The 56,223-nt window shown below is 68.7% G+C and carries 55 protein-coding genes and 1 riboswitch (1 of these 56 only partly in view); of the genes, 31 read left to right on the forward strand and 24 right to left on the reverse strand.

Annotation, left to right across the window (positions count from 1 at the left end):
- Window positions 1–1,081: 1,081 nt before the first annotated feature.
- Complete coding sequence (gene obgE, locus AB0J95_RS37035; protein WP_364768918.1) at window positions 1,082–2,524, forward strand: GTPase ObgE; 1,443 nt, start codon at window positions 1,082–1,084, stop codon at window positions 2,522–2,524.
- A gap of 141 nt (window positions 2,525–2,665) precedes the next feature.
- A complete protein-coding gene (gene proB, locus AB0J95_RS37040) occupies window positions 2,666–3,790 on the forward strand; it encodes a glutamate 5-kinase (RefSeq protein ID WP_364768921.1) in 1,125 nt (374 codons plus the stop codon).
- Window positions 3,791–3,793: 3 nt separating this feature from the next.
- Here the strand turns inward: proB and AB0J95_RS37045 are convergent, their stop codons facing one another.
- Window positions 3,794–4,414 carry a TetR family transcriptional regulator gene (locus AB0J95_RS37045; protein ID WP_364768924.1) on the reverse strand — a complete coding sequence of 207 codons (621 nt, stop codon included), beginning with the start codon at window positions 4,412–4,414 and terminating at the stop codon, window positions 3,794–3,796.
- A 118-nt stretch (window positions 4,415–4,532) separates the two neighbouring features.
- Here AB0J95_RS37045 and AB0J95_RS37050 point away from each other — a divergent pair, with 118 nt between their 5' ends.
- Window positions 4,533–5,813, forward strand: coding sequence for an NAD(P)/FAD-dependent oxidoreductase (locus tag AB0J95_RS37050; protein ID WP_364768927.1), 1,281 nt, complete (start codon window positions 4,533–4,535; stop codon window positions 5,811–5,813).
- Here AB0J95_RS37050 and AB0J95_RS37055 read toward each other — a convergent pair whose 3' ends face one another.
- The 3 genes from AB0J95_RS37055 to AB0J95_RS37065 all read right to left on the reverse strand — a co-directional run bounded on the left by AB0J95_RS37055 (window position 5,814) and on the right by AB0J95_RS37065 (window position 9,947).
- Complete coding sequence (locus AB0J95_RS37055) at window positions 5,814–7,094, reverse strand: MFS transporter (protein WP_364768930.1); 1,281 nt, start codon at window positions 7,092–7,094, stop codon at window positions 5,814–5,816. It abuts the gene before it with no gap.
- Window positions 7,095–7,134: 40 nt separating this feature from the next.
- Entirely contained in the window at window positions 7,135–7,719 is a 585-nt protein-coding gene (locus AB0J95_RS37060; RefSeq protein ID WP_364768932.1) for a DUF6058 family natural product biosynthesis protein, read from the reverse strand.
- 122 nt (window positions 7,720–7,841) lie between these two features.
- On the reverse strand, window positions 7,842–9,947 hold the full coding sequence (locus tag AB0J95_RS37065; protein ID WP_364768935.1) for a RecQ family ATP-dependent DNA helicase: 2,106 nt from the start codon (window positions 9,945–9,947) through the stop codon (window positions 7,842–7,844).
- A gap of 82 nt (window positions 9,948–10,029) precedes the next feature.
- Here AB0J95_RS37065 and AB0J95_RS37070 point away from each other — a divergent pair, with 82 nt between their 5' ends.
- The 3 genes from AB0J95_RS37070 (at window position 10,030) to AB0J95_RS37080 (ending at window position 12,154) form a co-directional block, all read left to right on the forward strand.
- Window positions 10,030–10,611, forward strand: a complete 582-nt coding sequence (locus tag AB0J95_RS37070) for a TetR family transcriptional regulator (protein WP_364768937.1) — start codon at window positions 10,030–10,032, stop codon at window positions 10,609–10,611.
- 95 nt (window positions 10,612–10,706) lie between these two features.
- The gene (locus AB0J95_RS37075) at window positions 10,707–11,927 is read left to right on the forward strand and encodes a cytochrome P450 (RefSeq protein WP_364768939.1); all 1,221 of its coding nucleotides are present in this window, start codon (window positions 10,707–10,709) and stop codon (window positions 11,925–11,927) included.
- Entirely contained in the window at window positions 11,924–12,154 is a 231-nt protein-coding gene (locus AB0J95_RS37080; RefSeq protein ID WP_364768942.1) for a ferredoxin, read from the forward strand. The genes AB0J95_RS37075 and AB0J95_RS37080 overlap by 4 nt, the downstream gene beginning before the upstream one ends.
- A gap of 2 nt (window positions 12,155–12,156) precedes the next feature.
- Here the strand turns inward: AB0J95_RS37080 and AB0J95_RS37085 are convergent, their stop codons facing one another.
- Entirely contained in the window at window positions 12,157–12,858 is a 702-nt protein-coding gene (locus AB0J95_RS37085) for a nitroreductase family protein (protein WP_364768945.1), read from the reverse strand.
- A gap of 103 nt (window positions 12,859–12,961) precedes the next feature.
- On the opposite strand from AB0J95_RS37085, the gene nadD reads away from it, so the two are divergent.
- The 7 genes from nadD (at window position 12,962) to AB0J95_RS37120 (ending at window position 19,679) form a co-directional block, all read left to right on the forward strand.
- Window positions 12,962–13,576 (forward strand): nicotinate-nucleotide adenylyltransferase, encoded by a 615-nt coding sequence (gene nadD, locus AB0J95_RS37090; RefSeq protein WP_364768947.1) that lies wholly within the window; start codon window positions 12,962–12,964, stop codon window positions 13,574–13,576.
- A 72-nt stretch (window positions 13,577–13,648) separates the two neighbouring features.
- Window positions 13,649–14,017, forward strand: coding sequence for a ribosome silencing factor (gene rsfS / locus AB0J95_RS37095; RefSeq protein ID WP_364768950.1), 369 nt, complete (start codon window positions 13,649–13,651; stop codon window positions 14,015–14,017).
- A complete protein-coding gene (locus AB0J95_RS37100) occupies window positions 14,014–14,628 on the forward strand; it encodes a histidine phosphatase family protein (RefSeq protein ID WP_364768952.1) in 615 nt (204 codons plus the stop codon). The genes rsfS and AB0J95_RS37100 overlap by 4 nt, the downstream gene beginning before the upstream one ends.
- On the forward strand, window positions 14,625–15,347 hold the full coding sequence (gene octT, locus AB0J95_RS37105) for a diglucosylglycerate octanoyltransferase (RefSeq protein ID WP_364768955.1): 723 nt from the start codon (window positions 14,625–14,627) through the stop codon (window positions 15,345–15,347). Before AB0J95_RS37100 ends, octT begins: the two co-directional genes overlap by 4 nt.
- 11 nt (window positions 15,348–15,358) lie before the next feature.
- Window positions 15,359–16,210 carry a DegV family protein gene (locus tag AB0J95_RS37110; RefSeq protein ID WP_364768958.1) on the forward strand — a complete coding sequence of 284 codons (852 nt, stop codon included), beginning with the start codon at window positions 15,359–15,361 and terminating at the stop codon, window positions 16,208–16,210.
- Window positions 16,211–16,336: 126 nt separating this feature from the next.
- Entirely contained in the window at window positions 16,337–17,074 is a 738-nt protein-coding gene (locus tag AB0J95_RS37115) for a ComEA family DNA-binding protein (protein WP_364768961.1), read from the forward strand.
- Window positions 17,075–17,246: 172 nt separating this feature from the next.
- Window positions 17,247–19,679, forward strand: coding sequence for a DNA internalization-related competence protein ComEC/Rec2 (locus AB0J95_RS37120; RefSeq protein WP_364768964.1), 2,433 nt, complete (start codon window positions 17,247–17,249; stop codon window positions 19,677–19,679).
- A gap of 390 nt (window positions 19,680–20,069) precedes the next feature.
- On the opposite strand, the gene AB0J95_RS37125 is transcribed toward AB0J95_RS37120, so the two are convergent.
- Complete coding sequence (locus AB0J95_RS37125) at window positions 20,070–20,435, reverse strand: hypothetical protein (protein WP_364768967.1); 366 nt, start codon at window positions 20,433–20,435, stop codon at window positions 20,070–20,072.
- A gap of 332 nt (window positions 20,436–20,767) precedes the next feature.
- Between AB0J95_RS37125 and AB0J95_RS37130 the strand changes: the two genes are divergently transcribed.
- Window positions 20,768–20,932, forward strand: coding sequence for a hypothetical protein (locus tag AB0J95_RS37130; RefSeq protein ID WP_364769319.1), 165 nt, complete (start codon window positions 20,768–20,770; stop codon window positions 20,930–20,932).
- Window positions 20,933–21,038: 106 nt separating this feature from the next.
- Here AB0J95_RS37130 and AB0J95_RS37135 read toward each other — a convergent pair whose 3' ends face one another.
- Complete coding sequence (locus AB0J95_RS37135; RefSeq protein WP_364768970.1) at window positions 21,039–21,935, reverse strand: hypothetical protein; 897 nt, start codon at window positions 21,933–21,935, stop codon at window positions 21,039–21,041.
- A 28-nt stretch (window positions 21,936–21,963) separates the two neighbouring features.
- Window positions 21,964–23,220, reverse strand: a complete 1,257-nt coding sequence (thrC, locus tag AB0J95_RS37140) for a threonine synthase (protein ID WP_364768973.1) — start codon at window positions 23,218–23,220, stop codon at window positions 21,964–21,966.
- A gap of 11 nt (window positions 23,221–23,231) precedes the next feature.
- Window positions 23,232–23,347: riboswitch (SAM riboswitch) on the reverse strand.
- Window positions 23,348–23,461: 114 nt separating this feature from the next.
- Between thrC and holA the strand changes: the two genes are divergently transcribed.
- Complete coding sequence (holA, locus tag AB0J95_RS37145; protein WP_364768975.1) at window positions 23,462–24,442, forward strand: DNA polymerase III subunit delta; 981 nt, start codon at window positions 23,462–23,464, stop codon at window positions 24,440–24,442.
- Between the two features lie 175 nt (window positions 24,443–24,617).
- On the opposite strand, the gene rpsT is transcribed toward holA, so the two are convergent.
- Window positions 24,618–24,878 (reverse strand): 30S ribosomal protein S20, encoded by a 261-nt coding sequence (gene rpsT, locus AB0J95_RS37150; RefSeq protein ID WP_364768978.1) that lies wholly within the window; start codon window positions 24,876–24,878, stop codon window positions 24,618–24,620.
- 202 nt (window positions 24,879–25,080) lie between these two features.
- Here rpsT and AB0J95_RS37155 point away from each other — a divergent pair, with 202 nt between their 5' ends.
- The 4 genes from AB0J95_RS37155 to AB0J95_RS37170 all read left to right on the forward strand — a co-directional run bounded on the left by AB0J95_RS37155 (window position 25,081) and on the right by AB0J95_RS37170 (window position 29,492).
- Window positions 25,081–25,938, forward strand: coding sequence for a DMT family transporter (locus AB0J95_RS37155; RefSeq protein WP_364768981.1), 858 nt, complete (start codon window positions 25,081–25,083; stop codon window positions 25,936–25,938).
- A gap of 114 nt (window positions 25,939–26,052) precedes the next feature.
- Window positions 26,053–27,693, forward strand: coding sequence for a circularly permuted type 2 ATP-grasp protein (locus AB0J95_RS37160; RefSeq protein ID WP_364768984.1), 1,641 nt, complete (start codon window positions 26,053–26,055; stop codon window positions 27,691–27,693).
- A 12-nt stretch (window positions 27,694–27,705) separates the two neighbouring features.
- Complete coding sequence (locus AB0J95_RS37165; protein ID WP_364768987.1) at window positions 27,706–28,653, forward strand: alpha-E domain-containing protein; 948 nt, start codon at window positions 27,706–27,708, stop codon at window positions 28,651–28,653.
- A complete protein-coding gene (locus AB0J95_RS37170) occupies window positions 28,650–29,492 on the forward strand; it encodes a transglutaminase family protein (protein WP_364768990.1) in 843 nt (280 codons plus the stop codon). Before AB0J95_RS37165 ends, AB0J95_RS37170 begins: the two co-directional genes overlap by 4 nt.
- Here the strand turns inward: AB0J95_RS37170 and AB0J95_RS37175 are convergent.
- Together AB0J95_RS37175 and AB0J95_RS37180 are read right to left on the reverse strand one after the other, a co-directional pair.
- Entirely contained in the window at window positions 29,436–30,914 is a 1,479-nt protein-coding gene (locus AB0J95_RS37175; RefSeq protein WP_364768993.1) for a M48 family metallopeptidase, read from the reverse strand. The two genes, AB0J95_RS37170 and AB0J95_RS37175, sit on opposite strands and share 57 nt — an antisense overlap.
- 77 nt (window positions 30,915–30,991) lie before the next feature.
- Entirely contained in the window at window positions 30,992–31,417 is a 426-nt protein-coding gene (locus AB0J95_RS37180; RefSeq protein ID WP_364768996.1) for a type II toxin-antitoxin system PemK/MazF family toxin, read from the reverse strand.
- A 63-nt stretch (window positions 31,418–31,480) separates the two neighbouring features.
- Between AB0J95_RS37180 and lepA the strand changes: the two genes are divergently transcribed.
- Entirely contained in the window at window positions 31,481–33,328 is a 1,848-nt protein-coding gene (gene lepA / locus AB0J95_RS37185; protein ID WP_364768999.1) for a translation elongation factor 4, read from the forward strand.
- Between the two features lie 267 nt (window positions 33,329–33,595).
- On the opposite strand, the gene AB0J95_RS37190 is transcribed toward lepA, so the two are convergent.
- On the reverse strand, window positions 33,596–34,027 hold the full coding sequence (locus tag AB0J95_RS37190; RefSeq protein ID WP_364769002.1) for a phosphohydrolase: 432 nt from the start codon (window positions 34,025–34,027) through the stop codon (window positions 33,596–33,598).
- 144 nt (window positions 34,028–34,171) lie between these two features.
- Between AB0J95_RS37190 and AB0J95_RS37195 the strand changes: the two genes are divergently transcribed.
- Both AB0J95_RS37195 and AB0J95_RS37200 read left to right on the forward strand, forming a co-directional pair.
- Window positions 34,172–35,845, forward strand: coding sequence for a glycoside hydrolase family 18 protein (locus AB0J95_RS37195; protein WP_364769005.1), 1,674 nt, complete (start codon window positions 34,172–34,174; stop codon window positions 35,843–35,845).
- A gap of 68 nt (window positions 35,846–35,913) precedes the next feature.
- Window positions 35,914–36,972, forward strand: a complete 1,059-nt coding sequence (locus AB0J95_RS37200; protein ID WP_364769008.1) for a nitronate monooxygenase — start codon at window positions 35,914–35,916, stop codon at window positions 36,970–36,972.
- Here AB0J95_RS37200 and AB0J95_RS37205 read toward each other — a convergent pair.
- Window positions 36,920–37,429 carry a GNAT family N-acetyltransferase gene (locus AB0J95_RS37205; RefSeq protein WP_364769011.1) on the reverse strand — a complete coding sequence of 170 codons (510 nt, stop codon included), beginning with the start codon at window positions 37,427–37,429 and terminating at the stop codon, window positions 36,920–36,922. The genes AB0J95_RS37200 and AB0J95_RS37205 overlap by 53 nt on opposite strands.
- A 110-nt stretch (window positions 37,430–37,539) precedes the next feature.
- Here AB0J95_RS37205 and AB0J95_RS37210 point away from each other — a divergent pair, with 110 nt between their 5' ends.
- A complete protein-coding gene (locus AB0J95_RS37210) occupies window positions 37,540–39,168 on the forward strand; it encodes a DUF885 domain-containing protein (protein ID WP_364769014.1) in 1,629 nt (542 codons plus the stop codon).
- Window positions 39,165–40,796, forward strand: coding sequence for a DUF885 domain-containing protein (locus tag AB0J95_RS37215; RefSeq protein ID WP_364769017.1), 1,632 nt, complete (start codon window positions 39,165–39,167; stop codon window positions 40,794–40,796). The genes AB0J95_RS37210 and AB0J95_RS37215 overlap by 4 nt, the downstream gene beginning before the upstream one ends.
- On the opposite strand, the gene AB0J95_RS37220 is transcribed toward AB0J95_RS37215, so the two are convergent.
- Window positions 40,752–42,236: an amino acid permease gene (locus AB0J95_RS37220; protein WP_364769020.1), complete on the reverse strand. Its 1,485-nt coding sequence runs from the start codon at window positions 42,234–42,236 to the stop codon at window positions 40,752–40,754. The genes AB0J95_RS37215 and AB0J95_RS37220 overlap by 45 nt on opposite strands.
- Window positions 42,237–42,272: 36 nt before the next feature.
- Window positions 42,273–43,241 carry a zinc-binding dehydrogenase gene (locus AB0J95_RS37225; RefSeq protein WP_364769023.1) on the reverse strand — a complete coding sequence of 323 codons (969 nt, stop codon included), beginning with the start codon at window positions 43,239–43,241 and terminating at the stop codon, window positions 42,273–42,275.
- 66 nt (window positions 43,242–43,307) lie between these two features.
- Between AB0J95_RS37225 and AB0J95_RS37230 the strand changes: the two genes are divergently transcribed.
- The 3 genes from AB0J95_RS37230 to AB0J95_RS37240 are packed head-to-tail and all read left to right on the forward strand — an operon-like array spanning window position 43,308 to window position 44,206.
- A complete protein-coding gene (locus tag AB0J95_RS37230; RefSeq protein ID WP_364769026.1) occupies window positions 43,308–43,505 on the forward strand; it encodes a hypothetical protein in 198 nt (65 codons plus the stop codon).
- Between the two features lie 10 nt (window positions 43,506–43,515).
- Entirely contained in the window at window positions 43,516–43,941 is a 426-nt protein-coding gene (locus AB0J95_RS37235) for a ribonuclease domain-containing protein (protein ID WP_364769028.1), read from the forward strand.
- Between the two features lie 4 nt (window positions 43,942–43,945).
- Complete coding sequence (locus AB0J95_RS37240; RefSeq protein ID WP_364769031.1) at window positions 43,946–44,206, forward strand: barstar family protein; 261 nt, start codon at window positions 43,946–43,948, stop codon at window positions 44,204–44,206.
- Here AB0J95_RS37240 and AB0J95_RS37245 read toward each other — a convergent pair.
- Complete coding sequence (locus AB0J95_RS37245) at window positions 44,196–46,793, reverse strand: LuxR C-terminal-related transcriptional regulator (protein ID WP_364769033.1); 2,598 nt, start codon at window positions 46,791–46,793, stop codon at window positions 44,196–44,198. The genes AB0J95_RS37240 and AB0J95_RS37245 overlap by 11 nt on opposite strands.
- A 283-nt stretch (window positions 46,794–47,076) precedes the next feature.
- Between AB0J95_RS37245 and AB0J95_RS37250 the strand changes: the two genes are divergently transcribed.
- The 3 genes from AB0J95_RS37250 (at window position 47,077) to AB0J95_RS37260 (ending at window position 48,896) form a co-directional block, all read left to right on the forward strand.
- A complete protein-coding gene (locus tag AB0J95_RS37250) occupies window positions 47,077–47,697 on the forward strand; it encodes a cyclase (RefSeq protein ID WP_364769035.1) in 621 nt (206 codons plus the stop codon).
- 68 nt (window positions 47,698–47,765) lie between these two features.
- A complete protein-coding gene (locus AB0J95_RS37255; RefSeq protein ID WP_364769038.1) occupies window positions 47,766–48,521 on the forward strand; it encodes an enoyl-CoA hydratase-related protein in 756 nt (251 codons plus the stop codon).
- A gap of 18 nt (window positions 48,522–48,539) precedes the next feature.
- Complete coding sequence (locus AB0J95_RS37260; RefSeq protein WP_364769041.1) at window positions 48,540–48,896, forward strand: nuclear transport factor 2 family protein; 357 nt, start codon at window positions 48,540–48,542, stop codon at window positions 48,894–48,896.
- Here AB0J95_RS37260 and AB0J95_RS37265 read toward each other — a convergent pair.
- The gene (locus tag AB0J95_RS37265; protein WP_364769043.1) at window positions 48,893–49,666 is read right to left on the reverse strand and encodes a cyclase family protein; all 774 of its coding nucleotides are present in this window, start codon (window positions 49,664–49,666) and stop codon (window positions 48,893–48,895) included. The genes AB0J95_RS37260 and AB0J95_RS37265 overlap by 4 nt on opposite strands.
- A gap of 132 nt (window positions 49,667–49,798) precedes the next feature.
- Between AB0J95_RS37265 and AB0J95_RS37270 the strand changes: the two genes are divergently transcribed.
- Window positions 49,799–50,380 (forward strand): pentapeptide repeat-containing protein, encoded by a 582-nt coding sequence (locus tag AB0J95_RS37270; RefSeq protein ID WP_364769046.1) that lies wholly within the window; start codon window positions 49,799–49,801, stop codon window positions 50,378–50,380.
- Here the strand turns inward: AB0J95_RS37270 and AB0J95_RS37275 are convergent, their stop codons facing one another.
- From AB0J95_RS37275 to cysD, 7 genes are all read right to left on the reverse strand, one after another.
- The gene (locus AB0J95_RS37275) at window positions 50,381–51,019 is read right to left on the reverse strand and encodes a maleylpyruvate isomerase family mycothiol-dependent enzyme (RefSeq protein ID WP_364769049.1); all 639 of its coding nucleotides are present in this window, start codon (window positions 51,017–51,019) and stop codon (window positions 50,381–50,383) included.
- A gap of 42 nt (window positions 51,020–51,061) precedes the next feature.
- A complete protein-coding gene (locus AB0J95_RS37280; RefSeq protein WP_364769052.1) occupies window positions 51,062–51,799 on the reverse strand; it encodes a sirohydrochlorin chelatase in 738 nt (245 codons plus the stop codon).
- Window positions 51,796–52,674 carry an ABC transporter permease gene (locus AB0J95_RS37285; RefSeq protein ID WP_364769055.1) on the reverse strand — a complete coding sequence of 293 codons (879 nt, stop codon included), beginning with the start codon at window positions 52,672–52,674 and terminating at the stop codon, window positions 51,796–51,798. The genes AB0J95_RS37280 and AB0J95_RS37285 overlap by 4 nt, the downstream gene beginning before the upstream one ends.
- Window positions 52,661–53,446, reverse strand: a complete 786-nt coding sequence (locus AB0J95_RS37290) for an ABC transporter ATP-binding protein (RefSeq protein ID WP_364769058.1) — start codon at window positions 53,444–53,446, stop codon at window positions 52,661–52,663. Before AB0J95_RS37290 ends, AB0J95_RS37285 begins: the two co-directional genes overlap by 14 nt.
- Window positions 53,447–53,456: 10 nt before the next feature.
- Window positions 53,457–54,464 carry an ABC transporter substrate-binding protein gene (locus tag AB0J95_RS37295; protein WP_364769305.1) on the reverse strand — a complete coding sequence of 336 codons (1,008 nt, stop codon included), beginning with the start codon at window positions 54,462–54,464 and terminating at the stop codon, window positions 53,457–53,459.
- A gap of 80 nt (window positions 54,465–54,544) precedes the next feature.
- Window positions 54,545–55,834: a GTP-binding protein gene (locus tag AB0J95_RS37300; protein WP_364769061.1), complete on the reverse strand. Its 1,290-nt coding sequence runs from the start codon at window positions 55,832–55,834 to the stop codon at window positions 54,545–54,547.
- A gap of 3 nt (window positions 55,835–55,837) precedes the next feature.
- Window positions 55,838–56,223, reverse strand: partial view of a sulfate adenylyltransferase subunit CysD gene (gene cysD / locus AB0J95_RS37305; protein ID WP_364769064.1) — the end only. 520 nt of this gene lie beyond the right edge of the window; the window shows 386 of its 906 coding nt (coding positions 521–906); its start codon lies beyond the right edge, outside the window — the gene reads right to left on this strand; it ends in the stop codon at window positions 55,838–55,840.

The following is a 56,223-nucleotide window of genomic DNA, read 5'->3' on the forward strand; positions in this document are numbered from 1 at the left end:
GTGGCGACTCGACCGGTGGGTTGGCGGCGAGAGGGCTTGGCTGGTGGTCATCGGTGGGTTGGCGGCAGGTGGCGACTCGACCGGTGGGTTGGCGGCGAGAGGGCTTGGCTGGTGGTCATCGGTAGGTTGGCGGCAGGTGGCGACTCGACCGGTGGGTTGGCGGCGAGAGGGCTTGGCTGGTGGTCATCGGTGGGTTGGCGGCAGGTGGCGACTCGACCGGTGGGTTGGCGGTGGGACGGCTTGGCTGGTGGTCATCGGTAGGTTGGCGGCAGGTGGCGACTCGACCGGTGGGTCGGTGGCGAGAGGCCTTGGCTGGTGGTCACCGGCGGGTTGGCGGCACGTGGCGACTCAATCGCGGGTTGGCAGTGAGACGACTTGGCTGTCGGTCACGGTCATGCTGGAGCCGAGATCCTCTTGGCGGCTGATCACCGAGTCCGCGACCGCCCCACAGCGCTGTGAGCAGGTCATGACTCAACCGGTGGGTTGGCGGTGGCACGACTTGGCTGTTGATCATGGCTGGCAGCCGCGATCAAGACCTAGGCCGGTAGGTTGGTGCGGGCACGAGATGGTGGGCCGCGCTGTGAGCAGCCGTGGTGCAGCAATGCTGGACTGCTATCGCCGGACGGTTGGCAGTAGCCCAAGCGACAATGCCATCGCCATGCCCTCGCAGTCCTCAGCATGCAGCACGGCGGCGGGGTAGAGCATGCGGTCTGACGTGGTGCAAACCACAGCCACCGCCCTGGTGGCGATTGCCGCCATATCGCCTGTGTCGAGTGCGCAAGGCGCTGTGGCCGACACGGACCGGACTCGGCCCGTTGTTGGGCAGCCGGTTGATGGGCAGGTGGGCTGGCAGGGAGCTGGCGGCGTACCCAGCGGTTGTGGGTGCGGCGGGCTGGGTGAGGTGTTGGCTTGATCGCGAGTGTGGATGTGGAGGAATGGGGAGTGTGGGTTTGGGGTTGCGGATGGGTGGGTGGTGTTGGGCCTGGTCGGTGGGTCGGGTCCGTGGGGCCGGGCTGCGTGAGCTGGGGCCCGTTACCCTTTGAACTGCAGTAGTCGCGTCTGTCGAAGAGAGGAAGCCGCCGTGTCCCGTTTCGTCGACCGTGTGGTGATCCATGTCGCCGCCGGTGACGGCGGCAACGGTTGTGCCTCCGTCCATCGTGAGAAGTACAAGCCGCTGGGTGGCCCGGATGGTGGCAATGGCGGCAATGGGGGCGATGTCGTCCTCGTCGTCGACCCCAACGTGCACACCCTGCTCGACTTCCACTTCCGCCCGAATGCCGCGGGTGGCAACGGCAAGCAGGGCCAAGGCGCCAACCGTGACGGCGCCAACGGCACGGACCTTGAGCTGAAGGTGCCCGACGGCACCGTGGTCATGTCCGAGGACGGCGAGATCATCGCCGACCTGGTCGGGGCCGGCACCCGCTTCATCGCGGCCGCCGGTGGCCGCGGTGGGCTGGGCAACGCCGCACTCGCGTCCAAGGCGCGCAGGGCGCCCGGGTTCGCCCTGCTCGGCGAGCCGGGGGAGCGGCTCGACCTGGTCCTTGAGGTCCGCTCGGTCGCGGATGTCGGCCTGGTCGGCTTCCCGTCGGCGGGCAAGTCGTCGCTGATCGCGGTGATGTCTGCGGCCCGCCCGAAGATCGCCGACTACCCGTTCACCACGCTCGTGCCGAACCTGGGCGTGATCACCGCCGGGGACCACGTGTTCACCATGGCGGACGTGCCCGGCCTGATCCCCGGTGCGAGCGAGGGCAAGGGCCTCGGCCTGGACTTCCTCCGGCACATCGAGCGCTGCGCCGTGCTGGTGCACGTCGTCGACTGCGCCACCTACGAGCCCAACCGTGACCCGTTGTCCGATGTGGACGCGCTGGAGGAGGAGCTCGCCCGGTACACCCCCGCGCTGGGCGGCGACCTCGCCGAGCGCCCCAGGGTGGTCGTGCTGAACAAGGTGGACATCCCCGAGGCCCGCGACCTCGCCGAGATCGTCCGCCCGGACCTCGAGGCCCGCGGCTGGCCGGTCTTCGAGATCTCCACCGCGACCCGCGAAGGCCTGCGCGAGCTGAGCTATGCGCTGGCCGAAGTCGTCGAGGAGTACCGCGCCGCCCAGCCCGTGGTCGAGTCGACCCGGGTCGTGCTGCGGCCGACCGCCGTGGACGACAAGGGCTTCGAGGTCAACCACGACCCGGACGACGAGGAGGGCTTCATCGTCACCGGCGACCGGGTGGAGCGCTGGGTCCGGCAGACCAACTTCGACAACGACGAAGCGGTGGGCTACCTCGGCGACCGGCTCAACCGGCTCGGTGTCGAGGACGCACTGGCGGCCATGGGTGCACAACCAGGCTGCCCGGTGACCATCGGCGCGTGGACCTTCAGCTGGGAGCCGTCCACCCCGGCCGGGATCGCCAGCGTGCTCACCGGCCGGGGCACCGACGTCCGGCTGGAACCGAACAGCCGGATCAGCGCCGCCGACCGCAAGCTGGCCCGCCGGGTCCGCCGCGGCCTGGCCACCGACGAAGAAGACGAGTGACCCACCGGCCATGGCCCACGGCACCAGCAGGAGCCGTCGAACGCCATGGCCGGGCACACCGAATGAGGACAATCGGGTGAAATCCCCGCTGATCGCGCCCCGTCACACCGCACCCCTCCGTACAGCATCCGGGAGCGAGCTGTGACGTCCCCGACCCGTAAGGCCATCGCCGAAGCCAACCGGATCGTCGTCAAGGTCGGATCGTCCTCGCTGACCACCGCCGCCGGTGGCCTGGACCCCGCCCGGCTGGACGCCCTTGTCGACGCGCTCGCCACCCGCCGAGCCGACGGCACCCAGGTCGTCCTGGTCTCATCGGGTGCCATCGCGGCCGGTCTGGCCCCACTCGGGATCGCTCGCCGTCCCCGGGATCTCGCGACCCAGCAGGCCGCCGCCAGCGTCGGCCAGCTCGCCCTGGCGCATGCGTACGCCTCGTCGTTCGCGCGCTACTCGCTGACTGTCGGCCAGGTCCTGCTCACCGCCGACGATGTGGTCCGCCGCTCGCACTACCGCAACGCCCAGCGGACGTTCTCGAAACTGCTTGCCCTGGACACAGTCCCCGTGGTCAACGAGAACGACACCGTTGCCACCGAAGAGATCCGGTTCGGTGACAACGACCGGCTCGCCGCCCTCGTCGCCCATCTCGTCGGTGCCGACGCGCTGTTCCTGCTGTCCGATGTGGACGGCCTCTACGACGGAGACCCGCGCGCAGGCAAGGGTGCACGCCGCATCGAGGAGGTCATCGGTGACTCCGATGTGGACGGTGTCAAGGCCGGTACCCAAGGCGCGTCCGGCCTCGGCACCGGCGGCATGGCCTCCAAGCTGTCCGCCGCCCGCCTCGCCGCCTCGGCAGGCATCCCCGTTCTCCTCGCCGCCGCGGCCCAGGCGCCGCAAGCGCTGACCTCCGCCGACGTTGGCACCGCCTTCGCCGCCACCGGCGCCCGCCTCTCCGCCCGCCGGTTCTGGCTCGGCCACGCCGCCGGAGCCACCGGCCGCCTCTGGCTTGACGACGGTGCTGTGGCCGCTGTGGTCAACCGCCGCCGCTCACTCCTAGGTGCGGGCATCACGGCCGTGGATGGTGAGTTCGACGCGGGCGATGTCGTCGAACTCGTCGATGTCACAGGGCACGTCGTCGCCCGTGGCGTGGTTGCGTTCGACGCCGCCGAACTTCCGGCTCTCATCGGCCGGTCCACCCACGACCTGCCCGCCGAACAACGCCGCGAAGTCGTCCACGCCGACGACCTTGTCCCACTCCGCCGCCAGCAGTAGCGGTCAGGGCTTTTTGGTGAGGTGACCGACCAGCAAAGCCAGCTGGTCGGCGTATTTCGTGATGAAATCCGGTGAGGCGGCGTCCTCGCCGGTGATGTTGCGGACCGCCCGTGGCAGGGCAAGGCTGGCGCTGGCCGCTGCCACCAGGGCCAGCAGCAGATAGGCCGGGTCGAGGTCGTCCGGGATCTCGCCCTGTTGCTGCCTGGTGCGGATCTGCTCGACCTGGACCTGCATGAAGCGGGCTTCCGGGTCTCCGCCGGGATCGTCCTCGCCGGACATGTTCGCCCACATCATCATGCGGCCCCAGTCGCGGTCGTGCAGGGTCGTCATGACGAACTGCCGGGCCACCTCGGGCAGCGGCTGGTCCACTGTGGAGATCTCGCCGCCGGTCTCGTGCCACTGACCGGCCAGCTCCTGGAACAGCCCTTCCTTGCCGCCGAAGTAGTAGGAGATCAGCTGCTTGTTCACCCCCGCGCGGCCGGCGATGTCGCTGACGCGGGCGGCCGCGTACCCCTTGGCACCGAACTCGATCTTGGCGGCGTCGAGGATCTTCCGCTTGGTGCGCTCCGGGTCGCGCTGCTTCTCGACCGGTGCGCGCCTGGGGTTCCGGCTGGTCTCTGGCACCCGCACAGGGTAGCCGATCATCGGCAGGTATGACTTAGTCAAATCTAGAGTTGACACAATCAACCGATCGGATGATTATTGATGCATCGCAGTCACCCCCACCACCCGAGGAGCCGAGATGAAGCGCCAGTTCCATGTCGTCGTGATCGGCGGCGGCACCAGCGGGCTCTGCCTGGCCCAGGCCCTGCACAAGGCCGGAGTCAGCGTTGCCGTCTACGAGCGCAGCCGTACCCGCACCGAGCGGTTGCAGGGCTACCGCGTCCACATCAACCCGCACGGCTCGCAAGCCCTGCACGACTGCTTACCGCCGGATCTGTGGCAACGGTTCGTGGACTCGTGTGGTGTCTCCGGCACCTACGCGTTCCTCACCGAGCAGATGGACGAGCTCATCCGGATCGAGAACGACCTGACCTCGGGCGCCGACGCCGCTTCATCGCACCACTCGGCCAGCCGCATCACCCTCCACCAGGTGCTGTCGGCCGGGCTCGACGGAATCCTGCACTACGACAAGGAGTTCGAGCGATACGAGCGGAACGCCGACGGGACCGTGACCTGCTACTTCGCCGACGGCACAACCGCGACCGGCGACGTCGTGGTGGCTGCCGACGGCGGCGGCTCCCGCGTGCGCCAGCAGTACCTCCCGCACGCGGACCGGGTGGACACCGGCATCACCGCGATCGCCGGGAAGTTCCTGCTCGACGACGAAAGCCGCAAGCTGCTGCCGGAACGGCTGCTGGACGGGCCCAACAGCGTACTGCCGCCCAAGGGCTGCCTCATGTTCTGCGCCCCGCACGACCTGGCCGACGGTCGCAACGACGAGACCTTCGAGCACGACAAGGTCCTGTTCGACAACACCACCAGCTACATCATGTGGGCCTACGCGGCGAACAGTGCCAGGTTCCCCGCCGGTCTGTCCGAACTGGACGGTGATGGTCTGCGGGACCTGGTCGGCCGGATGATCGCCGACTGGCACCCGGGATTCCGCACCATGGTGGCCGCGTCGCCGGGCGAAGCCGTGTCGCTGCTGCCGATCCGCACCTCGGTCCCGGTGAAACAGTGGGAGACAACGAACATCACCCTGGCCGGCGACGCGATCCACAGCATGACCCCGTTCGGCGGCATCGGTGCCAACACCGCGCTGCGCGACGCGCGGCTGCTGGCGCACAACCTCATCGAGGTGGCCAACGGTGAGCGCGACCTGCTCGACGCCATCGGCGACTACGAACGACAGATGATCGACTACGGGTTCGCTGCCGTCCGCTCGTCCATGCGCAACGCCACGCAAGCCGTCTCGGAGTCCCGGGCCGGTCGAGTCGTGTTCAAGACTGTGCTGCGGGTGTGCTCTGCCGTGCCTGCCTTGAAACGCAAGATGTTCAGCGGGCAGGGCACCGGCAAGTAGTCACTTCAGCTCCATCCCCTTCGTCTCGGGCAGTGTGAGGATCACCAGGAACGCGATCACGGCCCCGCCCGCGACGTACCAGAAGAACGCAGTCGAGGCGCCGAGATCGGCCAGCCACGTGATCAGAAGTGGCGCTGTGCCACCGAAAAGCGCCACCGTCAGGTTGTACCAGGCGCCGATGCCCAGGCCGCGCAGCTCGGTCGGGAACATTTCACTCATGATCGCCGGCGCGATCGACGTGATCATCGTGTACAGCCCCAGCCCGACACAGAACACCACCAGCAGGTTGCCCAGGCCGGGCCGGACCAAAGTGGACAAGGGCACGATCAGCAGGGCGATCGCCGCGGACCACACCAGCATCTGGGGTTTCCGGCCGAACCGGTCCGCGGCAGCGCCCATCGGGTACTGCAGCACCACGAACAACGCCGTCCCGATGGACAACGCCAGGAAGACATCGTCCGCGGTGGCCTTCCGGGAGTTGATCGCGAACGGCGTCAAGGCGCTGAAGAACGTGTAGTAGCAGAGCGTCGACAACATCGTGTAGCCGACGAGCTGCCCGACGGCCTTCGGGTGATCGCGCAAGGTCACCCACAGCGGGTTGCGGGTCTCCCGCGCCTTGTCCTTGCTCTGCTCGAAATGTGTTGTCTCGTCAATGGTCCGTCGCAGCCAGAGGCCGACCAGGCCGAGCACACCGCCGAGCAGGAACGGGATGCGCCAGCCGTAACCGGCCATCTCGGCCTTGTCGAGGATGCGGACCAGGAAGTAGCCGAGCAGGGACGCGATCAGGACGGCCGTACCGGTGGAGATGTAGAAGAACGCCGAGTACCGGCCCCGCCGGGAGTTCGGCGCGATCTCGCCAAGGTAGGCGGACGCGTTCGACACCTCGCCGCCGAGCGAGATGCCCTGGGCGATCCGGGCGATCAGCAGCAGGACCGGGGCGAGCCAGCCCACCGCGGCGAAGGTCGGCAGCAGCCCGATCGCCAGCGAACCGCCTGCCATCAGCAGGATCGTCAGGATCATCGCGGGTTTTCGCCCTTGCACGTCGGCGAACCGGCCCAGGAGCAGGCCGCCGAGCGGGCGGAAGAAGAACGCCAGAGCGTAGGTGGCGAACGTGGCGATCAGCGACTTGCTGTCCGGTGCGAACAGTGCGTTCGCGATGTACGTGCTGAACGTCGCGTAGACGGTCCAGTCGTACCACTCGATGGCGTTGCCGATGCTCGCGGCGACCAGCTTGCGGATCGGCAGCCGGTGCACGACCGGCTCGGTCACCTGCTCTGACATGTATGGACTTAACCACAATGCAAGAGCGAGTAGTAGATCCCTAACCGAGCGGGTAGTTCGTGCGCACCTTGTCGATGTAGGAGTCCCGGGACACCGGGCCCCCGAAGCGCAGCCGGTCATACCCGGTGAACGGCGGTTCGAGGGCGTCCAGTTCGTCGACGAGCGCGTGCAGCCCGGTCAGCCACGCCACCGACTCGGGCTGGGCGCTCGCGATCGCTTTGCCGATGTCCATGATGAGCTCCGCCTTGCGTTGGATGGTCTCGGGCGTGACCGACCGGAGACAGACGTACTGCCCACTCAGGTACGACTGCCACTCCTCGGCACCGGACTCGGGATCGGGCCACTGCCCGAGAAACCACGCGCGAAGCCGGCCCGTGCCGCCCGCTCGCTCGGCCAAGGCGAGCAGGTCGGCCGGGACCATCTGAACTCCGTCCGACCGGACATAGCTGGGCAGGGGAAGCCGTCCGGCCAGCATCTCCGTCCGGAGCCAGTCGCTGTCCGCGGCGATCTGCTCCAGTGGCACGTAGTACTCGTCGACGTAGGCGTCGTCGGCGGCGGTCATCGGGTGGACGCCGTTGACGTCGACGAACTTGGCCTGGACTTGGGCATGGAGGTCATCAGCCATGCGGACACGGTAGGCCCGCGAGGTTTCGGTGGCGGCCGAAACGTGCGCGATCCCTTGCGGCGCAGGGTCAATCCACTATGAGGCAGTCGCGTGCCTTGTCAAGGTTCGGGCCGGCTGAGCGGCTACGTCGTGCTGGCCAGGGCGAACGGCAGGACGGCCGGTGCGCCCGCGGTGCGCAGCAGCCTGCTCGCCATGGCCATGGTCCAGCCCGTGTCGATCTGGTCGTCGACCACCAGGACCGGGCCGGTCACCGTCCGGAGGCTCTCCGCGAGATCCACCGGGATGCGCATCGCCTGCCAGAGACCGGCAAGACGCTGCGCGCTGTTGGATTTCCGTTCGCTACCACCACCTACTTCCAACTCACCGAGGTATTCCAGGCGCCCGATGCCGGCGAGTCGTTCGCCCAGGCTGCGAATGAGCTTCGGCCTGCGGTGTGAGGAGATGGTCACCACCGCGACCGGCCGTTGCTCCCACTTCCACGACGCGAGCACCTTCACGCACGCGTCGAACACGTCGTCCGGTACAGGCTCGTCGGGCGCCGCCACGCTCAACATCGTCCGCAACCGGTTGCCCCAGCCGATATCGGTCAGCCGGCCGAGCGCCCGCCCGGGCTCGGCACGCTCGTCCGCCGGGATCTTCCCGGACAGCGGCACCCCGAGCTCGCGCATCCCGGGCGGCCACTGCTTGCGTTCGCCGACATCGACGCCAGGCCGCCGAAGCCGGTCCCTGGCCTGCGCCGAGGCCGCGTCCGATACGGCGGTGTCCCACGTCCGGCCGGTGCAGTTGTCGCACCGTCCACAAGGGACCGCGTGCGGATCGTCCAGCTGCCGCAGCAGGAACTCCATCCGGCAGCCGTCCGTGCTCTGGTAGTCGAGCATTGCCTGCTGCTCGACCACTCGCGCCTCCGCGACATGGCCGTACCGCTCGGAGTCGTAGGACCACTGCTCGCCCATGCTCACCCAGCCACCGCGCTCCCGCCGCACGGCACCGTCCACATCGAGCACTTTGAGCACCACCTCGAGCCGCGAGCGGGACAGCTCCACGCGCGGTTCGAGCGCCGGCAACGACATCGGCCCGTTCGCCCCCGCCAGGGCGTCGAGCACCTGCCGGACCACCGGCTCCGGCGGGAAGGCCAGCGACGCGAAATAGGCCCAGATGTCCCGGTCCTCCTGGCCCGGGAGCAGCAGCACCTCGGCCTTCCGCACGCCACGGCCTGCCCGGCCGATCTGCTGGTAGTAGGCGATGGGGGACTGCGGCGCGCCCAGGTGCACCACGAATCCCAGATCCGGCTTGTCGAACCCCATCCCGAGCGCGGATGTGGCCACCAATGCCTTCACCCGGTTCTGCTGCAGGTCCTCCTCTGCCTGCAGCCGCTCGCCCTGCTCGGTCTTGCCGGTGTACGCGCTGACCTCGAACCCCTTCTCCCGCAAGAAAGAGGCGACCTCCTCGGCAGCGGCCACGGTCAGCGTGTAGATGATCCCGGAGCCGGGCAGCTCCGGCAGCCGCTCGGCCAGCCATGCGATCCGGGCCGGGGCGTTCGGCAGCCGGACCACGGACAGGTGCAGGCTTTCCCGGTCCAGCGCGCCGCGCAGCACCAGAGCGTCCGTTGTGGACGGTCCCAGCCCCAGCTGCTGGGCGACGTCCCGCACCACCCGGTCGTTGGCGGTCGCAGTGGTCGCCAGAACCGGAACTCCCGCGGGCAGTTCGGTCAGCAACGTGCGCAGCCGCCGGTAGTCCGGCCGGAAGTCGTGACCCCAGTCCGAGATGCAGTGCGCCTCGTCGACGACGAGCATGCCCGCCGATGCCGTCAGCGAAGGCAGCACGTTGTCCCGGAAGTCGGGGTTGTTCAGCCGTTCCGGGCTGACCAGCAGGACGTCAACCTCACCGGCGTTGACCGAGGCCTGGATCTCCTGCCACTGCTCGGGATTGGCGGAGTTGATGGTGGCCGCGTGCACCCCTGCCCGCGCGGCCGCCTCGACCTGGTTGCGCATCAACGCCAGCAGCGGCGAAACGATAACAGTCGGGCCCTCGCCGCGCGCCCGCAGCAAGGCGGTGGCGACAAAGTAGACAGCCGACTTGCCCCAGCCCGTGCGCTGCACGACAAGCGCACGTCTACGGCCCGCCACCAGCGCCTCGATCGCCGTCCACTGGTCGTCCCGTAGCCGTGCTCGGTCACCGGCGAGCGCCCTCAGGTGGCGCTCGGCTTGCTCGCGCAGTTCTTCTGTCACGTTTCTACGTCTACCCCATGGCAACCTCTGGCACAGTAACTTGTCCGTGCGAACGGACCGTTCGCACGGATTGGGAGCGGAAGTGGACGATCACCAGCAGGTTCGCCGGCGGGACTCGAGTGCCAGCCGCGCCGCGCTGCTGGACGCCGCCGCCGAACTGTTCGCTGAGCGCGGCTACGACCGCACCACTGTCCGAGACATCGCCGGCCGCGCAGGCGTGAACCAGGCGCTGCTGTTCCGGTACTTCGGCAGCAAGGAAGCCCTTTACGCCGCCGTCGTCGCGCGCGCCGGGCGCGACAAGCTCGCCGAAGTCCCGCCGAACGAGCTGTTCGCGCAATTGCTGCGCGGGATCCTGGACCGCCAGGCCGGCCAGGACCACTCGTCGCAGATCATGCTCCGGTCCAGCGCCGAGGACGTCTCCGTCAAGGCCATCGGTCAGGAGCTGGGACAGGACTACATCCGGGCACTCTCCGTCCTGACCGACGCGCCCGAGGCCGACCTGCGGGCGCATCTCGTGCTCGCCTGGATCGTCGGCATCGACCTGATGCGTGCCGACGGCGGCCTGAGCCCTCTGGCCAGCGCGAATCCCGAGCAGGTCGTCGCCTGCGTGCTGCCTGCGGTCCGGACACTGCTCGAACGCATCAAGGACATCTCGCCCGAATAAGACACTCTGTGCAACCGCGTTGACCGCATGTGTCACCCTCTGTATGGTCATCGGATGTAAGCAGTTGCTTACAAACATCGAAGGGGGCCAATTCGATGACCACCACGCACGAGCCGGTGAACTTCCCGTTCACCCCTGACTACGACCGGCTCAACCCCAGCCCGCAGACGATCGGCACCGGCGACGGCGAGCCATTGGTCCGCGTCCGGCTGCCCTACGGCGGCGAAGGCTGGCTGGCCAGGCGCTACGAGGACGTCAAGGTCGTGCTGGCCGATCCCCGGTTCAGCCGGGCCGTCGCGTTCGGCAAGGACGTGCCCAGGGCGACGTCCTACATCAGCGACCAGCCGGGCATACTCGACATGGACCCGCCGGACCACACCCGGCTGCGCCGCCTCGCCGCCAAGGCGTTCACCGCGCGCCGCGTCGAGCTGCTCAAACCGCGCACCCAGGAGATCATCGACGGGCTGCTGGACAAGATGACCGCGGCCGGCCCACCGGCCGACCTGATGGACTCGGTGTCCTGGCCGCTGCCGATCACGGTGATCTGCGAGCTGTTGGGAGTTCCGGTCGAGGACCGCGCGAAGTTCCGGGCGTGGACCGACGCGTCCCTCTCGATCACCGCGTACACGCTCGAAGAGATCATGGACGCGCGGCAGAGCCTGCGCGAGTACATGGCCGGGCTGATCGCCGAACGCCGCCGCGAGCCCGCCGACGACCTGCTGACCGGGCTGGTCAAGGCACGCGACGAGGAAGACCGCCTGTCCGAGCAGGAGATGGTGCAGTTCGCGGTCGGCCTGCTGATCGCCGGCCACGAGACCACGGCGAACCAGTTCGGCAACTTCATGTACACGCTGCTGACCCACCCGGACCAGCTGGCCGCGTTGCGTGCCGACCCCGGCCTGGTCGACGCGGCGGTCGAGGAGATGATGCGGTACACGCCGCTCGGCGGCGCCTCGTCCGGGTTCCCCCGGTTCGCGACCGAGGATCTCGAGCTCGGCGGCGTCCTCGTACGGGAAGGCGAGGCTGTGTTCGTGGACATCACGGCGGCCAACCGTGATCCGCGGGTGTTCGACCGGCCCGAGGAGCTGGACATCACCCGTGAGAGCAACCCGCACATCGGGTTCGGCCACGGGGCGCACCACTGCCTGGGCGCGCAGCTGGCGCGCATGGAACTGCGACTGGCCCTCTCGACCGTGCTGCGGCGGTTCCCCGACCTCTCGTTCGCCGTGGCGGAGGCCCAAATATCCTGGAAGCGCGGCCGCTTCATCCGCGGTCTCGAGACTTTTCCAGTGACGTGGTCGGAGGTACGAGTGTGAGCGACACCCAGTGGCGGCTGGAAGTCGACCGGCACACCTGCATCTCGTCCGGGATGTGCTCGGGCATCGCGCCGGACCACTTCGAGCTGGAAGGCGACGGCTCCCATCCGCTGGCGGACGTGGTCGACCAGAACGAAGCGGTGATCGACGCCGCTGAGTCATGCCCGGTCGAGGCCATCAAGGTGTTCAACGCCGCATCGGGCGAGCTGGTCTCCCCAGTCGACTGAACCTAGGGCCGCGGAGCGAAGCGGACGACGACCTGATCGAGTGATTTGCGGACCAGGTCGGGGACAACGGTGTCCTTCGCGGGATATCCCACCGGGATCACCGCGAACGCCCGCTCGTTGCACGGCCGGTCGAGCACGTCGGCCAGGAACCTCATCGGGCTCAACGTGTGCACCAGCGCCGCGAGCCCGGACAGGTGCAGGGCGGTCAGCAGCATGCCCACCGAGATGCCGACCGACTCGTCGACGAAGTAGTGCTCGTGCTTCTGCCCGTCGGCGTCGACGGAGTAGCGCTGCTCGAACACCACGATCAGGTAGGGCGCGTCGGTGAGGTGTGGCTTCTGCTCGTTCGTGCCCATCGGTTGCACGGCGGCCTGCCACTCCTCGCCGATCCCCTCGGCGTAGGTGCGCCGCTCCACTTCCTCGGCAGCGGCCCGGATCTGGGCTTTGACCTCGGGATCCGACACCATGACGTAGGTCCACGGCTGCTGGTGGGCGCTGGACGGCGCGCTGGCGGCGACCGCGATGGCGTCGAGAACCACCTGCTCGGGCACGGGATCGGCCGAGAAGGTCCGCACCGTCCGCCGCTGGTCCATGCGTTCGCGCAGGTCAGCGGCGATGCGCAGGGAGGCGTCCGGGGGGATCCGGCGTGGCCGGTACGGCGTGGGGCTGTACGGCTGGCCATGCATGGGCGTCCAAGTCCTCATGACCCGATCTTGCCGTCCACACCTGGGGGTTCGTACCCGCCGGACGTGAAGACGACGGTTTGTGGCCAATGTGTCCGGGTGATCCCGCGTACGCTCCGGTGCTATGTCGGCGCACCGTCGCATTGGGATCATGGGTGGCACGTTCGACCCGGTGCACCACGGGCACCTGGTCGCGGCCAGCGAGGTGCAGGCCAGGTTCGACCTGGACGAGGTCATCTTCGTGCCGACCGGCCAGCCCTGGCAGAAGGGCGCCCGCGAGGTCAGCCCGGCCGAGGACCGCTACCTGATGACGGTCATCGCCACCGCGTCCAACCCGAGGTTCTCCGTCAGCCGGGTGGACATCGACCGCAAGGGCCCGACCTACACCGTCGACACGCTGCAGGACCTGCGCGCGTCCCGCCCGGAGGCGGAGATCTTCTTCATCACCGGGGCCGACGCGCTGGCCCAGATCCTGTCGTGGCGGGACGCGGAGAAGCTGTTCGGCCTGGCGCACTTCATCGGCGTCACCCGTCCCGGTTACACGTTGGACGACCACCACCTGCCGGACGGCTCGGTCAGCCTGGTCGAGGTGCCCGCCATGGCGATCTCCTCCACGGCCTGCCGCGACCGCGTGGCGCTGGGCGAACCGATCTGGTACCTCGTGCCCGACGGGGTCGTGCAATACATCCAGAAGCGTGACCTGTACGCCGAACGGACCATCGCCGGCGTCGCGGAATAGGCGCGCGCCCTGCTGGCCAGGCCCAGGTACCCTCAGTACCTTCCACCATGACGGCCGTACCAAGGGAGAGACGTGGCTGCATCGCCCGACGCACGCAGGTTGGCGCTGGTGGCGGCCAACGCGGCTGCCGACAAGCTGGCGAGCGACATCATCGTGCTGGACGTGTCCCAGCAGTTGGTCATCACCGACTGCTTCGTGATCGCCTCGGCACCCAACGAACGCCAGGTCGGGGCCATCGTCGACAACGTCGAGGAGAAGATGCGCGAGGCGGGCACCAAGCCGGTCCGGCGCGAGGGCGCCCGTGAGGGCCGCTGGGTGCTGCTCGACTTCGTCGACGTCGTGGTGCACGTCCAGCACACCGAGGAGCGCTCGTTCTACTCGCTCGAGCGGCTCTGGAAGGACTGCCCGCGGATCGAGTTCGACCCGGAGGCGGCGACGTGACCCTCAGCCGCCTCGTGCTGTGGCGGCACGGGGAGACCGACTACAACGCGTCCAGCCGGATGCAGGGCCATCTCGACTCGGCCCTCACCGAGGTCGGCTGGAACCAGGCCCGGTTCGCCGTGCCCGCGTTGGCCCGGTTCTCCCCGGATCTGGTGGTCGCGTCCGACCTGCGCCGGGCGATGGACACCGCGAACGTGTTCGTGCAGGCCACCGGCGTGCCGATGCGCATCGACAAACGCTTGCGCGAGACGAACCTGGGCACCTGGCAGGGGCTGACCGGCGCCGAGGTGGACGAGCGGTCGCCGGGTGCGCGCGCCGAGTGGCAGCAGGACGCGACCTGGGCGCCGCCGGGTGGCGAGTCCAGGGTCGAGGTCGCCCAGCGGGCCGCCGAGGTCGTGGCAGCGCTGGACGAGGGCACCGAGGAGACGGTCATCCTCGGCACACACGGCGGCCTGATCACCGCGCTGACGGCCAAACTACTGGGGTTGCCGGTGGCGAACTGGCCGCTGCTCGGCGGGATCGGCAACTGCCACTGGACGGTGCTGGCCCGTCGGTCCACCACCGGGCTGGCCTGGCGGCTGATCGCTTACAACGCCGGCATCACCGGATGACCACGCTGCTGTTCTTCGGCGACTCGCTGAGTTTCCATGGTCCGGACGGGCCGATGCCCGCCGACGACTCCCGGCTTTGGCCGAACGTGGCGGCTTCCTTGCTCGATGGCCATACCGAGCTGGTCGCTGGGTTCGGGTGGACCGCTCGCGACGCTTACTGGTCCCTCGTCGGTGACCCGCGGGTGTGGACGTTGTTGCCCAAGGCCGACGTGCTCGTACTGGGTGTGGGCAGCATGGACACGCTGCCGTCGCCACTGCCTACATACCTACGGCAGGGACTGCGGTACTTGCGGCCGGACGGGTTGCGTAGGTGGGCGCGTGACCAGTACAAGGCCGCCCAGCCGTGGCTGTCGCGTGTGATGGGTGGTCGGCCTGTTGCCCTGCCGCCTGCGTTGACCGTCCGGTATCTCGACCTCGTTCTGACGTCGATCCGGGCGCTGCGTCCCGACCTGCCTGCGGTAGCTGTACTTCCGCCCGTGCACCGAGCGCCCTCGTACGCGGGTGTGCACACCGGGCGAGTGCCTGGGGCTGCCGCGATCCGGGCTTGGGGCGAGCAGGCTGGGGTGCCGTTGCTGGACCTCGCCGACCTGGTCGGTGATCACGTTCTCGGCGGGCACGGCAACATTGACGGGATGCACTGGGGCTGGGACGGACACAAGATTGTCGGACACGCCCTCGCCGCGCTGGTTGAGCAGACCATTCGCGCGAAACAGACGTAGGCTCGGCGATCATGCGGGTGGTCGTCGTCACCGACTCCACGGCACACCTGCCGGAAGGGTTCGCCGTCCGGCACGCGGTGCGCGTGGTGCCCTTGCATGTCGTCATGGACGACGAGGTCGGGCTGGACGGCATCGACATCGGACCGGTCCAGCTCGCGACCGCCTTGTCACAGCGCCGGGTGGTGACCACTTCGCGGCCGTCGCCGCACGAGTTCGCCAAGGTGTACCAGGACGAGCTGGACGCGGGCGCGTCCGCGATCGTGTCCGTGCACCTTTCGCGGCACCTGTCGGGGACGTGGGACTCGGCGCGCCTGGCGGCTGAGGAGATCGGGGCCGGGAAGGTCCGCGTGGTGGACTCGCGGACGACGGGGATGGGTCTGGGGTTCGCCGCGCTCCGTGCCGCTGCCGCTGCCGCATCGGGGGCGTCGCCGCAGGAGGTCGAGGACGCTGCGGTCGATGCGGCCGCGTTGACCAAGACGTTCTTCATGGTCGAGACGCTGGAGTACTTGCGCCGGGGCGGGCGGATCGGTGCCGCTGCCGCACTTGTCGGGACGGCTTTGGCGGTCAAACCGGTGCTGCACGTGTCCGAGGGACGCATCGTTCCGTTGGAGAAGGTGCGGACCACCAGTCGCGCGTTGGCCCGGCTGGTCGATCTGGCCGCGGATGCGGCCGGTTCCGGGCGCGTCGAACTCGCCGTGCATCATCTCGCCGCGCCCGACCGGGCCGCCGAACTGGCGACACGGCTGGAGGAGCGGTTGCCGGGTTCGGCCGGCTGTGTGGTGTCCGAGCTGGGCGCCGTGATCGGTGCGCACACGGGACCAGGGGTGCTGGGAGTCGTCATCCTGCCCTCCGCGACCCGGTAGCACAAACCACCGACAAACCCGCCAGAGAAAAGAGAAAAAGGGCGGAGTTGTCCACAGCGAACGGTTATCCACAGCCGAGCCGCCACGACAAGGACACCGAAACCCAAACCGAATAGCGTCGAAGACGTGTTCGATTCGCTGCGACGCCACCAAGCCCAAGACCGGACGGCAAGCGACCGGTTGCAGGAGCTCGTGGCGGCCGCGCCGCCGCCACCGAAGAGCACCGACGAGACCAAGGAGTGGATAGATGAGACGCCCCCGTCGCCGCTAGCAAAGCCTCGCATTGCAACGGTTCTGGGCCGGATACCGGCCCGGCGGCTGCCGATCGTGCTGGGCGCGGCCGTGTTCGCCGCGATCTGCGCGGTGGTCGGATTGTTGTTGTCGCGTCCGATGAAGGAATCGCCGCCGCCGCTGCCCGCGGCGGTCGTCCAGGACCACAAACCCACTGCTACACAGACGATCGTGGTGAGTGTGGTCGGCCGGGTGCCGTCGCCGGGGCTGTTCACGTTACCGGACGGCGCCCGGGTGGCCGATGCCGTGCACGCGGCCGGGGGAGCGTCCACTGAGGACTTGATCGCGCTGAACATGGCCCGCCGTCTGGCAGATGGCGAACAGGTCTATGTCGGCGTGCCCGCGCCACCCGAGCCCGCGGCGCCCGCGGCCAAGCCAGGCAAGATCGACTTGAACTCGGCGGACGCGTCCCAGCTGGACAACCTGCCCGGCGTCGGTGCGGTCACGGCCCAGCGGATCATCGAATGGCGCGGGCAGCACGGCCGGTTCACCGCGGTCGAGCAGCTGCGTCAGGTCGACGGCATCGGGGAAAGCCGGTTCGCGCGGCTGAAGGATCTGGTGACAGTGCACTGACTTCGCGCGCAACAGCTTCCGTTCGTGTCCTGGCCCCGGCCGCTCTGTCCCTTGAGGAGCTTTCGATGACCACCCGGTACTGATCGCTTGCATCCCGGCCACCGATTCCCTTGCCGCTCCGTTACTCGCGCTGCCTCGCGCGCTCGGAACGACACCATCTTGGAGTGCATACATGATCATCCGTCCCACAGATCCACTGAATGCCAAGGATTGGCGGCTGGTTCCCGCCGCGGTGGCGGTATGGCTCGCCGTGCTGCTGGGACTTTTGCTGACTTGGTGGCTGACATTCGTTGTTGGCGCGTTGGCGTGTGCGGCCGGTGTCTGGGCGCTGAGAGGACGGCTCATCCGGCTGCGTGGACCGACTCGCCGCATCATCCGAGTCGATGTCCTGGAGCAACGGGAACGTTGGCTTCGCCGCGGCGTCGGCTGGTCTCTGGTCGTGTGCGGAGCGCTGGCGATGGTGCCGACTTCGTTGCGGATGCGGTCGTCCGAGCTCGATCCGATGCGTGTCGCCGCGGAGCGGGGTGAGGCGGCGCGGCTGGCCGTCGAACTGTCCGACCGGCCGAAGCAGATCTTCTCGACCGGATTCGGCGGTCAGCAGGCCGGTGCGCATTCCGCGCTCGTCACTGCGAAAGTCCTGCACGCGCGGGTCGGTGGGCGCGAAATGTCTTCACACGGCACGGTCGTCCTGCTCGTTCCGGTTGAAGGGTGGTCGAAGCTGTTGCCCGGTCAGGAGGTTCAGGTGGATGGCGATCTGGCGCCGAATGATCGCGCGGTCGCGATGGTGCGGGTGCGGGGTCCGCCGGAAGGCATGACGCCCGCGTCTGCCGTGCAACGGGCGGCGGAGTCGCTGCGGGCCGGTCTGCGGTCGGCTTCCGGAGTGCTGGCAGACGAACCGGCGGGACTGCTGCCCGGGTTGGTCGTCGGCGACACCAGTGCTCTGCCGCATCGGGTGGTCGAGGAGTTCCAGGCCGCCGGGATGTCGCATCTGCTGGCCGTCAGTGGGGCGAACTTGGCGATCGTCGGCGTGGCGGCATTGCTCCTGTTGCGCGCGTTGAAGTTTGGGCCGAAATGCTGCGCTGCGGGAGCGGGGCTCGTGTTGCTCGGGTTCGTTGTGCTGGCGGGGCCGGAGCCCAGCGTGCTGCGTGCCGCGGTGATGGGCGGGGTCGGTTTGCTCGCGCTCGTCGTGGGGCGTCAGCAAGCGGCATTGCCCGCGCTGGCCGCATCGATTATCGGGTTGGTCCTGGACGATCCCGCCATGGCGACGAACGTCGGGTTCATCCTGTCGGTCCTCGCCACCGGGGCTCTCGTAGTGGTTGCGTCCAAGTGGACCAGATCGTTGGCAGGAAAGGGGATCCCAAGGATCATTGCCGAAGCGGTGGCGGTACCCGCGGCTGCGCATCTCGCGACGGCGCCGGTCATCGCGGCGCTGAACGGCCAGGTGAGCTTGGTCGCTGTCGTGGCGAACCTGCTCGCAGCGCCTGTGGTCGCACCGGCCACGGTGCTCGGGTTGCTCGCCGCGCTGGTGACCGGGTGGCTGCCTTGGCTGGGTGAGGTTCTGGTCCGGTTCGCCGGTCCGGAGCTGCACTGGATGATCGAGGTCGCGCGGCATGCGGCCGCCGTGCCTGGTGGCGTCGTCGGCTGGCCGGCGGGCTGGTTGGGCGGTGTGCTGCTGGCGGTGTTCCTCGTCGGCCTGGTGCTGGTCATGCGTCGGAAACGGTTGCGGGTACTGGTGATCGCGGTCGTAGTGGGTGCGCTGGTCGTGCTCGTGCCGGTGCGGGTGTTCCAGCCGGGCTGGCCGCCGTCCGGATGGTCGGCTGTGGCCTGCGATGTGGGGCAAGGCGATTCGATCGTGCTCGCGACCGACGAGCCAGGGCGTGCGGTCGTGGTCGACACGGGACCGGATCCGGGTGCGGTCGCGGGCTGCCTCAGCCGCCTCGGGGTTTCCACGATCCCGTTGGTGGTCTTGAGCCACCTGCATGCCGACCACGTCGGCGGGCTGTCGGCCGTTCTCGGTGAGCACACGGTCGGCGCGGTGGCGGTCGGTTCCGGGCGGTTGCCGGGATGGGCGTGGCGGCAGGTGCGTTCCGAGGCCGAGCGCGCTGAGGTGCCACTGGTGTGGCTGTCGGCGGGGCAGCGGCTGGAATGGCCGGGCCTGACGATCGAGGTACTTGGCCCACGTGTGGTGGACACCCGGGAGGACGGAGAAGCGACTGGAACAGAGATCAACAACGGCTCACTTGTCCTGCGGGCAACAACTCGCAGTGGCCGGCTGCTCCTCACCGGCGACGTCGAGCTCGCGGCCCAGGCAGACCTGCTCGATGAACACATCGACCTGACTGCCGACATCCTCAAAGTCCCGCACCACGGAAGTCGCTATATCGCCCCGGAGTTCCTGACCGCCGTCCACCCGCGTGTGGCCCTGATCAGCGTTGGCGCGGGCAATCGCTATGGACATCCAAGCCCGGGCACGATCACCCAACTGACCCTGAAAGGAGCAATGGTTCTCCGCACCGACCAGGACGGCGACTCCGCCGTACTCGGCACCAGCACCGACCTGTCAGTCGTCCGTCGCGGCGACCCCCGCGCTCCACCCGACCACTGATCCGAGCCGCACCAGAGCTGATCCAGACCCGCCGGGGACTGGTGAGATCCGCCGGGGATTGGCGGCGTGTCGTTCGGGGAGTTCAACCAACCATCCAATGGCCTTGGCGCCGTTGACAAGCACAAGGAGGTACTGGCTGGCCTGTGACGCTCACCTCGGGCGCTCGGACGCGGCACTCATCACCCGGTGTCCACCGGTTCGCTGGAGCTTCACACTTGCGGTCCCGCATTCACCGTGGGGCAGCGGCAGAGAGATCATCTGGACGTCTGCGGCAGGTCATCCGCGTTCGACTGCGATGTCCTTGGTGGTCGCGATCCAGGAGCGTCTCGGGTGCCTGCTGTCTTGGGGAGCCGCGGCTGCGTCACCGATCGGGCTGCTCGGCCCATGTCGTCACCGGGCAACTCGACGTACGTCGCCGTCGGCTGCTCGACCCGCGTCGTCATCGGATTGCTTGGCCGCGTCGCCACGGGGCAGCTCGGCGTACGTCGCCACCGGGTTGCTGGGCCCGCGTCGCCATGGGGTTGCTTGGCCTGGCCTGCGGTCGGGGCGGATCACCTCAACGGGGTCCAGCGTCGCCAGACGGACAGTGGCATACCGCCTGCTGTTCCTCGGCAAGGCTGACATGCTGTTGCCGCACAGCCGCCAGCCGTCGCCGAGGGTGTGCTCGTTGAGCGCCTGGCCGAGGCCCACGCTGAGCACAAACTGGTCCTCCCGGTGGGCGGTGGCGGTGACTGCTGCTGCCTGGGCGATGATCACCGGAGACCCGCTCGGTGGCGTATTCCCTGAGGGGCTCTACGACGAGTCGAGGAGCACCTGCGGTCGTAGGGATGGCCGTGCGACTACGACACACCACGTATCCGTGCTGGCATGAGCGCCGGGTGAGGCGGTTCCTCGACGGCCGATGGTCTGCCTTGGCACGCTTCGCGCGGAACGGGCCGCCATGTCCGCGTTGCGGAGGTGTGGCGACTGCCTCCGGTCGCGAGGGCGCCGCTGTCGCGCTTGTCGGCCTTGCCAAGTGATGGGTGTCGCCAAGTGGTCGCGGCCATGGCAAGACCTGCCAACGGCGCGCGTCTGGTTCACCCGGGTCAGTGGGCAAGGAGCTCAAGCGCGGTGCCACGGCCCAGCTCGTCTACGTCGCCCCCGGCGCCGAGGACGGCATCGAGTCGACCCTGCGGTTCCTGCTCTGCTGCGTCCGGCGGCGGTCGATCCGGCGAGACCGGTGTCTGGCTGGCCGTAGGGCCCGTCGGGAGTAGCAGCTGGTGGCGTAGGCCCGTCGGACGTGGCAGCTGGTGGCGTAGGGCTCGTCGGGAGTGGTAGCTGGTGGGCCGATCGCTTGTGCCCTGCGATCGGCCCTGCCGGTCAGCGCAGGCCTTTGAGCATTTCGCGGAGCTGGGCTTCGCCGATGGGGGTGAAGCGGGCGTCGAGATCGAGGAGGTGTTCGGATCCGCCGGGGCCGGGTGACTTCACCGTGGCCGTGACGGTGAAGGCGTCGGGGCCGGTGGCGCCGACCACGACGTCCATCCGGTAGCCGTGTTCGGCGAGCAACGTGGTGGAGCGCTCGCCCGAGCGGGTGTCGAGGACGTGCTGGGTGGCGTCGGCGAAGGCCCGGATGGCCTCGTCGGTCGTGGGGCGCGACAAGTAGGGCTGAAGGGTGATCAGCCACTGGCCGGTGCCAGGGCGGCGGGCGATGTCCAGGCGGGCCTTGGACGGGTCGTTGACGCGCTTGGCGAATGTGGTGATCACGTTGGCGGACTTCGGCGGCTCGAAGTGGGCCGGGCCCGCCGTGTCCAATCGGTGCAACAAGGTTTGGAGGGATGCCGTCAGCCGGTTCACATCCAGTGGGTCGAGGTGGAACTCGACGCACGAGGCGCCCACGGCGTTGTGGTACAGCGGTTCGCCGGACGCGCCGACACCGACGAAGTCGTGCCGGGCGTCGAACCAGGCCCAGACCGTCATGTACGGACCGTCCTCATCGGCTCCGATGAGGACCTGGATGCTGGTGTGCTCGCCGGTGAACACCATCGAGTCGCTCTCGTCATCGTTGCCCCGAAGGGCGGCGAGCGCGCTCTCGGCGAACTTGCGCAACGTCTCGGCCCTGGTCACCCCGCCGGTGTAACCCGGCAGGGCGACCAGCCAAGCACGCTCGCGCTCGTGCCACAGCACCGACAAGCCCCGGGCCGGGTGCTGGCCGAACAACTTCATATCTCCGAAGTGGACGACCTGTTCGGCCGCCGCGACTAACCCGTCGTGCTCCACGCGCGCAGGTTAGTACTGCGGGATGACATCAGAGGCCGAGGGCCTCGTGCACCGCCGCCGCGGACGGTGCGACGGTGGCGCGCGGGCCGATGTGGTTCTCGACGGCGTCGAGGGTCTTGAGGCCGTCGCCGGTGATCAGCAGCACGGTGTCGGCCTCGGGGTCCAGCTTGCCGGTCTCGATGAGCTTCTTCGCCGTGGCGACGGTGACACCGCCAGCGGTCTCGGTGAAGATGCCCTCGGTACGGGCCAGCAGGCGGATACCCTCGACGACCTCCTCGTCCGTCACGTCCTCGATGGCGCCGTTGGTGCGCCGGACGACGTCCAGGACGTACGGGCCGTCGGCGGGGGCACCGATGGCCAGGGAGCGGGCGATGGTGTCCGGGCGGACCGGCTGGACCACGTCGTGGCCGGCCTTGTACGCGGCCGAGACGGGGGAGCAGCCGGTGGCCTGCGCGCCGAACACGCGGTACGGCGTCGGGTCGACCAGGCCGAGCTCACCGAGCTCGCGGAAGCCCTTGTCCACTTTGGTCAGCTGGGCGCCGGAGGCGATCGGCACGACGACCTGCTCGGGCAGCCGCCAGCCGAGCTGCTCGGCGACCTCGTAGGCGAGCGTCTTCGAACCCTCGGCGTAGTAGGGCCGGACGTTGACGTTCACGAACGCCCAGTCCTCGTGCTCAGCGGCGAGCTCGGTCGCCAGGCGGTTCACGTCGTCGTAGTTGCCGTCGACGGCGATGAGCGCGCCGTCGTACACCGCCGTGGTGAGGATCTTGGCTTTCTCCAACGACTTCGGGATCAGCACCACCGACTCCCAGCCGGCGCGGGCGGCCGCGGCCGCTGTTGCGTTGGCCAGGTTGCCGGTGGAGGGGCAGGCGAGAACGCGGAAACCGAGCTGGCGCGCGGCGGCGAGCGCCACGGCGACCACGCGGTCCTTGAATGAGTGCGTGGGGTTGCCTGTGTCGTCCTTGACCCACAAGGACTTCACGCCAAGGGCGGCGGCCAGGCGGTCGGCACGGACCAGACGGGTCAGGCCCGGCTGGGTGTTCGGGTGACTGTCCACATCGGACGGCACCGGCAGCAGGTCACGGTAGCGCCAGATGGACTTCGGACCCGCTTCGATGTCGGCTCGCCGGATGGTGCCGAACGAGTAGGCGACCTCGAGCGGGCCGAAACACTCCGCACAGGCGAATTCCGGGGCCAACGGGATCTCGTGACCGCATTCTCGGCACGACAATGCCCGGGCGGGGCCGAGGTCGAAGGTCGTAGGTGCACCGACTGTTGTCGTCATCGCGAGGTATCTCCTCATCTTTCCCGTTCTCACGGGTCGGAATTGGCACCGTGTTCGCCACCTGAAACGGTGAGCGCCGGTTGCCGGGGCTTCTTCGGGCCGATCCCTCTGCCCCTCTGGATGAGCGGTATTCAGTTGTCGGCTCACTCGTGAGCCGAGAGACACGTTACGGCACAAGCCGAACTCCGTGCCACCCGCGCCGCCCACTATCCGGGAGCGCGGGGCATGGCAGGATGCGGGTGTGAACGCGCCGGCCGTGACGCCCGAGCCGCTGCAACTGGTGGTGGGCGAGGAAGAGCTACTGGTAGAGCGCGCCGTCCGGACCGCGCTGGACAGCGCCCGGCTCGCCGACCCGACCGCCGACCTGACCAGAGTCCGGGTGGCTGAACTCACAGTTCCGCAGCTCAACGAGCTGGTCAGCCCGTCGCTGTTCGCCGAGGCCCGGGTGGTGGTGCTGGAGGCCGCGCAAGAGATCACCCAGGAGATCTCCGACGCGGTGATCGCCTACAGCAAGAACCCGGCCGAAGGCGTCGTGCTCGTCGTGGTCCACACCGGAGGCGGGCGCACGAAGGTCGGCAAGGCATTGCCTGCGGCGTTGAAGAAGGCCGGTGCCTACGTCACCGAGTGCCCGAAGATGACCAAGGCCGCCGAACGCGAGGACTTCGTCCGCAACGAGATCCGCCGCGCGGGCGGCCGGACCGACGCCCCGGCGGTCGCGGCATTGATCGAGACGATCGGTTCGGATCTCCGCGAGCTGGCGTCCGCCGCCGCCCAGCTGGTCGCGGACACCGATGGCAAGGTCGACGAGCAGGCGGTCCGCCGCTACCACAGCGGCCGGGCCGAGGTGAACGGCTTCGCGGTGGCCGAGAAGGCCGTCGTGGGCGACCTGCCTGGAGCGTTGGAGGCGTTGCGCTGGGCCATGCAGCTCGGTGTCCCGCACGTCCTCGTGGCCGACGCCCTCGCTGACGCCGTCCGCACTGTCGCCCGGGTCGCGCCGCTGGGCCGGATCGACCCGTTCAAAATGGCCGGTGAGCTGGGCATGCCGCCCTGGAAGATCCGCAAAGCGATGTCCCAGACCCGCGGCTGGCACCCAGCGGGCCTTGCCGACGCCATGCAGATCGTCGCCGCCCTCAACGCCGACGTGAAGGGCGCCGCCGCCGACGCCGGTTACGCCCTCGAACTGGCGATCATCAAAATCAACCGCGCCCACAAACGCGCCTGACCGAATCGCGGCACCTCGGAAGAGGCACTTGGGATTGGGCGGTGCTTGGGATTGGGCGGTGTTTTGCGGCGTGCAGTGCTTCGGGAAAGGGCTGTGCTTGCGGCTGGTGTGTGGGTGTGGGCATGAGAAAAGGGCCTCACCGTGAGAGTGGTGAGGCCCTTTCTTCAGGTCTGGATCAGAGGCCGTTGGCGACCTTGGCCATGGCCGACTTCTTGTTGGCGGCCTGGTTGGGGTGCATGACGCCCTTGCTGGCGGCCTTGTCCAGCTTGCGGCTGGCGGCCTTGAGCAGCTCGACGGCCTTGTCCTTCTCGCCGGCCTCGGCCGCCTCGCGGAACTTCCGGATGGCGGTCTTCACCGAGGACTTCACCGACTTGTTGCGCTGCCGGCGGGCTTCGTTGGTCTTGATGCGCTTGATCTGTGACTTGATGTTGGCCACGCGGTATCTCCTCAGGTTTCGCTCTCCGGATTGCCGTACCGCGGAGTACTTAGGCCCCGCGAACGCGGGCTTCCTCCAGGTCGGAACGCCACACGGCACGACTCGCCCACTGTAACAGGCGGTCACCTTCGTCGAAGAATCGGGGCTTGGCCTGCGGTAAAGCGGTACCCTCCCCGATCTTGCCTGAGGCAGGGTGGGAGGGGTGAACCCGGTTGCGGTCGGCCTCGTCCTGGTCGCGGCGCTCGCGCACGCCGCGTGGAACTTCTCCGCCAAGCGCGCGGGCGGCGCCGGGAGCACCCTCGTCTGGCTCTACCTGACCACCTCGGCCGTGCTCGGCCTGCCGGTCGTGGTGGTCGCACTGATGATCACTGATGCCCGGCCGAACTGGGGATGGCTGCTCGCGATCGTGGTGACCGCGGTGCTGCATGTCGTGTACGCGCTGACCCTCCAGCGCGGCTACGGGGTCGGCGACATGTCCGTTGTCTATCCCGTGGCTCGGGGAAGTGGGCCGTTACTTTCGGTCATCCTCGCGGTGCTGCTCCTCCACGAGCGCCCGGGAGTGCTGGGCGCGATCGGCGCGGCTCTGGTGGTCGCCGGGGTGTTCGTGATCGGGTTCGGCGGCGGCACACACCAGCGGATCGGGCCCAGCCTGCTCTACGGCGGCCTCACGGGCCTGACGATCGCCGCGTACACCCTCTGGGACGCGCACTCCGTGAACGGCCTCGCGGTCCCGCCGTTGATCTACTTCTTCTCCGGGTCGGTGCTGCAGAGCGTGATCCTGGCGCCGTACGCGTGGACCCAGCGGCGGCAGGTCGCCGGTCTGTGGCGGAAACACTGGAAGGACGTGCTGGTCATCGCCGTGCTGTCACCCATCGGGTACCTGCTGGTGCTGTACGCGATGACCATGGCGCCGGTCAGCATGGTGGCGCCCGCCCGGGAACTGTCGATCGTGGTGGGCAGCGTGCTCGCGTGGCGGCTGCTCGGCGAACCAGACCCGCTGCGGCGGCTCACCGGCGCCGCGATCGTGCTCGCCGGAGTGGCCGCCATCGCCGCGGCCTGAGCTGCACATCGGGCCAGTGGTGAGGGTGGGGGTGTGTTGCTGGGGTGTAACGGGCGGGAGATTGGCCGGTCAGAGTAGTGCGCCCAGGCGTTTCGCTGAGTCAAGATGTCGACCATGAGCCGGCGAACAGTTCCATCTCGGGCCAAGGTGTCCCCTTCGGGCAATGGGCACGTACCTGGTGCGTTGTTCGACGGCTATCTGGATCCGGCGCGGCCGCATGCCGGCGCGTACGACGAGATGTTCGCGGAGGCGTCGAGCGTGAGGTCGGCGTACCGGACGCTGTACGACTCGCTGGTGCCGTCGCAGGCCGCTGATCTCGCCGCCCGCTCCGAGGCGCTGGACCGCGCCTTCGTCGACCAGGGCATCACCTTCTCCCTCTCCGGGCAGGAACGGCCCTTCCCGCTCGACCTCATCCCCCGGGTGATCACCGCCACCGAGTGGTCCAAGTTGGAACGCGGGATCGTGCAACGCGTCCGCGCCCTGGAGATGTTCCTCGCCGACATTTATGGCGACGCGCAGATTGTCCGCGACGGTGTGCTGCCGCGGCGGTTGATCACCTCCTGTGCTCATTTCCACCGGGAGGCCGCCGGGATCTCGCCGCCCAACGGGGTCCGCATCCACGTCGCCGGGATCGACCTCATCCGGGACGAGGCGGGGGTGTTCCGGGTGCTGGAGGACAACCTGCGCTGCCCGTCCGGGGTGTCGTACGTGATGGAGAACCGCCGGACCATGGCGAGGGTGTTCCCCGACCTGTTCGCCCGCCACCGGGTCCGCGCGGTCGGCGACTACGCGGGACACCTGCTGCGTGCGTTGCGTGCTTCTGCCGCGGCGAACGTGGCCGACCCCAATGTCGTTGTGCTCACGCCGGGTGTGCACAACTCCGCGTACTTCGAGCATTCGCTGCTGGCCCGCCAGATGGGTGTGGAGCTCGTCGAGGGCCGCGACTTGTTCTGCCGGGACAACACCGTCTACATCCGCACGACCGAAGGCGAACGCCGGGTCGATGTGATCTACCGGCGCATCGACGACGACTTCCTTGACCCCGTGCAGTTCTACCCCGACTCGGTGCTCGGCGTCGCTGGGCTGGTGAACGCCGCCCGCGCGGGCAACGTCGTGATCGCGAACGCTGTAGGCAATGGCGTCGCCGACGACAAGCTCGTCTACACCTACGTGCCCGAGATCGTTCAGTACTACCTCGGCGAGAAGCTGCTGCTGCCCAATGTGGACACCTACCGGTGCTGGCTGCCCGAGGAACGCGCGTATGTTCTCGACCACCTGAACGAGCTGGTGATCAAGCCCGTTGAAGGCTCTGGTGGGTACGGGATCGTGTTCGGCGCCGAGGCCACCGCGCCGGAGCTCGCCCGGGTGCGGCGCAAGATCCGCGGCAACCCGCGCGGCTGGATCGCGCAGCCCGTGGTCCAGCTGTCGACCGTGCCCACGAAGATCGGCGACCGGCTCGCGCCCCGGCACGTGGACCTGCGGCCGTTCGCGGTGAACGACGGCAACTTCGTGTTCGTGCTGCCCGGCGGGCTGACCCGGGTCGCGCTCAACGAAGGCAGCCTGGTGGTCAACTCCTCGCAGGGCGGCGGGTCCAAGGACACCTGGGTGCTGGCGGCGCGATCGTCCACTGTGGAGCGTGAACTCGCCGAGCCCGGCCTGGCCGAGCTGGCCACGGTGGACTCGCCCGCGGCCGACCAGGGCCCGGAGCTGACCAGTTCACAGCAACACCAGCAACAGCAGCAACAACAGTCATAGCGAGGAGGCACGATGCTGGCACGCAATGCCGAGTCGCTGTACTGGATCGGCCGCTACGTCGAACGCGCCGACGACACCGCGCGGATCCTGGACGTCTCGGTGCACCAATTGCTCGAGGACGCCACGGTCAACCCGGACGCCACCAGCCGTCAGCTGCTGGCCGTCCTCGGGATCGAACCGCCCGAGGGCACCGAGCTGGACGTGTGGTCACTGACCGAGCTCGTCGCGTACTCCAAGGACCACGCCGGATCGATCGTCGCGTCGGTCAACAGCGCGCGGGAGAACACGAGGGGCGCGCGTGAGGTGGTCTCCACCGAGATGTGGGAATGCCTCAACGCCATGTGGAACGCCGTGCCCGAACGGCAGACCTACGCGCGGATGATGGGGCCGCACGCGTTCTTCGCGTTCGTCGAGGAACGCGCCGCGATGTTCGCCGGCCTCGCGGACTCCACGATGAGCCGCGACGACGGCTGGCGGTTCCTCGTCCTCGGCCGGTCCGTGGAACGCGTGGACATGATCGTGCGGCTGTTGTTGTCCCGCGTGGGCGACAAAGCATCTTCGCCCGGGTGGGTGACCGTGTTGCGCTCGGCGGGCGCGCACGACACGTATCTCAGGACTTACCGTGGCGCTCTGGATGCCGCGCGGGTCGTGCAGTTCATGCTGTTGGACAGGTTGTTCCCACGATCGGTGTTCTATTCGCTACGCCAGGCGGAAGCGTGTCTCGAGCAGCTCGATCACCAGCCGGATGTGCGGGTCGGTGCGAGGGCGGAGGCGTTGCGGTTGCTCGGCCGGGCTCGCAGCGATCTCGAGTTCCTGAAGCCCGCGGACCTGCTGGAAGACTTGCCAAGACGGCTGCGGGCACTGCAGGCGACCGTCCGGGACGTGGGTGAAGCAGTGTCACAGCAGTACTTCCACACCGCGCCGTGGGTCGCGTGGACCAACGCGGAGGTGTCCTCGTGAGCTGGCGGGTACGTGTCATTCACTCAACCGGGTACAGGTATCGGTCGGTCGTCACCCAGTCGTACAACGAAGTACGCCTAACACCACGCTCCGACCGCAGGCAGAACGTCGTGGTGAGCAGGGTCGAGACGACACCGGCCACACGTCAGTACCGCTACACCGACTACTGGGGCACGCTCGTCACGAGCTTCGACCTGCACGCACCGCACACCCAGCTGAAAGTCGTTGGCGCGTCGGTGGTGGAGACAAGCAGTGAGGTCGAGCCGGTCCGCACGGGCACGTGGGCGGACCTGCGTGAGGAAAACCTCGTTGACCGCTACACCGAGCTGCTCGAACCCACCGCATACGTCCCCAAAGCGCGTGAACTTGCCGCAGTGGCAAGGGACCTGCGCAAGGGCAGGACCCCGGCGGAGGCGGTTCTCGAAGCGTCCCAATGGGTTCACGACAAGCTCAAGTACCAGGCCGGCACGACAGGCGTGCACTCGTCCGCGGTCGACGCCTACGCCGCGGGCGAAGGCGTGTGCCAGGACTTCGCGCACGTGACGCTGTCCTTGTTGCGCGCCATGGGCATTCCCGCGAGGTACGTGTCCGGGTACCTGCACACCAAGCCGGACGCGGAACCCAAGGAGACGGTGCGCGGCGAGAGCCACGCGTGGATCGAGGCGTGGACCGGGGGCTGGTGGGGCTACGACCCGACCAACGCGATCCCGGTGGGCCCCAGGCACATCTGGGTCGCCCTCGGGCGGGACTACGCGGATGTGGCCCCGCTCAAGGGCATCTACTCAGGAGGTGACGCCACCGCTCTGGAGGTGACCGTCGACATCACGCGCCTCGCGTAGCCAGTCCAGCAGCGGCGTCACCTTGGTCGGGTGCCGGATCGCCGCGTCGACCATCGGCGTGAGGTTGATCTGCGCACCGCCGGCCAGGCGCAGCACCCAGGTGTCCGACCAGTCCAGTTCGAAGCTCGCCTTGCCCGCGTCGATCAGGCTGACCGCGATCAGGTCGGCGATCAGCCGCGCGACGACCTCACGGCGTTGTGCGTGCGTCGCGGCGCCGTCGACCAGAGCCATCAGCTGCTCGGTCTTGCCGCGCTCGACCACGCCGAGGATCTCGTCGACGCTGCCGGTCGGCACGATGCCGCGCTTGACCGACGAGTCGGTCAGCACCTTCGCGTTGTTCCGCGCGATGTTGGTGGTGCCCAGCTGCACGACCTCCGTCCAGGAGGCGCGCGGGCCGAGACCGTCGACGATCAGCTCGCTCTCCAGCTCGGGCACCGTCCGCGCCGGGTCGCGCAGCACGGACCAGGCGGGCCGGTCGTCGGTGGCCGGGCCGTCGCCGGTCAGCTTGTCGATGGCCGCGATCCGCACCCGCATCGTCGGGTGGCTGTCGTAGCGGGACGACGGTTCGGAGTCGAGCAGCGACTCCTGGGCCTCGAGCAGCTGGGCGTGCCGGACGTCGTTGCACAGGAACGCGTGGAACCCCATCAGCAGCTCGGGCGTGCGACCCGCTTCCGGCGCCAGCCGGACGTACGAGTCGCCGTAGTGCGACCAGGCCGCGTCCAACGCGTTGATCTTGCCAAGCGCCGACTTTGCGGCCTCCTTGCCCGCCGCGCGCACTGCGACGGCGTCGGCCTGCAGCTCCTGGGCGCGGTTGGCCGACCGGGCCACCACCAGGTACAGCTTCACGTACGGCGTCAGCAGCACTCGCAGCCAGCCGTCGGCCGCGGCGAGCGTCCGCTGCATGGTGGCTGTCGCGCGGTAGGTCACTGCGGACAGCTTGGTGTGCCCGTGGCTGTAGTGACCAAGTTCATGCCCCAGCACGGACCGCAGCTCGGACACCGAGAGCCCGGCCAGCAGCGGCAGGCCGATCATCATGTGCCGCTTGCCCGAACGCAGGCCGAGCAGGTGACTTTCCTCCCACACCGCCGCGTTCACCTTGGGCACGATCCGGACGTCGTCCGGGCCGCGGGTGTTCGCCGCCACGGCGAGCTCGTCGATCATCGCCCAGAGTTCGGGCTGCTCGGCGCGCTCGACCCGGGCGCCGTACGGCTCCTGCTTGATCTTCAGCACTTTCCACAGCGCGGTGCCGATGGCGATCGACGCGAACACCGCGATGGCGCCGACCCTCAGCCCGCCGCCCGCGTGCCCCGTCGTGAGCCCGAGGACCGCGACGAACAGCATCCCGCCGATGAGCCCCAGCACCAGCACGAAGAACCCGACCAGAAGCAGCACGCCCAATCCGGCGCGCAGTTTGACCCCCACAGTCCACCCCTTGGTTTGACAGGCCCCCCGACCTGGCGGGGAATTCTGCACCTCGGTGACTGTGCGTGTCCAGACGGTTAGCCGAGACGGGCGTTGATGGCCTTGGCAACCAGCTCAAAGCGGTCCGGCGGAAGGATGGACCCCTCCCGGCGCAGGTCGTCCTCGTCCAGCTCGTACATCCGGTCCAGCCGGACGAACGACTCGCGGCCGTCGTGGTCCCAGGCGCCGCTGCCGAGGTTCAGCCAGCCTCCCTCGCCGTGGTGGTCCTTGCTCGACAGCATCATCGCCAGCAGCCGCGATCCGGCCCGGCCGATCACCAGCAGCGGACGGTCCTTGCCCCGGTCCGGGTCCTCCTCGTACGGCACCCAGGCCCAGATGATCTCCCCGGGATCGGCCAGTCCGTCCAGGTCGGGGCTGTAGTCTAGAGAGGCGCCGTCCTCAACGACGTACACCTGCTTGACGGCGCCGTAGGCGGGCTTGGGGTCTTCGCCGGGATCACGCACGCGGTGAGCGTACTGCCCATGGGACCATGGGGCGGTCAGGCAGGGAAAACAGCGAGGGAATCAGTGGCCACGTTCGCCGATACGACGTTCACGCCGCCGGAGCGCATCCGGAACTTCTGCATCATCGCGCACATCGACCACGGCAAGTCCACCCTGGCCGACCGGATGCTGCAGCTCACGGGTGTGGTCGAGGAACGCGCCATGCGGGCCCAGTACCTCGACCGGATGGACATCGAGCGGGAACGCGGCATCACGATCAAGGCGCAGAACGTCCGGCTGCCCTGGGTGGTCGACGGCGAGGAGATCGTGCTGCACATGATCGACACGCCGGGGCACGTCGACTTCACCTATGAGGTCTCCCGGGCGCTCGAGGCGTGCGAGGGCGCGATCCTGCTGGTCGACGCCGCGCAGGGGATCGAGGCGCAGACGCTGGCCAACCTGTACCTGGCGCTGGAGAACAACCTGGCGATCGTCCCGGTGCTGAACAAGATCGACCTGCCGGCCGCCGATCCGGAGAAGTACTCACGTGAGCTCGCGCACATCATCGGGTGTGAGCCGGAGGAGGTCCTGCGGGTCTCGGCGAAGACTGGTGAGGGCGTCAGCGACCTGCTCGACGCCGTCGTACGGGCGGTGCCGCCGCCCGTGGGTCAGGCGGACGCCCCGGCCCGGGCGATGATCTTCGACTCGGTCTACGACACCTACCGCGGCGTCGTCACCTACATCCGGGTGGTGGACGGGAAGATCACTCCACGTGAGCGGATCCGGATGATGTCCACCGGCGCCGTGCACGAGCTGCTCGAGGTCGGCATCATCTCGCCGGAGCCCAAGCCCAGCAAGGGACTCGGGGTCGGCGAGGTCGGCTACCTGATCACCGGTGTGAAGGACGTCCGCCAGTCCAAGGTCGGTGACACCGTCACCTCCGAGCGCAAAGGCGCGACCGAACCCCTTGCGGGGTACCGGGAACCGCGGCCGATGGTCTACTCGGGACTGTATCCGCTGGACGGCTCGGACTACCCGGACCTGCGCGAGGCGCTGGACAAGCTGCAGCTCAACGACGCCGCGCTGACCTACGAGCCGGAGACCTCGGCGGCGCTGGGGTTCGGCTTTCGCTGCGGCTTCCTCGGCCTGCTGCACCTGGAGATCACCCGCGACCGGCTGGAGCGCGAGTTCGGCCTCGAGCTGATCTCGACCGCGCCGAACGTGGTCTACCGCGTGGTGACCGACGACGGCACCGAGACCACCGTGACCAACCCGTCCGACTGGGTGGACGGCAAGATCATGGAGGTCTACGAGCCGATCGTGAAGACGACGGTGATCTGCCCGAGCGAGTTCATCGGCACCGTCATGGAGCTGTGCCAGTCGCGGCGCGGCCAGCTCGGCGGCATGGACTACCTGTCCGAGGACCGCGTCGAGCTGCGCTACACCATGCCGCTGGCGGAGATCATCTTCGACTTCTTCGACTCACTGAAATCGCGCACCCGCGGCTACGCCTCGCTGGACTACGAGGAGGCGGGCGAGCAGACCGCGAACCTCGTGAAGGTCGACATCCTGCTGCAGGGCGAACCGGTGGACGCGTTCAGCGCGATCGTGCACCGCGACGCCGCCTACAACTACGGCACCCGGATGGCCACCAAGCTGCGCGAGCTCATCCCGCGCCAGCAGTTCGAGGTGCCCATCCAGGCGGCCATCGGCTCGCGGGTGATCGCCCGCGAGACCATCCGCGCCATGCGCAAGGACGTCCTCGCCAAGTGCTACGGCGGTGACATCACCCGGAAGCGCAAGCTGCTGGAGAAGCAGAAAGAAGGCAAGAAGCGGATGAAGATGGTCGGCCGGGTCGAGGTGCCGCAGGAGGCCTTCGTCGCCGCGCTGTCCACCGACGAGGCGGGCGACAAGCCCAAGGGCAAGAAGTAGGACGCCACGGGTCGGCGGGCCTCCGGGCCCGCTGGCTGGGGTGGTGTCGCGCCGCCGGTGGCTGAGGTGGGTGGTAGCGGGGCCGGAGGCCGTGGTTGCGGGGCCGGTGGTGGTGCCTGGGGCCGGTGGCTGGGGCGCTGTGGGGCTGGTGGCTGAGGTTGTGGGCATTCAGGCTGCCCGCTGTCTGAGGGGTGTGGCCGCTGGCCGAGCCTCCGGGGCTACCCGCCCGTTGCCGTGGGGTGTGCGGGGCGTTGTGTGGGCGACGGGTTAGGTCAGTTCTGCGAGGATGCGCAGCGCTTCGGAGTACTTGGCTTTGAGCCGTTCCTGGAGTTCCGGGTCGAGCCTCGCCATCCGGATCGGGTCGCAGTTGTCGGCGATGTCCGCGTGCTTGACCGTCACCGCGACTGGGTCCGCAGCGACCCGGTTGAGGTAGTCGGGCATCGGCTCGCCCTTCACCTTGCTCAACGCGATCACCGACGCGACAACGTTTTCCGGGCATCCCGCCGCGCGCAGATCGTCTGCCGTTAGGTGTGTGTCCTCGATGACGTCGTGCAGCACCGCGGCCATTTTCGCGTGCTCACCCTCGACTCTGGCCATCACGCGCATCGGGTGGCCGATGTAGGGGCGGCCCGACTTGTCGATCTGGCCCTTGTGCGCTTCCGCCGCGATCCGCACCGCGTCGTCGACCGTGAACGTCATGAGCGTGATTGTGCCTGGTCAGGGTGGTCTGGTCGGGGAGATGGGCGGGGAGCGGGATGGTTGGGGGTTGACAGGACGTATTGGTCTAGTCCACTTTATTAGTGGTGTAGACCACAAACCGGGCGCGGGTGTGGAGAAAAGAAGATGGCCAGCAGGACCAGGCGGCTGTTCGCAGCCGTCGTCTCAGCGATCGCCGCCCTCGCGCTGATACCGGCCGGACCGGCCGTGGCGGCCAACATCGTCGCGAACCCCGGGTTCGAGACCGGATCCACGAGCAGCTGGACGTGTACCGGCACCTCGGTGGTCGCCAGTCCCGTGCACTCCGGGTCGCGCGCGTTATCCGGCACCCCCGCCGGGCAGGACTTCGCTCAGTGCACCCAATCGATCGTCGTGGTGCCCAACACCGCGTACAAACTGTCGGCCTGGGTCAACGGCAGTTACACCTACTTGGGTGTCACCGGTACCGGAACGGGCGACAAGAACACGTGGACCCCGGTCGCCGGATCGTGGACGCAGCTCTCCCTCGACTTCACCACCGGGGCCTCGACCCGGAGCGTGACGATCTACGTGCACGGCTGGTACGGCCAGCCCACGTACTACGCCGACGACTTCAGCCTCGACGGCCCGGGTGGCGGGGACCCGAACCCGCCGGTCGTCCCGGCCACGCCGAGCGGCCTCAGCGGCAGCGCGACCGGCCCGACGACGGCGAACCTGAACTGGACTGCGGTCTCCAACGCGACCAGCTACAACGTCTACCGCAACGGCACCCGCGTCGGGTCGCCGACGAGCCCGTCGTTCAGCGACTCCGGGCTGACCGCTCAGACCACCTACAGCTACACGGTCAGTGCTGTGAACTCCGCGGGTGAGTCCGCACGATCCGGGGCGGTGTCGGTGACAACGCCGCAGAACGGCAACCCGGGTGGCAGCCTGCCGAAGCACGTGCTGACCGGGTACTGGCAGAACTTCTTCAACGGCGCCCGTGCGCTGCGCCTGTCCGACGTGCCGACGACGTACGACATCATCGCGGTGGCGTTCGCCGACGCGGTGCCGGGACGGCCCGGCGGCATCTCGTTCACCCTGGACTCGGGTCTGTCCTCACAGCTGGGTGGGTACACCGACGCACAGTTCAAGGCGGACATCGCGACCGTGAAGGCCCGCGGCCAGAAGGTGATCATCTCGGTCGGCGGCCAGAACGGCACGATCTCGGTCAGCGACAGCACCTCTGCCACCAACTTCGCCAACGACGTGAAGTCGCTGATCAACAACTACGGCTTCAACGGCGTCGACATCGACCTGGAGAACGGCATCAGCGCCGGGCCGATGGGCACCGCGCTGCGCAGCATCGCGGCCGGCGGCGGCTCGATCATCACGCTGGCGCCGCAGACCATCGACATGCAGAACACCAGCGGCGGGTACTTCCAGCTGGCGCTGAACATCAAGGACATCCTGACCGTCGTCAACATGCAGTACTACAACTCCGGCACCATGCTCGGCTGTGACCAGGGTGTCTACGGCCAGGGCACGGTCAACTTCCTCACCGCGCTGGCCTGCATCCAGCTGCAGGGCGGTCTGCGGCCGGACCAGGTCGGACTGGGGCTGCCGGCGTCGCCAAGCGGCGCGGGCGGCGGCTACCAGTCACCGGGCAACGTCAACAACGCGCTCGACTGTCTCGCCAGGGGCACCAACTGCGGCAGCTTCAAGCCCAGTACCACCTGGCCGGCCATCCGTGGCGCGATGACCTGGTCGATCAACTGGGACGCCTCCAACGGCTACCAGTTCGCGAACACTGTCGCACCGCACCTCGACACCCTGCCTTGAGGTGCCCCCGGAGTGGCTCTCGTCTCCGCCCACGGGCGAGAGCCACTCCCCGGACTATTGTCTGAAGAATGTTCGCCAAGGTGCCCGTGATCGTCGCCCCGATGGCCGGTGGGTTGTCCACCCCGGAACTGGTCGCGGGCGCGGCGAACGCGGGCGCCTTCGGCTTTGCCGCGGGCGGCTACCTGACCGCCGGGGCGCTGGCCGGCGAGCTCGCCCGGACCAGGGAACTCACGCAACAACCGTTCGGGGTCAACCTCTTCGTGCCGAACGAGAAGTCCACCGTGGACATTCAGGCCTATCGCGAGCTGCTCGAGGACGAGGCCGCGAGATACGGGGTCGAGCCGGGTGAACCGGACTGGACCGACGACAACTACCCGGCCAAGGTGGATCTCCTGGTGGAGAGCCCGGTGTCGGTGGTGTCGTTCACGTTCGGCCTGCCTTCTCCAGAAGATGTCGAGCGTCTGAAGGCGGTCGGCAGCAAGATCGTGATCACGGTGACGAACCCCGACGAGGCCCGCCAAGCCGCCGAGCGGGGCGCGGATGCCTTGTGCGTTCAGGGTTTCGAGGCTGGTGCGCACCGCGGGATCTTCACTGACGACGGTTCGCCCGCCGGTGGTCCCACATTTGGATTGCTGGCGTTGCTGCGGTTGGTCCAGCACGAGACCGACCTGCCGTTGATCGCGACCGGCGGCTTGGTGCACGGCGCCGACATCGCTGCGGTCCTGGTGGCGGGCGCGGTGGCGGCCCAGCTCGGGACGGCCTTCCTGGCCAGCCCTGAAGCGGGAACCAAAGCGCCGCAACGGGAAGCGCTCAAGACCGCGCGGGACACCACGTTCACCCGCGCGTTCAGCGGCCGTCCCGCTCGTGGCCAGGTCAACCGGTTCCTCAGCGAGCACGAAGGCCCGGCCGCCTACCCGCAGGTGAACAACATGACCAAGCCGATCCGCGCGGCCGCCGCCCAGCAGGGTGACGCCGAGGCGATGTCGTTGTGGGCCGGTCAGACGTACCCGGTCGCGCCCCGCGGGCCGGTCGCGGACGTGATCGCGCAGCTGGACAGGGAGCTGCGGGACGCGCTCACCACCGCTGCTCAAGCACTTGACCGGGCCAGTTCTGCGGACCCACAGTGAACGTCTCGGTCCGCGTGAACCCGTTGCGCTCGTAGTACCGCACCAGGTCACCGGTCCCGCCCGCGTAACAGTCCACACGCAACAGCCGCACGCCTTTGTCCTCGGCCCGCGCCCGCGCGAACGCCAGCAGCTCGGACCCGATCTTCTGGCCCGCGTACCGCGGCGAGGACAGCAGCAGCCGGATGAACAGCTCGGGCTCGGCAGCGGGCTCGATGTACTCGTGCGGCACCGAGTGGGTGGCCAGCACGCCCGCCGGGGAGCCGTCCACCTCGGCGATCCACAGCTCTGCGCCCTCGTCCAGCTGCGCCTGGATCCGCTCCTGGCGTTGCGGGTTGCGGGACCATGGCTCGGTGCCCCACTGCCCGGTGTTCCCGATCGAGACGAACCATTCCATGATCTCGTCGCCGATGGCCGTGATCGCGGGCAGGTCGGCGGCGCCCCCGGGTCGAATTCGCATGCCTTCTGTCTACCTGAACAGGGAGAATGGGCGGACACGCCGGGGCGGTCGTCGAGATCCGACGGTTCCATGATGTGGTGGTGGCACCGGCCGAACCGAATGGGGGATGCGTGACCGACATCAGGGCCATCGCGGACGAGGTGCTCGAGCTGCTGGTCGAGGAGGATCCGCTGGGCGAGACCGTGCAGGGCTACCCGGGGGCGGACGCGCGGCTCAGCGACGTGTCCGAGGAGGCCCAGGCAGATCTCAAGGCCCGGGCGCTGCAGCTGGCGCAGACCGCCCGTGACCTGGACACCGACGACTGGGTCACCCAGGCGGTCGCGGTCGACCAGGCGCAGGGGATCGCCACCAGGATGGACTCCAAGCTGATCGAGCACGCGGTCGCCGACCTGCTGATCTCGCCGATCACCCGGCTGCTGTCGTTGCTGCCGCTGGTCCGCCCGGCCACCGCCGAGCAGGAGCGGAACTTCTTCACCCGGCTGTCGAACATCCCCGGCTACCTGGCCAAGTCCATCGCCCGGCACCGCGCCGGGCTCGCCACGGGCCGCACGCCGGTCCGGACCCGCGCCGAGTTCGCGATCTCGCACCTCGACCACTACCTGGCCACCCCGGCCGAGGACCCGCTGCGCAACGTTCCCGTCAAGGACACCGCCGAACGCGACCGGCTGCTGGACGACCTGGTCCGGCCCGCGTTCGCCGAGTACCGCCAGGTGCTCGGGCAGGAGATCGCGCCGCGCGGCCGGAGCAACGACAAGCCGGGTCTGTGCTGGATCACCGACGGCGACGAGACCTACGCCGCGCTGGCACGCATGCACACGACCACCGACCGGACGCCCGAGGAGCTGCACCAGACCGGGCTCGACCTGATCGAGCGGCTCGCCGAGGAGTACGTCGAGATCGGCTCGCGGGTGTTCGGCGTGCGCACGGTCGCCGAGGTGCACGAACGGCTCAAGACCGACCCGGCGATGCGCTGGACCAGCGCCGAGGAGCTGCTCGCGGGCGCCCGCTCGGCGATGGAGCGGGCCGAGGCCGCCGCGCCGGACTGGTTCGGCATCCTGCCCTCGCAGCGCTGCCAGCTGCAGCCGACGCCCAAGGCCGACGAGGAGAACGAGGCCGGCGCGTACTACTACCCGGCCGCGCTGGACGGCAGCCGGCCCGGCATCTTCTACGCCAACACCTACAAAGCGACCGAGCGGGACCGGTTCGTCTCCGAGGCGATCGCGTTCCACGAGGCGGTGCCCGGGCACCACTTCCAGATGACCATCGCGCAGGAGCTCAAGGACGTGCCGCAGCTGCGCGGGGCCGCGTTGATCAACTCGTACATCGAGGGCTGGGGCCTCTACAGCGAGCGGCTGGCCGACGAGATGGGCCTGTACTCCGACGACCTGGCCCGGCTGGGCATGCTCGCGTGCGACTCGATGCGGGCCGCGCGGCTGGTCGTGGACACCGGCCTGCACTCGTTCGGGTGGTCGCGGGCCAGGACGGTGAACTACCTGCGGACCAACACCGTGATGTCCGAGGTGGAGATCCAGAGCGAGACCGACCGGTACATCGAGATGCCCGCGCAGGCGCTGTCGTACATGGTCGGCCGGCTGGAGATCGTGCGGTTGCGCGAACGCGCCCGTGCCGAGCTGGGGAACGCGTTCGACATCAAGGCTTTCCACGATCTCGTGCTGGGCAGTGGCCCGCTGCCGATGGCCGTGCTCGACGAGGTGGTCGCGAGGTGGACCGCCCGATGACCATCGACGACATCGCCGACGACCTGCTGGAGCTGATCGGCGCCGAGGACCCGCTCGAGGCGAGCCTGGTCGGCCTGCCCGGCCATGATCACGAGTTGCGCGATCTGAGCGAGGACGCCGACACACGGTTCAAGGACCGCGCGTTCGCCATCGCGGCGGCGGCGGAACTGCAGGAGCCGAGCGTCACCCGCAGCGTGGTCCTGCAGCAGACCGCCGCCATGGTTGACAAGATCAACTCGCGCCAGGTCGAGCACCAGATGGCGGACTTTCTTTCCGCCCCGGCGATCCGGCTGGCCACCTACATCCCGCGGGTGGTCCCGACCAGCGACGAGTCCGAACGTGCCTACCTGGAACGGCTTTCCCGGATTCCCGCGTACCTGGACGCGGTCGCTGGACGCAACCAGATCGGTCTGGTCGCGGGGCGGTTGCCGGTCGCGCGGATGGTCCGGGCTGCGGTCGACCACATCGACCGGTACCTCGACGAGGACAAGGACACGTTCGCCCAGGCGCCGATGACCGGTGGCCGCGTCGGCGAACGGGATCGCCTGCTGGCCGAGGTGGTCCGACCCGCGTTCGCCAGGTACCGCGAGGTGCTGGCCACCGAGCTGGCTCCGCGCGGGCGCCCCGACACCGAGCCGGGCCTGTGCTGGCTGCCGGACGGCGACCGGGCGTACGACGCGCTGGTCCGGTTGCACACCACCACTTCCCGCACGCCGGAGCAGCTGCACCGGACCGGGCTGGAGCTGATCGAGGCGCTCGCCGAGGAGTACGCCGAGATCGGGTCGCGGGTGTTCGGCCTGCGCACGGCCGAGGAGGTGCAGCAGCGGCTGCGCAGCGATCCGTCGCTGAAGTGGGGGAGTGCGGACGAGATCATCACGCACGCCCGGGCGACCATCGCGCGGGCGGAAGCCGCTGCGCCGCAATGGTTCGCGCGGCTGCCGGTGAAGCGGTGCGTGGTGGCGCCGGTGCCGGACGCCGAGGCTCCCAACGCCGCCGGCGCGTACTACACAGCACCCGCGTTGGACGGTTCGCGTGAAGGAACCTATTGGGCGAACACGTACAAGGCCACCGAACGGGACCGGGTGAGCGCGGAATCCGTTGCCTTCCATGAGGCCGTGCCCGGGCACCACTTCCAGATCGCCCTGGCGCTCGAGCTGACCGACCTGCATCTTTTGCGGCGCTTGGCATCCGTGACCGCGTACGCGGAAGGCTGGGGTCTGTACGCCGAACGGCTGGCCGACGAGATGGGCCTGTTCTCCGGTGACCTGGCGCGGCTGGGGATGCTCGCCGAGGACTCGATGCGGGCCGCCCGGTTGGTTGTGGACACCGGGTTGCACGCGATGGGCTGGACGCGGGAACAGGTCGTCGAGTACCTGCGGGCGAACACCGTGATGTCCGAAGTGGAGGTTCAGTCCGAGACCGACCGGTACATCGAGGACCCCGGGCAGGCCCTCGCGTACATGGTGGGGCGGCTGGAGATCCAGCGGCTGCGAGCCCGTTGCGAGCAGGACCTGGGCTCGGCCTTCGACCTGAAGGCGTTCCACGATGTCGTGCTCGGCAACGGGCCGCTGCCGATGGCGGTGCTAGACGAGGTCGTCGCCGCCTGGGCCGGTTCGGTTCAGCAGTGAGTTGCGGCGGCTGTAGAGGAAGTAGACCGCCATCCCGATCACGAACCAGACCGCGAACCGGATCCAGGTCTCCGGCTGCAGGAACGTGATCAGCCAGATCGAGAAGACGACGCCGATCGCCGGGACCACGGGCATTCCCGGCGTTCGGAACGTGCGCGGCAGGTCCGGGCGGCGGTAACGCAACACGATCACGGCCACGCACACCACGACGAACGCCAGCAGGATGCCGATGTTCGTCAGCTCGGCCACGTCGATGATCGGCAGCAGTCCGGCCAGCACCGCCGAGATCACGCCCGCGATCCAGGTGACCCGGGTGGGCACCTTGCGCTTCGGATCGGTCTTGGCGAACCAGTGCGGCAGCAGGCCATCACGGCTCATCGCGTACCAGACCCTTGTCACGCCGAGCATGAACGTGAACATGACGGTGAGGATGCCGATCACCGCACCGGCCGCGATCACCGAGCCGAGCCCGGACAGCCCGACCGACTGGAACGCGGTGGAGAACCCGCTCGCCGGGTCGATCTGGGTGTAGTCCTGCATGCCAGTCAGCACGATGCAAGCCAGCACGTACAGGATCATCGAGATCACCAGGGAGTACACGATGGCCTTGGGCATGTGCCGTTGCGCGTCCTTGGACTCCTCGGCCGCGGTCGACATGGCGTCGTAGCCGAACACCGCGAAGAACACCAGCGCCGCCCCGCTCATCGCGCCGCCGAACCCCGCGGGCGCGAACGGGGTGAGGTTGCCGCTCTTGATGTAGAAGAACCCGACCACGATCACGACCAGCACCACCGCGACCTTCAACGCCACCACTGCGGTCTCGAACCGGGCCGCCGCCCGGATGCCGCGGGTGAGCAGGAACGCGATGAACAGGCACAGGATCACCGCGATCAGGTTCACCTTGTAGGTGCCCGACGCGACCCCCGCCGGTTCGGTACCTGGCGCGCCGAGCATCCACCCGGGCAGCTTGAGCCCGACCTGGTCGAGCAGGAAGTTGAAGTAGCCGGAGATGCCGATGGCCACCACCGCGACGATCGCCGTGTACTCCAGCAGCAGGTCCCACCCGATGAACCAGCCGACGATCTCGCCGAGCACCGCGTAGCCATACGTGTAGGCAGAGCCCGCTTTCGGGATCAGCCCGGCGAACTCCGCGTAGGAGAAGGCCGCCGCCGCGCTGGCGATCCCCGCGATGAGGAACGAGATCAGCACCGCGGGCCCGACCCCGGCGACCCCGTTGGCCGGATCCCCGTGCGCCACGCTCCCGGCGAGCGAGAAGATCCCCGCCCCGATGATCCCGCCCACCCCGATGGCGGTCAGCTGCCAGAGCCCCAGCGACTTGCGCAGCCCGTCCCCCGACTGCACGTCATCGTCGATGCGCTCGATCGGCTTCCGCCTGAAGACCCCCGACCCACCACCCAGACCGTGTTGTGTGTCAGCCATTCACAAACGGTAAGTCCGTGCCGGTGGTTCCGCAGGTCAGGCGTGGGTGAAGACGATCTTGCCTGCGGTCTCGCCCGCCTGCATGGCCTCGAAGCCCTTGACGGCGTCGGCCAGCGGGAGGGTGAGGCCGATCTGCGGGCGGATGTCCTTGAGCGCACAGAACTTCAGCAAATCCGCCAGCTCGTCACGAGTGCCCATGGTCGAGCCCACGACCCGCAGCTGCAAGAAGAACAACCGCTGCAGCTCAGCGTTCGCGTCCGGCCCGCTCGTAGACCCGGAGATCACGATGATCCCGCCCGGCTTGAGCGCCTTCATCGAGTGCGACCAGGTCGCCTTGCCCACGGTCTCGAACACCGCATCGACCCGCTCAGGCAGCCGCGCCCCCGACTCGAACACGTCATGAGCGCCCAGCGAGGACGCCAGTGCGCGCTTCTCCTCAGACCGCCCAGTCACCCACACCCGATACCCAGCGGCCCGGCCGAGCTGGATCAGCGCGGTGGAAACGCCCCCGGACGCCCCCTGCACCAGCATGGTCTGCCCCGGCCGCAGGCCCGACTTCACGAACAGCATCCGGTACGCGGTCAGCCACGCCGTGCCCATGCACGCTGCCTCGGCGAACGACAGCGACGAAGGCTTCGGCAGGATGTTGCGCTTGGGGACGATGACGGTGTCCGCGAACGTGCCCTGGTGCAACTCCGTCAACAGGGTCCGGCGAGGGTCCAGGGTCTCGTCGCCGCTCCACGCCGGGTCGCCGATGACCGAGTGCAGCACGACCTCGCTGCCGTCCTCGAGCACCCCGGCGCCGTCACAGCCCAGGATCATCGGGAACTGCTCGGGCTTGATCCCAACCCCGCGCAGTGTCCACAGGTCGTGCATGTTCAGGCTCGCCGCCCGGACCGACACGCTCACCCACCCCTCCGGCGCTTCCGGCGTGGGCCGCTCACCCACGGTGAGGGCAGCGAGCGGGTTGTCCGGCTGAGGTGAGGCTGCGTACACGGCGAACATGACTGCAACCTACCGATCCTGCCATTCCGCCGCCTGTGGGATCGGCCACGGCGTACTGTCGTAGGCGTGTCATGGCTGTCCGATTGGTGGAACGCGGTTGAGCTGTGGATCGCCCAGCTGCCGTTCCCCGCCCAGTTCGCCGTGGTGATCGCGGTGCTGCTGCCGGTGTGCGCCGGCGGCGCCTGGCTCATCGACCGGGCGGTCGACCTGGTCGGCAACAAGGTCAACCGGTCCGCCGAGCCGGACCCCGGGGACTGCGATTAGGGTCCGTCCCATGGGGTCGCGCCGCCGCATCACATTCGCCTTGATCGGACTGGTCGTTCTGGTCGTGGTCGGCTGGTTCGTCCGCGACGCGGTCAAGGACGACCCAGCACCGGCACCGCAGCAGCAGTCCCAGCAGGTCAAGCCGCAGAACGGCATGCAGGTCAAGCCGCTGTCCAAGCTGCCGCCCGAGGCGGTGGTGACCTGGCGGACCATCCAGAAGGGCGGGCCGTTCAAGTCCAGCCGGGACGGCATCGTGTTCGAGAACCGGGAGAAGCTGCTGCCCGCCAAGTCCGCGAGCTACTACCACGAGTACACCGTGCCGACGCCGGGCGCGGACGACCGTGGCGCGCGCAGGCTCATCACCGGCGAGTCCAAAGAGCTCTACTACACCGACGACCACTACGCCTCGTTCGTCCTGGTCGACACCGGGAAGTGACGCGATGAGGCACGTCGTCGACGGACGGGACATCCGCACCAAGGCCGCGATGCTGGACGCCCTGGCCGAGGCGATGGACTTCCCGGCCTACTTCGGCCGCAACCTCGACGCGCTCAACGACCTGGTGAACGACCTGCCGCCGGGCGAGCACACCCTGGTCTGGCGGTCGCCGCAGACGCTCCAGCACGCCGACCCGGAGGTCTACGAGCAGATCGTGGACATCCTCGGCCACGCCGACCGGCTCACCCTCAAACTCAGCCGTTGAGCAGCGGTCCGAGCTCGGCCCGGCTGGCCACGCCGAGCTTCACGTAGGCGCGGCCCAGGTAGTTGTCCACGGTCCGGACCGACAGTTGCAGGCGGGCCGCGATCACCCGGCTGGACAGCCCGGCCGCCGCCAGGGTCGCGACCTCGCGCTCCCGGTTGGTGAGCATCGCCGGGAGACCGGTGGTCGCCAGCATCGGCGTTCGCGCGCCGGGGATCCGTCGCAACAGGACGTTCGCGCGTTCCGTGCACGCCGCTGCCCGGCTGTGCAGACCGGCTTCGTGCGCGAACCGCGCCGCCGAGACAGCGGCTTCGGCGGCGTGCAGCCAGAGTCCGTGCCGGTCGAACACATCGGCGGCGTGCGCGAGCCGTTCGAACTCGCTGCCCGCCAGCGCTCCCGCGGCCGCGGCCAACGCGGTGGACAGTTCGCACGGCACCTCGTTCGCCACCTCGGACAGTCTGATGTGGACCGACTTCGGCTCACCGAGGCGGGCCACGTCGTACAACGCCCAAGCCTCGGTCATCGGCTGACCGATCTCACGGGCCTGGGACGCCGTGCGGCGGGCGTGCGCGGCGGCGCGGGCGGTGTCGCCGCCGGCCGCGATGACCCAGGCGCGGTTCAGCTCCAGCCACGGCTGGAACAGGCGGTTGGTGTGCCGGCCGGGGAAGTCGGCGCGGTTGAGCAACCGCGCGGACTGCCGGTAGTCGCCCTGCAACGCCCGCGCCCCGGCCAGTTCGGCCAGGCAGGTCGCGGCGAGCCGGAACGTGTCGTAGTTCGGCAGCAGCACCAGCACTTCGTGCAGGGAACCGGCCGCGAGCTTCAGCTGGCCGCGAGCTTTCGCAACCGCGCCACGGAAACCGGCCCAGCCACCCAACGGGGCGATCGCCTCGGCGGCAGCGGCGGCCTGGTAGCTCTGGTCGGCGAGGTCCCACGCCTCGGTCAACCGGCCGCTGACCAGTAACGACAAACACCGTCCATACCCGACCTGCGCCGGTCCCCACGGCACGTCGATGGCGTTCTCGGCCGCGATCCGCACGCCTTCGGCGTACATCGCCTCCGCGCGGTCGTGGTACCCGAGGAACCCGGCGGCCGGAATCCCGGCGGAGATCGCCCACACCAACGCCTGCGCGGGCGCGTCCGGCATCCGTAACAGCTTTTCCGCCAACGCAAGCGCTTCCGCGCACCGGCTGTCGAACAGCAGGATCCAGCACCGGCTGCCTTCGGCGGTGGCCGTGTCGATCTCGGTCAGCACCTGCTCGGCCTCGGCGACTTTGCCTTGTCCCCAATACAAGGCGTCGGCCCGGGTGATCGCCCACCGGACCCGGTCGCCCTCGTCGGTGGGCGTCTCCGGCAGCGTTGTGGACAGTTCCTCGTAGCGGCCGCGGTCGGCGAGGACCTCGGCCAGCAGCTGTTCCGCGGCCCAGCCGCCACCCGAGCTCTGCGCCGAGCGGACCAGGCGTTCGGCGAGGTCGTGGTCGAACCGGTCTTTCGCCTGTTTTGCCGCGTCCAGCAACAGTCCCGGGTCGCCGGATCGCCCGGACTGCAACTGGAGCATGCCCGCGCGCAGCGCGTCGTCCCTGCGGCGCATGGGAGTCGCGGTCAACGCGTCGGCCAGCTGACCGGCGACCGTCCTTGCCCGCGAGCTCGCCATGGTCGACCGGATCACCTCGCCGTACAGGGGATGGGCCAACCGGGCAACTAACCGCCGGCCGGAATCCTCTGTGCTGACAAGGCCTTTGCGTTCCGCGGCGGCCACCGCGTCCCCGCCGACGAGCTGTTCGAGCAATGTCACCGGAACGGGTTCACCGCCCGCGATCACTTCCAGCGCCGCGTACACGGGATCCTCGACCGCACCCAGCCGGGTGGCCACGACTTCAGCCAATCGTGTGGTCGGCCGTACCTCGCCGGTCCACCGCCACGCCCCCTGCCGGTACTTCACCTCGCCGGTGTCCAAACCCGCCAACAGGATCTCCCTGAGCAGCAACGGGTTCCCGGCGGCGACCCGGTGTAACCGGCGGCGGCTGACCGGCGCCAGCCGGTCGCCGAAAGCGTGATCCAGCAACGCATCCACCGCGTCCGAGGACAACTCGGCCAGTCCGACGCGAGTGGCGAGTCCGTCTTTCCACAGCGCCCCAACGGCATCCGGGCACGGCTCGCCGGCCCGGACGGTGACGATCAGGTGTGCGAGCTCGCGCGCGGCCAGATGGTGGACCACCGCGGCCGATGCGTCATCCAGCAAATGCGCGTCGTCCACGACGAGCACCGGACGGCCCTGGTGCCGGGTCGCGAAGTGACCGGCGACGCTGTGCAGGGCACTCAACCGGCTCGGCCCGGCGTCGGCGGGCATCAGGTGCGACACCGCGCCGAACGGGATCACCGCGGTGGACCGGGTCGCGGCGACCCACTCGGTGCCGTGCCCCTCGGATGCCAGCTGTGCCAACGCTTCCCGCGCGAGCCTGGTCTTTCCCACACCGGCTGGTCCTACAAGTACCACGCCGGTGCCCGTCACGGCGGAGACCAGTGCGGACAGTTGCCGCTCGCGGCCGACCAGCGGCCACTTGTCGCCTAACTCAGGGCCTTGCTCACCCATTCGTCCTGCCCCCTGCCCCGTCTGGCTCCCCGCGGGCCGGTGTGGTGTGGATCCCCGCTCTACCAAGGGAACCGCTCGATCGTAGCGTGCTTATCAAAGCCCGCGGTGAATCCGTTCAGGTCCGCAAGCCGGGCAACGACCGGCGGCATCCTGGCAACTTTCTGGCCGAACACTCGTACTGTGAGTAATTCTGTGAACACTCTGGGAATTGGTGAACGTTGAAACGCGAATTACTCTCGGGTACGAAAGTGGGTGAGAGCCGTCTCACAAGGAGGCACCAGTGATGCTGACTTCCCGTTTCGCGAAAGCAGCAGCGCTAGCGCTTGTCCCTGTCCTTGCCTTTGGGACGACTGCGGCTGCTGCAAACCAGACGATCACCTACAAGGTCCGCGCCACCGCGTTGGGGCAGACCGCCGACCTCACGCTCGACCAGGGTGTCGACGCGTCCGCCCCGGCCACCGTCGCCCCGGGCGGGGCGTTGAAGGTGGTCATCGACCCGGCGCCGAACACGGTGCCCGCGACCGGTGGTGGCTACACCATCCGTGAGATCAACACGGTCGCGCTGAAACTGCCCGTGCCCGCCAACTCGACGTTCGTGTCGGCGTCGCTGTCCGGCGGATCGGGCCTGGGTTCGACGCCGCCGACCGTCTCCAAGGTCGGCAACGACGTCGTGCTCAGCGTCAAGGGCCCGCTCAAGGGCGGTGCGGCGTTCGAACTGCCCACGGTGACGGTCAACCTGACCGCGGGCTCGTCGGGCACCATCCAGACCAAGCTCGGCGGCACCAGCTACGACGCCCCCGGGCTGACCTTCAACGCCGTGGTCGTGGTGATCTTCCCGATCACCGCTCCGGCGAAGGCGTACCCCGACCCCAGCCCGGTGCTGACCAGCACCACCATCGGCTGACGGTTTGTTGCCCGGAAATGTGTACAGGGCCACCCATCCGTGGGTGGCCCTCAGGGCATGATGACCCCATGGCTGACGAACTCGTCCACATCGTCGTGGCGCGTGGCATCGCGACGATCACGCTCGACTCGCCGCACAACCGCAACGCGCTGTCCCGGCAGCTGCGTGGCGAGCTGCGCAACCACCTGACCGACGCGATCGACGACGACGCCGTGCGGGTGATCGTGCTGGACCACACCGGCCCGGTGTTCTGCGCGGGCATGGACCTCAAGGAGGCCGGTGGCGCGTCCTCGGGCGACCAGGGCGTGAACGAGTTCCCGGAGATCCTGGACCTGATCCGGACCAGCCCCAAGCCGGTCGTCGCCAAGCTCGCCGGGCCCGCCCGCGCCGGGGGCGTCGGCATCGTGGCCGCCGCGGACATCGCGGTCGCCTCGGAGACGGCCACCTTCGCGTTCACCGAGGTCCGGATCGGTGTCGTGCCCGCGGTCATTTCGGTGACCGTGCTGCCGCGCCTGTTGCCGCGTGCCGCCCACGAGCTGTTCCTCACCGGCGAGACGTTCGGCGCGACCCGCGCCGCGGCCATCGGCCTGATCAACTCCGCCGTGCCCGCGGACCAGCTCGACGAGGAGGTCGAGCGGTACGCCGGGATGCTGATCAAGGGCGGCCCGGTGGCGCTGGCCGCGACCAAGGCCCTGCTGCGCGAACCGGCGGGTGACTTCGCGAGCATGCTCAAGCTGTCCGCCGAGTTCTTCGCCAGTGAGGAAGGCCAGGAAGGCATCGCCGCGTTCGCGCAGAAGCGCCAGCCGTCGTGGATTCCGGAGTAGCGGTATGCTGTGTGAGTCATGACGACTTCTCATGACTCTCCCGCGCGCGTGATCGACGAGTTCCTCGCCGCGTTCAACTCCGGTGACGCCGCCGCCCTCGAGCCGTTGTACGAGGTTGACGCTGTTCTGGTTCCGCGCCAAGGCATGCCGGTCACCGGGCGGGACCGGTCCGCGGCCGTCGGGTACATGATGCGGCTGGGCAAACCGATGCGCGCCGAACTGCGCCAGTGCTATGTCGCCGGTGACATCGCGTTGCTGGTGGTCGACTGGTCCATTCCGGACACCGACCTGGCCGGAACCGCTTCCGACGTCGTGCGTCGCGGTCCCGACGGAAGGTGGCGCTACGTGATCGACAACCCGATGGGCACCGCCTAACTGTCGAAGATCGCGACCGCGCGGGTCCAGCTGCCGGACGCGGCGTGCACCTTGGCCGGGAAGCACGCGACCTGGAAGCCGGTGGGCGGCAAGGCTTCCAGGTTGTGCAGCTTCTCGACCTGGCAGTAACACCGTTCGCGTCCGGCCTTGTGCCCCTCCCAGATCACCGACGGGTCGCCATGTTCGGCGTACCGCTTGGCGGTGTGCACGAACGGGGCATCCCAGCTCCACGCGTCCGTCCCGACCACCCGTACACCCTGGTCGAGCAGGTGCAACGTGCCCTCCCGGCCGACCCCGCAACCCCGCGAAACATAGTCGTCCTCGCCATAGCGAGTGCCCGCGGCCGTGTTCACCACGACGATCTCCAACGGGCTCAGCGTGTGCCCGATCCGGGCCAGCTCCGCGTCGATGTCCGCAGGTGTGACGACGTGGCCGTCCGGCAGTTGGCGGAAGTCCAGTTTCACGCCCGGCTGGAGGAACCACTCCAGCGGGACCTCGTCGATGGTGATCGCGCGCTCGCCATTGTCCATTGTGGACGCGTAGTGCCATGGCGCGTCGACGTGGGTTCCCGCGTGTGTGGTCATTTTTACCCACTCGAACGCCCAGCCCTCGCCGTTCGGCAGGTCCTCCTTGGTGGCGCCGGGGAAGATCGACAGGAGGTCGCCCACGGTCTCAGAGTGGCCGAGATAGCTGATCTCGGGCAGCAGACCGGGCACGTCGGACGCGATCCCGGTCCGCAACGGCACGGAGATGTCGACGAAAGTGCGCATGTGGGGGACGGTACGCAGCCCCGCCGCCCGCGTCGAAGTTCACAGTTGGGCGCTGTGGCAAGGGAAAGTGTGCACGGGCGGTGTAGGCGCGGCGGTTACCGTGGCCGCGCCGCCCTAACACTGGAGGACAGGATGATCGACGTCAGCCGTAGCGAGTTGCTGGGCCTGCTGAGGCAAGGCGGGCAGATCTTCAACGACTGGCGGGTCAAGCACGAGGACGCTGTGATCGACCTGTCCGGTGCGGATCTGTCCGGGTTGGACCTGGAGGAGGTGTTCCTGTCCGGGGCGAACCTGGTGGGCACCGACTTCTCGCACACTTCGTTGCGCAACGCGGTGCTCAGCGGCGCTTACCTGAAGAACGCGCAGTTCGTGGCGGCCGATCTGACCGGTGCGTTGTTCGGGCCGCCGGATCTGATCGACTCGACGCTGGCGTTGTCGCCGCTGGGCCGGCGGACGAACTGGGGCGCGGAGCTGGAAGGGGCGGTGTTCACTGGCGCGACCCTGGAGGGCACTTCGTTCCGGGAGGCGCCGCTGGACGGCGTTGACCTGCGGGGCTGTGACTTGTCCACGCTCGACCTGCGCGGCACCAACCTGGCCGACGCCGTAGTCGACGCCATGCCGGAGCCGCGTGAACGCACGAGCGGGGTGTTCAGCATGGTGACGCCGAACGACGACCAGTTCGGCAACACCTGGATCACCGTTCGCTGGACCTGATCATTCGACGAAATCGTGGTCCCGGTGTGAGCCGAACAGCGCGAGCGCGGGGATCCAGATCCCCGGATCGCCGTCCCAGTCCATCGCCCGGATCTGCGCCTCGCTGCGCCGGCACCCGATGGCCCGCAACACGTCGAACGACGAAGCCCGAAGCGTGCCAACGGGTTCGCCCGCGCCGACGACCCGCTCACCGTGCTCCAGGACGATCCGCAACGCCGGGATGTCGTTCTCGCGCATACGTTTGTCCAGCTCCTGCAACGGGCGGGTGAGCGCCGACCGGACCGCCACGTTGTCCCGCTCGCCGGGTTCGCCGACGGCCGTGCGCAGGTCGTGTTCGTGCATCACCACCTCGGTCACCAGGACCGAACCGGTGGGTGTGTCGAACAGCGGCTCGACCAGCGCGCGGTTCTCGGTCCACTCGGCGACGGCGTCCGCGAGGGTGCCGGACCGGCGGTCGAGCACCTGCTGGTCGCTGTCGCCGAACTTGTGCTCGTGGAAGTTGCGCAGGCCGCTGGCGAGGTGCGCGACCAGGTCCTTCACCGACCAACCGGGACAGGCATCGACCGGCACGTCCTCATGCCCGGCCGCCAGCGTGGTGATGCGGTGCATGCTCTGGTCATAGGTGGCCGCATTGCTCATGCGACCACCTTCGCACTGATTCCTGTCACCTGCTGGCAGGAATCACCCCGTGCGGGCCCAGTCCTCCCGGAGTGACTCGTCGTAGCGCTGCAGGATCAGCTCGGCCACGTCGGGGTCCGCACCCAGCGGGTCGGCGATGATGGCCGACGGATCCAGCTCACGAGCGGCCGCGTACACCCGATCGGGGAGCAGACCGGGAGCGAGGAACCACGAAGCCACCGCGATCCGCGTCGCCCCACGAGCCCGCAGCTGAGCCACGGCCTGCGGAACGTCCGGCTTCACAGCGGCGGCGAACGCGGCCACCGCGCCCGCCCACCCCGTCTGGCGGCACCACCGCCGCGCGATGGTGTTGACTGAGGCGTTGGCTCGCGCGTCGGAAGACCCGGCGCCACCCAGGATCACGCCCAGCGAAGGATCGCCGAAGTCCACGCCCGCGGAGGTCAACCGGCGCAGCGCGGCCGACTCCAGCCGGGGATCCGGCCCGAGCACGTCCGACACGGTCACCGAGAGCCGCGGGTTGCGTTGGTGTGCCTCGTGGATCAGCGCGGGAACGTCCACTTTGGCGTGGTACGCCCGGCCCAGCAGCAGCGGCACCACGACGACCGGTCCGTTCAGCCCGCCCAGCACGTCACCGAGCGAGGGGGCGGAGAGGTCCAAAAAGGACACCCGCGCGTCCAGGCCGGGCCGCAGCGCACGGACCACGTCGACCAGCTCGGCGATCTGCGCGGCGGAACGGGGATCGCGGCTGCCGTGGGCGACAGCCACCAAGGGAATGCTCACGTGAAGGCTCCGGTCAGGCCACGGGCCCGCAGCACGGCCCGTTCGATCGGACGGAACACCAGCAGCTCGATCCCGATGCCCACCAACAGGATCAGGAAGATCGCGGCCAGCACCGTCGGCATGTCGTTGAAGTTCGACCCCTGGTTGAGGTACGCGCCCAGGCCCAGCCCCAGGTCCGGGCTCTGCGCGATCAGCTCGGCGGCCATCAGCGACCGCCAGGAGAACGCCCAGCCCTGCTTGAGCCCCGCCAGGTAGCCGGGCAGCGCCGCGGGCAGCAGGATGTGCCGCGCCGAAGCCAGCCGGCCGGCTCCCAGGGTCTTGCCGACCCGGGGCAGGATCGGCGGGATCTGGTCGATCCCGGCGACCAGGCCGTTCGCGATCGACGGCACCGACCCCAGCAGCACCACGAAGTAGATCGCGCCGTCGTTGGTGCCGAACCACAGGATCGCCGCGGGCACCCAGGCCACCGACGGCAGCGACTGCAACCCGCTGACCAGCGGGCCGATCGCCGAGCGCACCACCCGGACCTTGGCGATCAGCAACCCGAGCGGGGTCGCGATCACCAGACCCGCGAAGAACCCCAGCACGGCACGGTGGATGGAGGTCCACAGCACCTCGAAGATCTGCCCGCTCTGGATCAGTTCCTCGAACGTCGACCACACCGCCAGCGGCGCGGGCAGCTTGAACTCCGGCCAGAACGCCGCCGCCCACAATGCCTGCCAGATCCCGACGAGCACGACCAGCGCCACTATCGGCGGCGCCGCGGCGCGCAGGATCCGGCGCCACCGCGGGCCTGCCGACCGGCCGACCGGGGTGTCCAGGGCGTCGAGGCCGGCCTCGACGCGCGAGAGATCCTGGACCTCAGCTTCCGGCATGGGTGCTGATCACCTTTCGCAAGTGTGCCGTGATCTCCTCGGTCAGCGCCTCGGACTCACTGTCCTCAGTGGACCATTCGCGCACGACACGGCCAGGCCGCGAGGACAGCAGCACCACTCGCTGCCCCAGCCGGACGGCCTCGCGGACGTCGTGCGTGACGAACAGGACGGCGGTCGACGTCCGCTCGTAGACGCGCAAAAGCTCACCCTGCAACACATCCCGGGTGATCGCGTCCAGAGCGGCGAACGGCTCGTCCATCAGCAGCAACGCCGGCGCGTCCGACCCCTGCACGCGCTGGGTCGCGGCGAGCGACCGGGCCAGGGCCACACGCTGGCGCATGCCGCCGGACAGCTCGTGCGGCCGCTTGTCCCCCGAACCGCCCAGCCGCACAAGGTCCAGCAGCTCGGCCACCTTGGCCTGCCGGTCCGCGCGGCCGAACCCGGCCAGCCGCAACGGCAGCTCGATGTTGCGGAACGCGGTCAGCCACGGCATCAGCGCGGCCTCCTGGAACATCACCGCCGGGCGCGAGGTGTTCAGCGTGATCGCGCCGCTGGTCGGCGCGTCCAGCCCGGCCACCAGGTTGAGCAGGGTGGACTTGCCGCAGCCGGACGCCCCGAGCAGGCACACGAACTCGCCGGGCGCGACACTCAGGTTCACCCCGTCCAGCGCCGCCACCGCGTCCTGGCCGCGGCCGAAGACCTTGCCCACGCCGGTGAGCGACACGGCGATGTCGGACTGCACGTGTTCTTGGGAGCTGAGTGTCGCGGTCATCCGGTGTCCCCTACTTTTCCAGGCCCGCGGTGTCCACCGCGGGCTTGCCGGTCGCCTTGAGTGCCTCGTTCAGCGCGGAGAAGTCGGCGAACCCCTTGAGGTCCACCACGTCCTTGACGATCTTGGCGGTCACCGAGTCCTTGGCCAGCTGCGGGAAGTCCGACGCGATCGGGTCGGTGGTCAGCTCGATCGACTTGAACGCGCTGTCGAGCACCGGCTGGCTGAGCGTGCTGCCGGCCAGCTCCTTGAGCGCGGCGTTGACGGTCGTCTTGGCCTCGGCCTCGTTGTCCTTGGCCCAGTCGATGGCCTTGATGTGCCCGCGCAGGATGGCCTGCACGGTCTGCGGGTATTTCTGCAGGAACTCGCTGCGCACGATGATCACCGTCGTCGGGAACTTCCCGCCTGCCCACAACGTCTTCTCGTCGAGCAGGACCTTCGCCCCGGCGTCCAGCACCAGCCGCGAGGACCACGGCTCGGGCAGCCAGGCACCGTCCAGCTGGCCGGACTTGTAGGCGTCCAGCGTCTTCGGGTTGTCCAGGTTGGTGACCTTGACGTCGGTCAGGTTCTTCTCCGCGATCAGCTTCTTGAGCGCCACGTCCTGGGTGTTGCCCAGCGACGGGGTGGCGATGTTCTTGCCCTTCAACTGGTCCACCGAGGTGATCTCGGGCTTGGTGACCAGCTGCGCGCCACCGGAGACCGCGCCGGAGATCAGCTGGATGGTGCCCTTGGACTTGGTGAACGCGTTGATCGCCGGGCCGGAGCCGATGAACCCGATGTCCAGCGAGCCGCCCAGCAGCGCGTTGACCTCTTCGGGGCCCGCGTTGAAGTTGGTCGTGCTCAGCTTGGTCGAGCCCAGCTCCTTGGTGTAGAAGTCCTTCTTCACGCCGATGATGGCCGGCGCGTGCGTGACGTTCGGGAAGTAGCCGATCCGGACCTCGGCCGGGCCCTGCGCCTGGGCCGCCTGGGTGGCCGGGGCGGTGCCGCTGTCCGCCCGCGAGCACCCTGTTGCCAGGGCCAGTGCCGCGGTGGCCGCGGCGAGGAGGCGAAGCGTTCTTGTGGAGCTCACGATCGGGTTCCTTCCGGAGGGGCATGGAAAGGTCAGGGACCAGGGGAGACCGCGTCCCGGACCGGGAGCGGCGCGCCGACCAGGCCCGCTGCGAGCGTGGTCCCGTCAGCGGCGTCGATGACGAGGAACGCTCCGGTGCGGCGGCTCACCGTGTAGTCGTCGATCGGCAGCGGTTCGGCGGTACGGAGCCTAACTTGGCCGATCTCATTCAACTGCAACGATTCGGGCAACTCCACACTGGACAGCTTTTGCTCGTCGAACCGCGAGATCAAATCGGTCACGAACGCCTGGGTGGTCTTCGTGCCGTGCTTGACCAGAACTCGCGCGTTCGCCCGCAAAGCCTTGTCCGACAACCAACACAGCGTCGACTCGAACTCGTCGGCCAGCACCGGGGGAGTGTCCGCGGCGGAAATCAAGTCACCCCGGGAAATGTCCAGATCGTGGGAGAGGATCAGCGTGACCGAATCGCCCGCGGTCGCCTCGGGAAGTTCGCCGTCCGGCGTATCAATGCGTTCGACGATGCTGCGTTTCCCCGATGGCAGAACGACGATCTCCGTGCCTGGGGTGATCGTGCCCGCCGCGACCTGACCCGCGTACCCGCGGTAGTCGGGGAACTCCGGCGTGCGAGGCCTGATCACATACTGGACGGGGAACCGGAACGGCACGTGGTGCGGGTCCGGCTCGACTGGCACCGTCTCCAGGTGCTCCAGCAACGTCGGGCCGGTGTACCAAGGGGTGTTGGCCGACTTCTCCACAACGTTGTCACCGACGAGCGCGGAGACCGGGATGCTCAGCACATCGCCCTCGCCGTAGCCCAGCGCGGCGGCGTGCGTGGCGAACTCCTTGGCGGTCAAAACGAAGTTCGACTCTTCGTAGTCCACGAGGTCGATCTTGTTGACCGCCAGCACCAGCCGCGGCACACCCAGCAGCGCGAGCACCGCCGCGTGCCGCCGGGTCTGCTCGATGACGCCCTTTCGCGCGTCCACCAACAGGATCGCCAGCTGCGCCGTGGAGGCGCCGGTGACGGTGTTTCGCGTGTACTGGACGTGTCCAGGGGTGTCGGCGAGTACGAACGACCGCTTGGGCGTGGCGAAGTACCGGTAGGCCACGTCGATCGTGATGCCCTGTTCGCGCTCCGAGCGCAGACCGTCCACCAGCAACGAGAGATCGGGAGTGGACAGTCCCCGGTCGGCGCTCGCGCGGTGCACCGCGTCCAGCTGGTCGGCCAGGACCGACTTGGTGTCGTACAGCAGACGCCCGACCAGCGTGGACTTCCCGTCGTCCACGCTGCCCGCGGTCGCCAGCCTCAGCAGGTCGCTCATCGGTTAGAAGTAGCCCTCTCGCTTGCGGTCCTCCATGGCTGCCTCGGACAAGCGGTCGTCGGCGCGGGTGGCGCCGCGTTCGGTCAGCCGGGACGCGGCCACCTCGGCGATCACCGATTCGATGTCCGAGGCGTCCGACTCGACCGCGCCGGTGCAGGAGCCGTCGCCGACCGTGCGGTAGCGGACGATCTTGCTCAGCAGCGTCTCGCCGGGCCGCGGGCCGCCCCATGGGCCTTCCGCGAGCCACATCCCGTCGCGCAGGTACACCTCACGCTCGTGCGCGTAGTAGATGGACGGCAGCTCGATGTTCTCGCGTGCGATGTAGTTCCACACGTCCAGCTCGGTCCAGTTGGACAACGGGAACACCCGCACGTGCTCGCCCGGGCGGT

This window comes from Actinocrispum sp. NPDC049592 (genome assembly GCF_040675465.1).
In the GTDB taxonomy this organism is placed as follows: Bacteria; Actinomycetota; Actinomycetes; order Mycobacteriales; family Pseudonocardiaceae; genus Kibdelosporangium.

What these genes read in the sequence shown, in the direction of transcription:
- AB0J95_RS37050 (WP_364768927.1), top strand. Translation starts at nt 4,533, where the DNA reads ATGAAGCGCCAGTTCCATGTCGTCGTGATCGGCGGCGGCACCAGCGGG.
- AB0J95_RS37055 (WP_364768930.1), bottom strand. Translation starts at nt 7,094, where the DNA reads ATGTCAGAGCAGGTGACCGAGCCGGTCGTGCACCGGCTGCCGATCCGC.
- AB0J95_RS37060 (WP_364768932.1), bottom strand. Translation starts at nt 7,719, where the DNA reads ATGGCTGATGACCTCCATGCCCAAGTCCAGGCCAAGTTCGTCGACGTC.
- AB0J95_RS37075 (WP_364768939.1), top strand. Translation starts at nt 10,707, where the DNA reads ATGACCACCACGCACGAGCCGGTGAACTTCCCGTTCACCCCTGACTAC.
- AB0J95_RS37085 (WP_364768945.1), bottom strand. Translation starts at nt 12,858, where the DNA reads ATGAGGACTTGGACGCCCATGCATGGCCAGCCGTACAGCCCCACGCCG.
- nadD (WP_364768947.1), top strand. Translation starts at nt 12,962, where the DNA reads ATGTCGGCGCACCGTCGCATTGGGATCATGGGTGGCACGTTCGACCCG.
- octT (WP_364768955.1), top strand. Translation starts at nt 14,625, where the DNA reads ATGACCACGCTGCTGTTCTTCGGCGACTCGCTGAGTTTCCATGGTCCG.
- AB0J95_RS37110 (WP_364768958.1), top strand. Translation starts at nt 15,359, where the DNA reads ATGCGGGTGGTCGTCGTCACCGACTCCACGGCACACCTGCCGGAAGGG.
- AB0J95_RS37120 (WP_364768964.1), top strand. Translation starts at nt 17,247, where the DNA reads ATGATCATCCGTCCCACAGATCCACTGAATGCCAAGGATTGGCGGCTG.
- thrC (WP_364768973.1), bottom strand. Translation starts at nt 23,220, where the DNA reads ATGACGACAACAGTCGGTGCACCTACGACCTTCGACCTCGGCCCCGCC.
- AB0J95_RS37160 (WP_364768984.1), top strand. Translation starts at nt 26,053, where the DNA reads ATGAGCCGGCGAACAGTTCCATCTCGGGCCAAGGTGTCCCCTTCGGGC.
- AB0J95_RS37165 (WP_364768987.1), top strand. Translation starts at nt 27,706, where the DNA reads ATGCTGGCACGCAATGCCGAGTCGCTGTACTGGATCGGCCGCTACGTC.
- AB0J95_RS37190 (WP_364769002.1), bottom strand. Translation starts at nt 34,027, where the DNA reads ATGACGTTCACGGTCGACGACGCGGTGCGGATCGCGGCGGAAGCGCAC.
- AB0J95_RS37195 (WP_364769005.1), top strand. Translation starts at nt 34,172, where the DNA reads ATGGCCAGCAGGACCAGGCGGCTGTTCGCAGCCGTCGTCTCAGCGATC.
- AB0J95_RS37200 (WP_364769008.1), top strand. Translation starts at nt 35,914, where the DNA reads ATGTTCGCCAAGGTGCCCGTGATCGTCGCCCCGATGGCCGGTGGGTTG.
- AB0J95_RS37205 (WP_364769011.1), bottom strand. Translation starts at nt 37,429, where the DNA reads ATGCGAATTCGACCCGGGGGCGCCGCCGACCTGCCCGCGATCACGGCC.
- AB0J95_RS37215 (WP_364769017.1), top strand. Translation starts at nt 39,165, where the DNA reads ATGACCATCGACGACATCGCCGACGACCTGCTGGAGCTGATCGGCGCC.
- AB0J95_RS37220 (WP_364769020.1), bottom strand. Translation starts at nt 42,236, where the DNA reads ATGGCTGACACACAACACGGTCTGGGTGGTGGGTCGGGGGTCTTCAGG.
- AB0J95_RS37225 (WP_364769023.1), bottom strand. Translation starts at nt 43,241, where the DNA reads ATGTTCGCCGTGTACGCAGCCTCACCTCAGCCGGACAACCCGCTCGCT.
- AB0J95_RS37235 (WP_364769028.1), top strand. Translation starts at nt 43,516, where the DNA reads ATGGGGTCGCGCCGCCGCATCACATTCGCCTTGATCGGACTGGTCGTT.
- AB0J95_RS37240 (WP_364769031.1), top strand. Translation starts at nt 43,946, where the DNA reads ATGAGGCACGTCGTCGACGGACGGGACATCCGCACCAAGGCCGCGATG.
- AB0J95_RS37245 (WP_364769033.1), bottom strand. Translation starts at nt 46,793, where the DNA reads ATGGGTGAGCAAGGCCCTGAGTTAGGCGACAAGTGGCCGCTGGTCGGC.
- AB0J95_RS37250 (WP_364769035.1), top strand. Translation starts at nt 47,077, where the DNA reads ATGCTGACTTCCCGTTTCGCGAAAGCAGCAGCGCTAGCGCTTGTCCCT.
- AB0J95_RS37255 (WP_364769038.1), top strand. Translation starts at nt 47,766, where the DNA reads ATGGCTGACGAACTCGTCCACATCGTCGTGGCGCGTGGCATCGCGACG.
- AB0J95_RS37260 (WP_364769041.1), top strand. Translation starts at nt 48,540, where the DNA reads ATGACGACTTCTCATGACTCTCCCGCGCGCGTGATCGACGAGTTCCTC.
- AB0J95_RS37265 (WP_364769043.1), bottom strand. Translation starts at nt 49,666, where the DNA reads ATGCGCACTTTCGTCGACATCTCCGTGCCGTTGCGGACCGGGATCGCG.
- AB0J95_RS37270 (WP_364769046.1), top strand. Translation starts at nt 49,799, where the DNA reads ATGATCGACGTCAGCCGTAGCGAGTTGCTGGGCCTGCTGAGGCAAGGC.
- AB0J95_RS37275 (WP_364769049.1), bottom strand. Translation starts at nt 51,019, where the DNA reads ATGAGCAATGCGGCCACCTATGACCAGAGCATGCACCGCATCACCACG.
- AB0J95_RS37285 (WP_364769055.1), bottom strand. Translation starts at nt 52,674, where the DNA reads ATGCCGGAAGCTGAGGTCCAGGATCTCTCGCGCGTCGAGGCCGGCCTC.
- AB0J95_RS37290 (WP_364769058.1), bottom strand. Translation starts at nt 53,446, where the DNA reads ATGACCGCGACACTCAGCTCCCAAGAACACGTGCAGTCCGACATCGCC.
- AB0J95_RS37300 (WP_364769061.1), bottom strand. Translation starts at nt 55,834, where the DNA reads ATGAGCGACCTGCTGAGGCTGGCGACCGCGGGCAGCGTGGACGACGGG.